Genomic DNA, 55839 nt, shown 5'->3' on the forward strand with positions numbered 1-55839 from the left:
AGCGCGCCGCAAACTGCCCAGCAAGTGCTGCGGGGTGAAGGGTTTTTCGAGGAAGTCATAGGCGCCGTTGCGCATGGCCTCGACCGCCATCGGTACATCGCCGTGGCCGGTCAGCAGGATGACGGGCAGGTCCGGGTCATCGGCCTGCAAGCGTTCGAGCAGTTGCATGCCACCCATGCCCGGCATGCGCACGTCACTGATGACCACGCCCGGAAAGTGCTGCGGCAGGTGAGCCAGGCAGTCCTCCGCGCGGGCGAACAATTGCACGCTGAAGCCAGACAGGTTCAGCCATTGCTCGACAGCGCTGCGGATACTCGCTTCATCATCGACGACAATCACTGAATTCAGCATACGGGCTCCAAATCGCGGGGCAGGGTAAAGCTCAGGCGCGCACCGCCTGGCAGATTTTCGGCGTGCAGCTGGCCGCCGGCCTCGACGATGATGCCATAGGATATCGCCAGGCCCAGGCCAAGGCCTTCACCTACCGGTTTGGTGGTAAAGAACGGGTCGAATACCTTGGCCAGGTCGGTGTCGGCAATCCCTCCTCCAGAGTCGAGTACGCTCAGGCGCCACTGGCCCTGCTCGGGTTCAATGCGGATTTCCAGGCGCTTGTAGCGTTTGTCGGCCATGGCGTCGAGGGCGTTGTGCAATAAGTTGATCAGCACCTGCTCAAGGCGAATAGCATCGCCACGCACCCAGGCCGGGCGGGCCAGGTAAAGGGCCACTTCGACCTCGTCGTTGCGCATGCGAGTGTCCAGCAGGTGCAAGGCCTGATCGACGACGGTCGCCAGGTCCAGCCGTTCGCGCAGGCCGACCGGGCTGTTGCGGGCAAAGGTTTTCAGGTGGCTGGTGAGCGCGGCCATGCGCGAGAGCATTTGTTCCAACGGCTCCAGGGCCTGCCGCGCTTCGTCGTAGCGGGCGTGATCAAGCAGCAGGCGCAGGGTTTCCAGCTGCATGCGCTGGGTGGTCAGCGGCTGATTGATCTCGTGGGCCATGGCGGCGGACATCTGCCCGAGTGCGGCCAGTTTCGCCGATTGCACCAGGCCCTCCTGGGCGGTGCGCAGTTCGCGGGTGCGTTCCTCGACCTGGCGCTTGAGCTCTTCGCGGCTGCGCTGGCGCAGGCGGGCCAGGCGCAGGCGCTGGCTGACGAACAGCGCAGCGAACACCAGGCTCAGCCATACGGCGGCAGCGCCCAGCGCAGCGTTACGGCCAGCGGCTGCCACCTGGGGCTTGCGCAGCAGGTGCAAGGTCCAGTCTTCACTTGCCAGCGGCAGGCTTTCCCACAGGTATTCGGCCGACCCTCCGGGGCCCTGCACACGGCTCAGATGGCTATGCTCGGCGAAGCGCGTCAGCACTTGATGCTGTAGCGGCACCAATGGCTGCTTGTCGTACTGACGGGTCTCGGCCAGTTCGGCGCGGTCGGCGCCTTCGAGCGGCTGCAACTCCCGATAGCGCCATCCGTCCTGGTTGGCGATGAAAGTGATGCCCCGCGCGTCGCTGACCAGCAGGATATCGCTGCCCTGGCGCCACTCGCGCTCCAGTTCGGGGAACTCCAGCTTGACCACCATCGCACCAAGGAAGCGCCCCTGTTCGTCGGTGACTGCGCTGGACAGGAAGTAACCAGGCACGCCACTGGTCACGCCGACCGCATAGAAGCGGCCGCTGCCTTGGCTGCGGGTTTGTTTGAAATAGGGGCGAAAGCCGTAATTGGACCCGACGTAGGTGGTCGGCAGGCGCCAATTGCTGGCCGCTACGGCCAGGCCGGTGCTGTCGAGCAGCTCCAGGGTGGAGGAGTTGGCGGCGCCGTTGATGCGTTCAAGCTTGCGGTTCAGTGCATCTTGCACCTGTTCGCTGACCGGGCCACGCAGCGCCTGAATCAGCTCCGGATCCAGCGCCAGGACGGCAGGCAGGGCGCGGTAGCGTTCGATCAGGGTATGCAGCGAGGTAGCGTACAGGCCCAGTTGCTGACTGGCGCGGCGGGCGTCGTCTTCCATGGCCTGGCGCTTGGCCTGGTGCAGGGCCCAGCCGGCGCTGAGCGCGGTGCCCAGCAGGATCATCAGGGTGATCAGCCCCAGACGCAGGGCGCGAAAGGATAATGGCATGGGTGGGCCCGGATGATGATGCGTCAGTGAGGGCCTTATCGCCGACTTGCCGGCGATAAGGCCAAGTCGGCTTACAGCAATTCAAAGCTCTTCTGCTGCACCGCTTCGGAATCCAACCCAACCTGGACATTGAACTCACCAGGCTCGGCCACCCGTTGCAGCTGGCCATTGTAGAACTTCAGATCTTCCTCACTGATGCGGAAGGTCACGGTTCGCGACTCACCGGCCTTGAGCATCAGCTTGTGGAAGTTCTTCAGTTCCTTGACCGGGCGGCTCATGGACGCCGAAACATCCTGCAGGTAGAGCTGCACCACGGTTTCGCCGTCAAGCTTGCCGGTGTTCTTCACCGTCACTTTGGCTTCCAGCGTGTCGCCGCGCTTGAGGTCCTTGGCCGACAGGTTGAGCCCCGACAGTTCGAAACTGCTGTAGCTCAGGCCATAACCGAACGGATACAACGGGCCATTAGGTTCTTCGAAGTACTGAGAGGTGTAGTTGCCAGGCTTGCCTGGGGTGAAGGGCCGGCCGATGCGGGTGTGGTTGTAGAACATCGGAATCTGCCCGACCGAGCGCGGGAAGGTGATAGCCAACTTGCCCGACGGGTTGTACTCGCCGAACAGGACGTCGGCGATGGCGTTGCCGCCCTCGGTGCCGGCGAACCAGGTTTCCAGGATGGCGTCAGCCTGCTCGCGCTCCCAGGCAATCGACAGCGGACGGCCGTTCATCAGCACCAGCACCAGGGGTTTGCCGGTGGCTTTCAGCGCTTTGATCAAGTCGCGTTGTACCGCCGGGATTTCCAGGGTGGTACGGCTTGAGGACTCGTGCGACATGCCGCGGGACTCACCGACCACGGCCACCACCACGTCGGACTGTTTGGCCGCCTTGACCGCCTCATCGATCAGGACAGCGGCCGGGCGCGGGTCATCGACGATTTCCGGGGCATCGAAGTTGAGGAAGTTCAGGTAATCGAAGATCGCCTTGTCGCCGGTGACGTTGGAGCCCTTGGCATAGACCAGCTTGGCCTTGCCCTCGACGGCGCGGCGCAAGCCTTCGCGCACGGTGACCGAGTGCATCGGCTTACCGTCGGCGGCCCAGCTGCCCATCATGTCGATTGGTGCATCGGCCAGCGGGCCGACCAGGGCGATGGTGCCGGCTTTTTTCAATGGCAGGGTCTGCTGGCGGTTTTCCAGCAGCACCAGGCTGCGGCGCGCCACGTCGCGGGCGGCGTCGCGGTGCAGGCGGTCCTCGCCGTAGTAATCCTTGAGGTCGGTTTCGGCCTTGCCGATGCGCACGTACGGGTCTTTGAACAGGCCCATTTCATACTTGGCCCCAAGCACTTCGCGTACGGCTTGATCCAGTTCGGCCTGGGTCACCTCGCCAGACTTGAGCAACCCTGGAAGCTCTTCGCCATACAGGGTGTCGTTCATGCTCATGTCGATGCCGGCCTTGATCGCCAGCTTGGCCGCCTCGCGGCCGTCGCGGGCGACGCCATGGCGGATCAGCTCCTGGATGGCGCCGTGGTCGCTGATGGTCACCCCCTTGAAGCCCCACTCCTTGCGCAGCAGGTCGTTCATCAGCCAGGTGTTGGAGGTGGCCGGCACGCCATTGATCGAGTTCAGCGCCACCATCACCCCGCCGGCACCAGCATCGAGCGCAGCGCGGTAGGGCGGCAGGTAGTCGTTGTACATCTTCGGCAGGCTCATATCGACCGTGTTGTAGTCACGCCCGCCTTCCACCGCGCCATACAGGGCGAAGTGCTTGACGATGGCCATTATGCTGTCGGCGTTGGCCGGGCTGCTGCCCTGGAACGAGCGCACCATCACCTGACCGATCTTCGAGGTCAGGTAGGTGTCTTCGCCGAAGCCTTCGCTGGTGCGGCCCCAGCGAGGGTCGCGGGCGATGTCGACCATGGGCGCAAAGGTCATGTCCAGCGCGTCGGCGGAGGCCTCGATGGCCGAGGTGCGGCCGACCTTGGCGATGGCGTCCATGTCCCAGGTGGCGGCCAGCCCCAGGCCGATCGGGAAGATGGTGCGTTCGCCATGAATGGTGTCGTAGGCGAAGAACATCGGGATCTTCAGGCGGCTGCGCATGGCGGCGTCCTGCATCGGCCGGTTCTCGGGCGCGGTGCGCGAGTTGAAGGTACCGCCGATACGCCCGGCGGCAATTTCCTCGCGAATCTTCGCGTGCGGCATCTCCGGGCCGATGCTGATCAGGCGCAGTTGGCCGATTTTCTCGGCCTCGGTCATCTGGCTGATCAGGTGCTCGATGAACGCCTGCTTGTCTTGCAGGGGCGGGGCGGAGGGGGCGGCAAGGGCCGCCTGACTGGCAAGGCCCATCATGGCCAGGCCCAGCAAAGACAGTTTCATCATGAATTCCGTTGTCGAGGCCTGTGCCGTATCCACGGTGATACGTGCGCGGCCGAAGTTTTCAGGCGGCTATTGTTGTACGATTCACAGGCGTTAATTCCAGCGGCGGATTATGCCTGAATATGTCGGCCGCTGAGGAACACCCGAATGCCGGGACAACAACAATAAGAACGATCAAGAGACCGAAGGCATGACTCCCCTCAACGAATACGAGCAGCGCCAGATCGCCGAGGCCATTGCCCGCGTGGAACGGCGTACCGATGCCGAGTTGGTGACCGTGTTGGCCCGGCGCGCCGATGACTATGCCTACCTGCCGCTGTTCTGGGCCGCCGTGCTGGCGCTGGCCATACCAGGGCTGTTGCAGTGGCTGCTGGGCTGGCCGGGTGCACGCGGCCTGCTGGTGGCCAACGTGCTGCTGTTCGTTGGGTTGTGCATCGTGTTGCGCAAACCGCGCATGGCCGCCTGGCTGATCCCTGTTGCCCTGCGCCGCTGGCGGGCATCGCGTCTGGCGCGGCAGCAGTTTCGCGAACAGAACCTCCAGCACACGGCGGGTGGCACAGGGGTGCTGATCTTTGTTGCCGAAGCGGAGCGGCATGTGGAAATTCTCGTCGATCAAGGTATCGATCGCCATCTCGATGCACAGGCCCGCGCGATCATCGTTGCCCGTTTTACCCAACAGGTGCAGCAAGGCCGGACGTTGCAAGGCTTCGTCGACTGCATCGAGGCCTGCGGTGATCGGTTGAGCGAACACGTACCGCGGACCCATGCGCGCAACGAGCTGCCCAACCGCCTGGTGATCCTCGACTGAGCCACGCCCATCGCGAAAACCTTCGCCTGGGGCAGGCATCGACGTAGAATGCGCGGCATTGCGCAACGCGCTCCCCGCTACCCGAGGCACCTGCTTTCCATGTCCGCCAGTATTCCCGCTACTTCCGCGCCGGATGCGCGCGCCCAGTTTCTCGACCTGCTGAGCGCCGCCTTGCTCGGCAATACCTTGGTCAAGCTGGTGCTGGCGCGCCCTGTCGGCGCCGATCAGACCTTGCAGCGGATCATCGCCAAACCGGTGCAGGTGAAAGGGCAGCCGAACCTGTCGCTGGTGTATCGCCACCAGACCCGCGACATCACCCGCAACGTCCCGCTGGACCAGGCGCTGGCGCTGGTCGCCGAATTGCTGCCGGACGGTTTTCGCAACGCCCACCTGTTCGATGGCGACGGCGAGCTACAGCTGACCTTCAGCAAGAAGGGCAAGCCGATGCTCCAGCGCCACGGTGCCCAGGCCCCCCGCGAAGCCGCTGCCAGCACTGGCCACGACCGCGAGAAGAAGCGCTACCTGGAGTTGTCGCGGCCGTTCCTGCGTGACCTGGGCGTGACCGATGGGCAAGGCGCGCTGATCCCGTCCATGTCGCGCAAGTGGAAGCAGATCAACAAGTTCATCGAGGTATTCGAGCACGCCCTGGCCAATGCCCCGGTGCCTGAGCAGCAGGCACTGCGGGTGGCTGACTTCGGCTCGGGCAAGGGCTACCTGACCTTCGCCATGCATGACTACCTGCGCAATACGCTGGGCCGCGAGGCTCAGGTGACCGGGGTGGAGCTGCGCCAGGACATGGTTGACCTGTGCAACGCCGCAGCGTCGCGCCTGGACCATCCGGGCCTGGAGTTCCAGTGTGGCGACGTGCGCAGCGTGGTGCCCGAAGCCATCGAGGTGATGATTGCCCTGCACGCGTGCGACATCGCCACTGATTACGCGATCCATACCGGTATCCGCTGCAATGCCGCGATCATCATGTGCTCGCCGTGCTGCCATAAGCAGATCCGCCCGCAACTGCACAGCCCTGGGCTATTGCAGCCGATGCTTCAGTACGGGCTGCACCTGGGCCAGCAGGCTGAAATGCTGACTGACAGCTTGCGCGCGCTTTACCTGGAAGCCTGTGGTTATGAAACCAAGGTGTTCGAGTTCATCTCGCTGGAGCACACCAACAAGAACAAGATGATTCTTGCGGTGAAGCGCAAGCAGCCAGTGGAGGCGGGGGCGTTGCTTGAGAAGATTGCGCAGCTCAAGGCATTTTATGGGGTGCAGGAGCATTGCCTGGAGACGTTGTTGCGCGATGATGGGTTGATCGCTGGGTAACCGTATTTTGATTGGCGGTGTTGTACAGATCGAGCGCCGCCCGTGCGGCGCATCGCGGATGAATCCGCTCCTACATTTGTTGTAGCGTGTCCATGCCTAAAACGCCATGGTTCATCGATTGGCGCACGGTTGAATGCCTGCCGACCGCTTGGAGCGCCAGCCGAAATATTGAGTTGTGCTAACGAGGCTGACAACTATGGTCTATCAGGCCATGGCACGTTGCAACAAATGTAGGAGCGGATTCATCCGCGATGCGCCGCGCGGGCGGCGCTCGATCTCAAGAGCGCCGGAATCCTTTCGGCAAGCACCCGTAAGCCCCACCGCAATCCGAAGCTCACTTTAACGACGACTACCAGGCACCGCGATCGCCAACTCCGCCTGCCCCAACGGATGCGTACTCGCATCGAAGAAATGCAGCGCCGTCTCTGCCAGGTCACCAAACCGCTCAACGAAATGCTGCTTCTGATTGATCACTGAAGCCTCGTTCAACGGCCGGATAGCAATCGAAAGATGCGTCGGCCGCGCCTGGCGAATGGCGTCGAGCAGGTGCTGGTCGCTACTGTCCAGGTGCTGCCCGAACAGGCATAGACCCTGGCTTTCCTGCGCCAACTGCCCCAGGCACCAGCCAAGGTAATCCGAATTGCGGATCGCGCGCAGTTTCTCGTCGCTGCGGTCTTCGTTGATGAACAATGGCACTTCACCCGGAATGTTCACGGCAAAGCCGTCGAGCAATTCAGCGCTTTCGGCACTGCGCTGGCGGGTGGCGCCGTCGGGCAGCTTGAGCAGGTGCAGGCCGCCATGCAGGTGCAGCATGCGCGTACCCGTACCCTGTGTACGGCGCACATCGAAGAAGCCCTGTTCGTCGAACAGCGCGGCGAAGCCTTGAGGGTCGTGCTGCACGGCCCACGGCAGGATCAGGTCGTAGTTGCTGGTGTAAACGCTGCGATAACTGCGTAAGGCTTGGTTGATCGACGCCAGGCTGGCCGCCGGCATCAGTGGCCAGGGGAGGTGCACAGTGCGCACGGCATGGATCAGCGCTTCCTTGATCGAATAGTAGCGGTTCAGCGGCGCGGTGGAGTTGATCGCCAGGGCTGCGTTGGCGCGCACGGTATGGTTGAGCGTACTCAATACCGGCTCGAACAGTTCCGTGCCCAACGACTTGAACAACGCTTGGTCGCTGATCGCCAGGCCCTTTTTGCGCCCGGCTCGCTGCGCTTGCTCGAACAACGAGAAATAACCGAACGGCTTCCACAGTGCCCGGCTGGCGCCGTTGCCCAGCAGCAGGGCATCGCACGGATGGCGTTGGGCGAGTTCTTGCCAGGTGGCGAGGTGGGCGTCGAGTGCGGGCATGATGGGTCCATTCGCTGCAGCGGGAAACGGCGGCGACTTTAGCATGTCATGCGAGGTGTGCGAGGGTTGCGGTTCAGCCATTACAGGGTTCGTGGGATGAAAGAGGAATTCAGCGTGCGCAAAAGTCTGATCGGGATTCTCGCCTGGGCAGCCCTGGGGGCGGCGTCTTCGGCCTTGGCAACGGAGGGCAAAAGTCTCGCTGCCGCCCAGGGCATTCCTTTCCCTGCCGTGATCGCTCATCGCGGCGCCTCTTACGATGCTCCGGAGTCGACAGCTCCCGCGTACCTGCTGGCGCGTGAATTGGGCGCCGACTATCTGGAGCTCGACCTGCAGCGCACCCGCGATGGCGTGCTGGTGGTGGTTCATGACGACGAGCTGTCCCGCACCAGTGATGTCGCCGAGCGTTTCCCAGAGCGCAAGACCAGCCCGGTCAGCGCATTCACCCTCGCCGAACTGAAATCCCTGGACGCAGGCAGCTGGTTCAACACGGCCTATCCGCAGCGTGCCCGAGCTTCGTTCAGCAAGTTGTCCATCCTCACGCTGGACGAAGTCATCGACATCGCCGAAGGCAACCCCGAGCGCCGACCTGGCCTTTATATCGAAACCAAGGTACCCAACCAGTTTCCGGGTATTGAGCGGGAGCTCAAGGCGCGGCTTGAGGCACGTGGCTGGCTGGACAAACCTGGGCGCGTGGTGCTGCAGACGTTCGATCGCAACAGCCTGACCTTGCTGCATCAAGTCATGCCGCAGGTTCCGAAGATTCTCCTGCTGTGGGTGGGCACCAAGGGCATCACGCCCGCCTCGGGTCAGGACTTCGCAGGCTCGGGTGAGCGCGACAAGGCCGCGTTCTATGCGCGTCAGCAACCGAAGGATCGGGCGGAGTTCCTGCGATGGCTGGACATTGCCAAGCAAGGTGGGGCAATCGGTACCGGCCCTTCGGCCAAGCGCAGCAAGCTGGGCGAACAGAGCTACGCCGACCTGATCCAGCCATGGATGAACCAGGCCAGCCATGAGCGTGGGTTGCTGGTGCATGTCTATACGCTCGATGAGCCTGAGGACTTCGACGCAGCAATGAAGGGTGGGGTGGATGGGATCTTTACCAACCGAGCGGGGAGTCTGCTGCGGTTCTACCAACGGTCAGCAGAACACGAGTCGCAAGTACTGGGCAGGTTAGGTTACTGAGCGAGGTGGGGTGTCGCCCAAATCCCGAGTCCTATTGCGCCACACCCGATACGCCCGTATCCCCGCCCGCACCGAACCAAACAGCAGTTTGTCCTCCATCTCCCGGGCCATCCCCGAGCGCACCAGCATGCGCAGGAACGTGCCGCGGGCGCGGGCGATGCCGAAGAAGATGCCTTGTGCGGCGAGGGTGTCGCGTACCTCGCGCAGGGCTGAAATGCCACTGACATCGATGCTGCTCACCGCTTCCGCATCGAACAGTACGGCGCGGGGTTGGGCCTGGCTTTGCACGGCTTCGAGCAGGCGCATCTTGAAGTAGTCGGCGTTGAAGAACAGGATCGCATCGTCGAAGCGGTACACCACCAGGCCTGGCACGGTGCGGGCTTCCGGATGCTTGCGGATGTCGACCTGGCCTTCGGTGCCCGGCAGCCAGCCCAGCACCGCGTCGGTGGGTTGGTAGATGCTGTAGAGCAAGCGCAGGATCGCCAGGGTCACGGCAAACACGATCCCCGGCAGAACGCCAAGGCCCAGTACGCCGACCGTGGTCAGCAGGCACAGCCAGAATTCGAAACGGCTCAGGCGGCGGATTCGTCCCAGCGACTTGATGTCGATCAGCCCCCAACCGGCCATCAGCAGTACGGCACCCAGTGCCGCCTGGGGGATCCAGGCCATCGGCGCGGTGAAGAACAGCAGAATCAGGGCGATCACCAGTGCGGCGATGATGCCGACCAGCTGGCTCTTGCCGCCGACCATGTCGTTGACCGCGGTGCGCGAATCGGCGCCGCTGATGGCAAAGCCCTGGGATATCCCGGCTGCCAGGTTACTGACGCCGAGGGCGACGAATTCATGGTTGGCATTGATCGCATAGCCGTGCCGCGCGGCAAAGCTGCGGGCAGTGAGCATGGCGCTGCAGAAGCTGACGGTGGCGATGCCCAGGGCATCGCGCAGCAGGCTCTTGGTTTCCGCCAGGTTGCTTTGTGGCCAGGCCAGTTGCGGGATGCCGGCCGGCACCGGGCCGAGGATGGCTACGCCCAAGCGGTCCAGGCCGAACAGGCCGACCAGCAGGGTGAATACGGCCACCGTCACCAGTGCCGCTGGCAGGCGTGGATAGCGCCGTGGTAGCCAGATCAGCAGGGCCAGCCCAGCCAGACCGATGGCCAGGGTCAACCAGTGGATTTCGCCCAGACGCTGCACGAAGTTGATCAGGCTGAGGATGAACCCGTCACCCTCGATCTTGAAGCCCACCACCTTGGACAACTGCCCGGCAATCAGGCTCAGGCCAATCCCATTGAGGTAACCGATCAGGATCGGCCGCGAGAAGAAGCTGGCGATGAACCCGGCCCGCGCCAACCCGGCGGCAATCAGCATTACCCCGACCAGCACGGTAACGATCACCGACAGCTCGGCGATACGCTGCGGATCGCCCATGGCCAGCGGCGCCACTGCACCGGCGATCATCGCGCAGGTGGCGGCGTCCGGGCCGACCATCAACTGGCGTGAACTGCCGATCAGGGCGTAGACCATCATCGGCAGCACGCAGGCATACAGGCCGTATTGGGGCGGCAAACCGACGATCTGCGCGTAGGCGATCGCGATGGGGATCTGGATGGCGGCCACCGACAGGCCAGCCTGCAGGTCGGCGTGGAACCACTCGCGGCGGTAGTGCAGCAGGTTGGCAAGGCCCGGTAGCCAGCGGGAGAGAAACATGCGCAGTCCTTTCGAAATGTTTCGCGAATCCATAGAGCATATGCGCCCCAAGGCGTTTCGCTTGCAAGTGGATTCGAGGCATTTTCAGGAGAGGCAGAAACGAAAAAAGGAGCCAAGGCTCCTCTTGACAGCGATGACATTGCTGGAACGTCATGCGGGAATGCGGTGTGGAGCGGGTAGAGGGAATCGAACCCTCGTCGGAAGCTTGGGAAGCTACTGTTCTACCATTAAACTATACCCGCGTCTGCGATCGACTTTTTACCAGAACCCTTTCTGAATTAGAAGCCCCAGTTATAAACAAGGCCTAAAAAAAGCTGTCGGCGCCCATAACCTGCGGGACATGGCTACAGGACGCCGATGCGCTCAGATAGCCCATGCGTGCTGCACTTGCGAGTTGCTGAACGGGGTGCGTGCCCGAGGTTCACGCACGGTCGGCTTGAGGAAGCCGAGCAGGGCACTGCGGGTATCCTCGCAAGCCGCCTTGTTTTCCATGTCGAGGAAGTGGCCGGCATCGCGGATCACGGTGAAGTGGCTCTTGTCGACATGGTTGCCGAACTGCCGGGCGTCTTCGGCGGTGGTGTATTCGTCGCGGTCGCCGTTGATGAACAGCACCGGGATGTCGATGTTGCGTGCACCTTTCAGCGCCCGGTCCAGGTCATGCTGCAGCACCTGGTTGATGTGGAAGTGCATCTGCGCGTACTCGTGAGTGTCCAGGCTGCTGACATGCCGATAGTTGAAGCGTTTGAACAACGACGGCAGGTGCTTGCCGATGGTGTCGTTGACCAGGTTGCCGACCTGGTAGCGATCACAGGCGGCCAGGTATTGGCACCCACGGTCGAGGTAGTCGCGCATCGGTTCGTTGATAACCGGCGAGAACGAGCTGACCACGGCCTTTTTCACCAACCGTGGCTGGTGCGCCAGCGCCAGCAGGGTGCAGGCACCGCCCCAGGAGAACGACATCACGTGGTCGGCCTGGAAGTGCTCGATCAGCTCAAGCAGGATGTGCGCCTCATCCTCCTTGCTGATCAGCCGTTCCTGGCGGTTGTGCGGCTTGGACTTGCCGGCGTACGGCTGGTCATACAGCACGACGTTGAACTGCGGGTGCAGGTTGCGCACCGTCTGGGCAAACGAGGCCGTGGTGGCCAGCGAGCCATTGATCAGGATGATCGTCTTCTCGGCGGCATCGGCGCGATAGAACTCCGTGTAAACCCGATACTGACCTTGGATATCAAGTACAGCGATTTCTGGCCTCATGTCATCGACTCCTGGCGCAAAAAGGGTATTCGCGTCACCTAGGGTGCACGTTGTTTATGACAGGTAGGCATTTGCCTGAAGGAATTACCGGGGGCCCTGTGTCGATCCTTGGCACACGTGTCGACGGTATTGTTTTTGGCGGGCAATTCGCCGTGCCCCAAGGCTTCTAGGCCTTGGGTAGCCGGCAAAAAGGTGTCTTGGACCGCGTTTGTGACTAATGAGTCACGAGCGGACCGACAAGTTAGGAGTCAAGCAGGGTTTGCGGATCCCGCAAGTGCCGTTCGAACGAAATTGTGACTTTTCTCGCCGGGCGGTCGTATGACGTCAGCGCAGTGCCGGAAGCGGTCTAGACCGCGGCTATTTCCTCAGCCGTCAAGGCCCGGAACTCACCCGGTGCCAAGCCTGGGTCGAGGCGGATCGGCCCCATGCTTTCCCGGTGCAAGCCCACCACCTTGTTGTCGAAGTGGCCGAACATGCGTTTGACCTGGTGGTAGCGCCCTTCGACGATCGCCAACCTGGCGGAGCGTGGACCGAGAATGTCTAACTGCGCGGGGAGGGTGGTCAGGTCTTCGAAGGCGAAATAGAAGCCTGCGCGAAACTGGTCGACGTAGTGCGGGCCGATCTCGTCCTCTGTCTGAACCAGGTAGTGCTTGGGCAGCTTGGTCGCGGGCTGGGTCAGGCGGCGTGACCACTGACCGTCGTTGGTCAGAATCATCAGCCCGGTGGTGTTGTAGTCGAGCCGGCCGGCAATATGCAGGTCGTCGCGCAGCGCTGCGGGCAGCAGGTCGAGCACGGTGCGGTGCTGCGGGTCGTGGGTGGCGCTGACGCAGCCGCTCGGTTTGTGCAACATCAGGTAGCGCGCCGGGCGCCCGGCCTGCAGCAGTTGCTCATCCACCTCGATACGGCTGAATTCGCGCACCTCGGTGAGCGGATCGGACACCGCCTGGCCATCCACGTGCACGCGGCGCTGCACCAGCAGCAGGCGTACTTGCTGGCGGTTGTAGCGGGGCAGGTTGGCGAGAAAGCGGTCGAGGCGCATGGCAGAAAAACGGCGTGGATGAAGAGGGCGCGCAGTCTAGCGCTTTTCACTGTCGATCGGGGCTGGCGCGTTCGCAGGCAAACCTGCTGCACAGCGCGGGCACAGGCAGGACTGGTCGCGCAGTTCCGATGGCAGGGCCTGGAGCACTGCCGGGTCGATGGCCACGGCAAAACACCAGCAGGCCTCGGTGGCGGTGCGTGGGTCGGCCAAGGTGCATTGGTTGAGGGCGCCGCAGGCGGGGCAGCGCTGGTTGTCATTCATACGCGAATCCGGGTGTTTCGCTGCAGACGCGGTTGCGACCGGACTGCTTGGCACGATAAAGGGCGCGGTCTGCGCGGGTCAGCAGGGCGTGCAGGGTGTCATCGGGCTGCAGGCCACTGAGGCCGATGCTGGTGGTCAGGCGCAGCGGCTGTTCGTCGTAGCTGAAGGTCAGGTGCTCGGTACGCCGGCGGATCTTTTCCGCCACGTCGATGGCTTGCCGGCCTTCGGTTTCGCGCAGCAGCACGATGAATTCCTCGCCGCCCCAGCGGCAGAGTATATCCGACTGGCGCAGGCTGCTCTGCAGCACGTTGGCGAACTGGCGCAGCACTTCGTCGCCGGCCAGGTGGCCGTGGGTATCGTTCAGCGCCTTGAAATGGTCGAGGTCGATCAACAAGGCCACCAGCGGTGGGCAATCGCGCTGGGCTTCGTGCAGGGCCTGTACGGCCAGCAGGTCGAAGCTGCGCCGGTTGGGCAGCCCGGTGAGGCTATCGAGAGTGGCCAGGGCTTCGATGCTGGCCTGATGGCGCCTGAGCATGCCATGCAGCAGCGACAGCACCACCAGGGTGATCATCGCGCAGATCGCCAGATTCAGGTACAGCGAATGGCGAATGCGGTCGAGGGCACCGGTTTCGCGCTTGTCCACCAGCAAGTACCAGTCCAGTTCGGGCAGGTGCCGGACATTGAGAAAATGGCTGTGCCCTTTGCTGTCCTTGTATTCGTGACTGCCTTGCGTGGGAACTGGCTGCTGCACCAACAATGCATCCAGTTCGGGGTTGTCGTGCAGCGGTTGACCCACCCGTAAACCACGAGGGCCGCCATCGGAGCCAGTGAGCAGGACCTTGCCCTTGGCATCGGTGAAGAACACCGAGCGCTGGTAACGGCGCTGGTAGGTGTCGATCAACTTGACCACCGCGTCCACGCTCAGGCCAACCCCGGTCGCGCCGATGAAACGCTGCTGGTAGTCCAGCACCCGGTGGTTGATAAACACGGTGAGGCTGTCCTGATTGGCCATGTCCAGGTCGACGTTGATTTCGTAAGGCACCTTGCGTTCGCGCAGGCGGAAATACCAGGCGTCACGCCAGTTGTCCGGCTCGACATGCTTGAGCACGCCCTTGGCCTGGTAATACGTGAGGCTGCGGTCGGAGACGAAAAAGGACGTGAAGGTGTCCTGCTTGCCCATCACTTCACCGAGAAAGCGGGTGATGCGTTGGGTATCCTGTTCGCCGGCCAGTACCCAGTCGCGCAGGAAAGTGTCCTGAGCCATCATCGAGGCGATCAGCACGGGGCGGATGAGGTCTTTCTGAATTTCCGAATAGACCGTGTCGGACGTCAGCGGCAGCTCGGTGTTGATGATGCCATCGCGGATCGCACTGCGTGAGGCGAAATAGCTGAGCAGCGAGGTGGCGAGGAAGCCGCAGGCCAGCAGCATCAGCAGGGCGAGGATCAACGAGCGCTGCGAAAACAATGCGGAGCGTGTAGGCATGATCGTCCCGTGATGTGTGCCGAGGCGATCATTCTAGTGACATGACCGAAAAAAGACTGCAGGTTTTTTGCGGGTATCCGAGCTGTTTCAATTTGTTGCTGAAATGGCACTGCACATTGGCGGCAATGTCTTATTCAGTGTCGACCAACGCGTTGCCGTCGACGCCCGTCAGCGCCGCTGTTCGGGCACCCCAGCGGTCCAGGAGGCCGCCATGTCCTATCGAATCCTGTTGATCGCCCTGTTGGGTCTGATGACGACCGCCTGCGTTCCTTATCACGGAGGTGGAAGTTACTACCGTTCGGATTACTACACCACCGATCGTTACGTCGCGCCGGGGTATTACCGTTATGACCGCTACTATGTGGCGCCGCAACCGCGCTATTACTACCAGCCTGCTCCACGTTATTACCGCCCTGCGCCGGTGCCGCAATACCGGCCACATCCGCAACCGGGCATGAACCAGTGGCATGGCAACCCGCGTTACGACTACGGCAATCGCCAGCGCTATGACTATGGGCGTGATCGCGATCGGCATGATTACCGCAATGACAGCCGGCGCTATCAGAATGACCGTTGGCATTCCAATGGCCGGGGTGACCGCGATCGCCGACCGGATGGCGGCCGCGACGGCGATCGCAACTGGCAACGTTAAGGACTGACAGGGCCGCATTGCGGCCCCATCAAGCCAGATCAGCCAAGGGGTGTCGCCCCTCCCACACCTTCACGAAATGCGCCTCGACCACAGCTGCCGGCACCTGCGCCACATCCGGCCAGTGCCAGCGCGGCTGGTTGTCCTTGTCCAGCAAGCGCGCACGCACGCCTTCGCTGAATTCCGGATGACGGCAGCAATTGAGGCTCATGCTGTATTCCATCTGGAACACCTGGGCCAAGGACAAGTGCCGCGCCCGGCGGATCTGCTCCCACACCAGGTGCGCCGTCAGCGGGCAGCCTTCGTGCAAGCGCTGGCCTGCTTCGGCCAATAGAGGATCGGCATGGTGTTTCAATCCCTCAAGTGCCCGCCATGCAGCTGCGGGGTCGGCGACATCGAGCAGGGCGTCGATCGCCTGGCGTCGCGGTAGCCACTGAGCCTCGGGTAACTCGGCGAAGGCACGATGCTGTTCTGCCTTGAGCAGGCTGTTGAGTTGCAGGTCGGTCTGTTCCTGCCAGTTCATCTGCAACAGCTCATCCAGCAGGCCCTCTTGCTGGTGCTCGCCAAAGAATCGGTCAGCCAAGCCAAGATCGAGGGCGTCGCGGGCATTGATGGGGGCGCCGGTCAGCCCCAGGAACAACCCCAACTTGCCTGGCAGGCGGGCAAGGAACCAACTGGCGCCGACATCGGGGTAAAGGCCGATACTGATTTCCGGCATCGCCAGCCGGCTACTGGGCGTGACGATGCGCACCCCGGCGCCCTGCAGAAGGCCCATGCCGCCACCCAGCACATGGCCATGGCCCCAGCACAGCAGGGGCTTGGGGTAGGTATGAATCAGGTAGTCGAGGCGATATTCGGCGGCAAAGAACGTCGCCGCCAGTGGCGGTACGCTGCCGGGGTGATCACGGCAGGCCTGGGCCAACGCCCTGACGTCGCCCCCAGCGCAGAACGCCTTGGCCCCGTTGCCGCGCAGTAATACACAGACCACCCCTGGGTCCTGGGCCCATGCGTGCAGTTGTTCGCCGAGCACCTCGATCATCGGCAGGTTCAGGGCATTGAGCGCCTTGGGCGCATCCAAGGTGGCAATGCCGATGCGGGCGCCATCGGCGCCGGTGAGTACCTCGCAGTGAATGGCCATGGACTACCTCGCTCAAGTCATCACCCTAGTATGGCCTGCCTGGCCGATCACGCCGGTCGTCGGTCGGACCGATTGACAAGGTGGGGCGGCTTACCTAGTGTCGCGCCATTGTTTACGGATGGCCCCATGACTGACGACGATCGCATCAAACTCGAACCCAGCTGGAAAGACGCGCTGCGTGCCGAGTTCGACCAACCCTATATGCACCAGTTGCGTGAGTTCCTGCGCCAGGAACATGCCGCCGGCAAGGAGATCTACCCGCCGGGGCCACTGATTTTCAATGCGCTCAACTCCACGCCGCTGCCGCAGGTGAAAGTGGTGATTCTCGGCCAGGATCCGTACCACGGCCCGGGCCAGGCTCACGGCCTGTGCTTCTCGGTGCAGCCGGGTGTGCCGACGCCGCCGTCGCTGGTGAACATCTACAAGGAAATGCAGCGCGACCTGAACATCCCGATTGCCAGCCACGGTTACCTGCAGAGCTGGGCCGAGCAAGGCGTGTTGCTGCTCAACACGACCATGACCGTCGAGCGCGCCAATGCCGCTTCGCATGCCAAGAAAGGGTGGGAGTTCTTCACTGACCGGATCATCCAGGTGGTCAGCGAGCAGTGCCCGAACGTGGTGTTTCTGCTGTGGGGCGCGCATGCCCAGAGCAAGCAGAAACTGATTGATGGCACCAAGCACCTGGTGCTGAAGTCGGTGCACCCGTCGCCGTTGTCGGCGTACCGTGGTTTCCTTGGCTGCGGGCATTTCAGCCGGGCCAATGGGTTCCTTGAGCAACGTGGGCTGGCGCCGATCAACTGGGCGTTGCCGCCTCTTTGAGATTTGCGTCGCTTTTGTTCGCGGTTAAAACCGCTCCCACAGAGATCCCCCGATCCAGTGGGAGCGGCTTCAGCCGCGAAGAAGCCAGCACAATCACTGCGATTTCGCGTTCCATACCCTGAACAGCGGCTCCGCCAGAAACAGCACGAACAACAGCCTCATCACCTGCAGCGCCGTCACCAACGGCACCGAAAGCTGCAAGGTCTCCGCCGTCAGGCTCATCTCGGCAATCCCGCCAGGCATCATCCCCAGGGTCAGCGAGCGCAGGTCCAGCGCAGTCATCACGCTCAACACCCACGCCGCACTGCCGGCAATCAGCATGCACAGCGCCGTGGCCAGCAGCGTACGCCCCAAAAATGAGGGGGCGCGGCGGAAGAACGCACGATTGAAATGACAAGCCAGGCCGCTACCGATCAGCCACTGGCCGACTTGGCTGGCGCCGTTGGGCAGGGCGATCTGCAGGTTGCCCGCCAGGCTAATCGTAGCCGCCACCAGCAAGGGTCCGAACAGCCAAGGGTTAGGCTGGCGCAACCGCTGCCAGAGGAAGCCGACCACCACGCCCAAAGGTGCGATCAACGCCAGCCAGCCCCAACTCACACTGCCAGCATGGTTGAGCGGCACACCGTCACCGATCAGGAACTTGAACAGCGCGGGAACACACAGCACCACGGCCAGCACGCGTAGGCTCTGCGCCGCCGCCACTTGGCTGAGCACTGCGCCGTTGCGCGCGCCGAGGTTGACCATCTCGCCCGAGCCGCCAGGCATGCTGGCAAAAAATGCCGTGGCACGGTCCTCGCCAGTGCGACGCAGCAGCCACACCCCGACCACGCTGGAAACGGTAGTGAACAGCGCGGCGAAGAAGATCAGCAGGAAATGGCTGGCCACCTGCTCGATCACCGCCGGGGTGAAGTGCAGGCCGATACCCAGGCCAATGATGCACTGGCCGCATTTGCGGCCGTTGGGGATTTCCGATAGCTGCCAGGGCGTCAGGCAGCGCACCAGGATGATTGCCAGCAACGAGCCGACCATCCAGGGCAAAGGCCAGCCGACCTGGCTGGCGAGATAACCGCCCGCCAGGCCGACCAGCCCGGTTGCCCAGAACAGCGGCAGTGACCGATCAGGCATCGGCCATTGCCCGGCGCTGCAGGCTGCGCTTGCGCCAGATCCGCAGCAGCGGCAGGCACAGCATGCACACCACCAATGCCCACACGCCCATGCTGATCGGGCTGGACCAGAGGATGCCCAACTCACCGTTGGAGATCGACAGCGCACGGCGCAGGTTCTGCTCCATCAGGCCGCCGAGGATGAACCCGAGCAGGATCGGTGACAGCGGGAAGTCCAGCTTGCGCAAGATGTAGCCCATGATGCCGATGCCGACCATCAGGAACAGGTCGAAGGTGGTGGCATGCACGGCATACACGCCGATCGCGGTGATGATCGCGATCACCGGCACCAGCGCCCAGTTAGGCACGGCCAGGATGCGGGTGAAGATGCGGATCATCGGGATGTTGAGGATCACCAGCATGATGTTGGCGATGAACAGCGAGGCGATCAGGCCCCAGACGATGTCTGGTTGCTGTTCGAACAGCAGCGGGCCCGGGGTGATGTTGTACAGGGTCAGCGCACCGATCATCACTGCGGTGGTGCCCGAGCCTGGAACACCCAGTGTCAGCATCGGCACCAGGGCGCCACAGCAGGACCCACCGATGGCGGTTTCCGGAGCAGCCAGGCCGCGGGCATCACCCTTGCCGAAGGTGCCGCTTTCACCGGCGATGCGCTTCTCGGTCATGTAGGCCACGGCGCTGGCCAGGGTTGCGCCGGCACCCGGCAGCACGCCCATGATGAACCCGAGCAGGCCGCAACGGATGTTGACCACAAACACCGAGGCCGCTTCCTTGAAATTGAACAGCATGCGCCCGGTGGCCTGGACCGCCTGGTGGCCGTGGTGGGTCTTTTCCAGCAGCAGGAGAATCTCGCTGATCGAGAACAGGCCAAGCACCAGCACCACGAACTGAATGCCGTCGGCCAGGTGCACGCTGTCACCGGTGAAGCGGTACACGCCACTGTTGGCGTCGATGCCAACTGCCGATAGGAACAAGCCGATCAGTGCCGCGATAAAGGTCTTCAACGGTTTATCGCCGGCCATGCCGCCTAAAGCGACGATGGCGAACACCATCAGTACGAAATATTCCGCCGGGCCGAAGGCAATCGCCCATTTCGCCAGTAACGGCGCGAACAGCACCATGCCGCAGGTGGCGATGAAGGCGCCGATGAACGAACTCCACGCCGACAGCGACAGGGCTACGCCAGCCAGGCCTTTGCGGGCCATCGGGTAACCGTCGAGGGTGGTCATCACGGTCGAGGCTTCGCCAGGGATGTTCAGCAAGATCGAGCTGATCCGCCCGCCGTACTCACAGCCCAGGTACACCGCCGCCAGCAGGATCAGCGCCGACTCTGGTGGCAGGCCGAGGGCGAAGGCAATCGGAATCAGCAGCGCCACGCCGTTGATCGGGCCCAGGCCCGGCAGCAGGCCGACCACGGTGCCGATCAAGGTGCCAGAAAGGGCGGTGACCAGGTTGTACGGGCTCAGGGCGACGCCGAAGCCCTGGCCCAGGTAGCTCAAGGTATCCATGTGTCAGTTCTCCAGTACGCTCAGCAGGCCAAGGGGCAGGGGGACATCCATCACGCGGTCGAACAGCCAGTAGAGGAACAGGCTCATGCCCACCACCACGATGGCGCTGTGCAGCCAGCGGCCGCCATACAGCCGGGCCATGGGCAGGCCCACCAGGCTGGCGCTGAGGATGAAGCCCAGGGCTTCGAAGGTGCTGGCGAAGACGATCAGCAGGCCGACGCAGGCGGCGATCTTGGTCAGGGTTTCGCGGTCCAGCGCCGGCTCGTCGTCCTTGTGCACGATGGGCGTAGGGCGGATCGCAAGGTAGAGCAGGCCCAGGCCCATCAGGCCGAGCATCAGCAGCGGGAAGGCACGAGGCCCGACCGGTTCGTAGGAAAATGCTGCCTGGTAAGGCCAGGCCATCACGGCCAGGGCGGCGCACACCGCCAGCAGGACCAGGGCGAAAAGGCGTTGCAGGATCATCAAGAAGTCCTCGGTTTTGTTCGGGACGACGCGGATCCCTGTAGGAGCGGATTCATCCGCGAAACGGACACCGCTGGTGTCTGGCCAGGGCTTTGCCCTGGTTCGCGGATGAATCCGCTCCTACAGAGAGCGAGTTGCAGCTCGATTTACTGAATCAGCCCAAATTCCTTGGCCAACGCCTTGTAGTCCGCCACCTGTTTCTTCACATAGCCATCCAGCTCGTCACCGGTCATGGCGAACGGGAACAGCTCGCGCTGGTCACGCAGCTTGGCGAAGTCTTCGGAGGCCAGCATCTTGTCGAAGGACTCTTTCCACCAGGCGTAGTCCTCATCGCTCACCTTCGGCCCCAGGTAGAAGCCACGTACCACTGGCCAGACGATGTCGTAGCCCTGCTCCTTGGCGGTAGGAATGTTCTTCATTTCCGGCTCGTCCAGGCGGTTTTCCGAGAACACCGCGAGGATGCGCATGTTGCCGCTCTGGATGTGCGGCATGGAGTCGGAAATGTCAGTGGAGCCGACCTGAATGTGGCCACCCAGCAACGCGGTGGCAATTTCGCCGCCGCCTTCCAGTGCCACGTAACGCAGGTCGCGCGGGTTGATGCCGGCCGCCTTGGCGATCAGCGCGGTCTGCATCCAGTCCTGGCTACCGACGGTGCCGCCGGAGCCGATCACCACTTTGCTCGGGTCTTTTTTCAGCGCCGCGACCAGGTCGTCGAGGGTCTTGTAGGGCGAGTCGCTTTTCACGGCGATGGCCCCGTAACTGGTGCCGACCGCTGCCAGCCATTTCACGGCGTTTTCATCGAAGCGGCCGAACTTGCCCTGGGCAAGGTTCAGCAACGAGCCGCTGGACCACGCCACCAGGGTGCCGACATCGCCCGGGCGCTGGGCGACCACGGCGTTGTAGGCCACCGCGCCGACACCGCCAGGCATATAGGTGACACGCATCGGTTTGCTGAGGATCTTCTCCTGCACCAGGGCGCTCTGCACCAGCTTGCAGGTCAGGTCGAAACCGCCGCCGGGCGAGGCCGGGGCGATGCATTCAGGGCGTTTCGGTTCAGCAGCGAGGGCATTGCCGGCCAGCAGCAGGCAACCGGTGGCCAGGACGAGGCGGCGCAGTGAAAAGGTCATCGTCTATCTCCGTGAGCATTGTTGTTATGGGGTTACCACAGGGCGACGCTGTAACTCACCAGCAGCCGCACCTCGTCCGCATCGCGGGCGAAGTTGGAGCGGAAGGTGGCGTTGCGCAGGCGCACGGCGACGTTTTTCAACGGGCCGCTTTGTACCACGTACTTGAACTCGGTATCGCGTTCCCACTCCTTGCCCTCGCCACCGGCGGCGCGGCTGACGTTGTCGCCGTTGATGTAGCGGGTCATGAAGGTCAGGCCGGGAATCCCTAAGGCGGCGAAGTTGTAGTCGTAGCGCGCCTGCCAGGAGCGCTCGTCGGCACCGGCGAAGTCGTTGATCTGCACGAAGTTGACCAGGTACGGGTCGGCGCCATCGATGTAGGGGAAGGCGCTGTCGCCGCTCAGTTGCTGCCAGGCGCCGCTGACCTTGTGCCCGCCCAGGGTGTAGCTGAGCATGCCGTTGAAGGTGGTGTTGTCGATGCGCCCGGCCTTGGCCGCGCCGGCATCGTCACTGATCGCCAGACGCAGGTCGGCGCCGAAGGTGCCTGGGCCCCAGGGTTGGGTGGCGAGCAGGCCGATGAAGTGCTGGCGGTAGATGTCATCGAGCTGGGCGAAGTGGTAGCTGCCGGTGATACGGTCGGTGAACTTGTAGTCCAGTCCCGCCAAGTCGAGGTTGTCGGCGCTGTATGTGCCACCGAAGCGGCCATTCTTGTTGTTGAGGGCCAGGTCTTCCCAGTTGGTGTCGTTACGGTCCTTGGCCTTGTCCAGGCGCCCGCCGGTGAAGGTCAGGCCTTTGATTTCCTGCGAGGTCAGCAGGCCGCCTTCGAAGGTTTGCGGCAGGATGCGGCCATCGTTGGGCTGCAGGGTCGGCAGTTCGGGGATCAGGGTGCCGACCTTCAGTTCGGTTTTCGACACTTTCACTTTGCCGGTCAGGCCGAGCTTGGAATATTCGTCGGCCGCCTTGCCGTCATCGTGGGTCGGCAGCAGGCCGGTGTCGGTGCGGTCGGGGCTGGAGTCGAGCTTGATGCCAAGCATCCCCAGCGCGTCCAGGCCAAAGCCCACGGTGCCATCGGTGTAGCCGGACTCGAAGTTGAGCATGAAGCCCTGGGCCCATTCGTCACGCTTGGATTGCTGCGCGCTGGTGCCGTCGCGGAAGTCGCGGTTGAAGTACATGTTGCGGGTTTCGAAGGTCGCCGTGCTGTCTTCGAAGAAGGCGGCCTGGCTCATCGGGGCGACGCCGGCAAGCGCAAGGGCGCTGGCGATGGCGGACGGGCGTGCGGACAGGGAACGGGTAGGCGCGAACGCCTGCGGCTGCGATGACAGCATCGAGATGGCTCCGTTTATTGTTCTTATTCGTTGCACCTTGCTGGTGCTTTTTTCGGCGCGCGGGGCGACCGTGGTGCGATGCTAGGTAACGAACCTTTCGCTAACCTTTCAGCCTGAAAGGTTTGTTACAAGGGGCTTCACAGCGCGGGCGACAGCGGTACACTCCGCGCCACCGCCCCACCCGAGCAGGGAGAATCCGATGCGTGTGCTGCTGGTCGAAGACCATCTGCAACTGGCCGAAAGCGTGGCCCAGGCCCTCAAAAGCCATGGCTTGACCGTGGATGTATTGCACGACGGCGTGGCTGCCGACCTGGCGCTGGCCAGCGAGGAATACGCCGTTGCCGTGCTCGACGTGGGCTTGCCGCGCATGGATGGCTTTGAAGTGCTGGCGCGCCTGCGTGGGCGCGGCAAGACCCTCCCAGTGCTGATGCTGACCGCGCGCAGCGATGTCAAAGATCGGGTGCATGGGTTGAATCTGGGGGCCGACGATTACCTGGCCAAACCCTTCGAGCTGACCGAGCTTGAAGCCCGGGTCAAGGCCCTGCTGCGGCGCAGCGTGCTGGGTGGCGAACGCCAGCAGCGCTGCGGGCCTCTGGTATACGACCTCGATACCCGGCGTTTCAGCCTCGGCGAGGACAACCTGATCTTGACCTCGCGCGAGCAAAGCGTGCTCGAAGCGCTGATCGCCCGCCCAGGGCGGGTGATGAGCAAAGAGCAGCTTGCTGCCCAAGTCTTCGGTCTGGATGAAGAAGCAAGCCCCGACGCCATCGAAATCTACATCCACCGCCTGCGCAAGAAACTCGATGGCCAGCCGGTGGCCATCGTCACCTTCCGCGGCCTGGGCTACCTGTTAGAGCACCGCGATGCGTGACAATGGCAGCCTGCGCGGGCGTTTGCTGGGCAACCTGGCGCTGCTGCTGGTAGTGCTGATGCTGGCCAGCGGGCTGAGCGCCTATTGGAATGGCCGCGAAGCCGCCGATACGGCCTACGACCGTACCCTGCTTGCCTCGGCCCGGACCATCTCCGCCGGCCTTTCGCAGCGCGACGGCACCCTCAGCGCGGACGTGCCCTACGTGGCCCTCGACACCTTCGCCTACGACAGCGCCGGGCGCATCTACTACCAGGTGCTGGACATCCACCAGAAGCTGATTTCAGGGTACGAAAACTTGCCGCCACCACCGCCTGGCACACCGCGCACAGACGATTACCCAGCGCTGGCGCGTTTCTATAACGCCACATACCTGGGCCAGGACGTGCGTGTGGTTAGCCTGTTGAAGGCGGTGAGCGAGCCGAACATGAACGGCATGGCCGAAATTCGCGTGGCCGAAACTGAAGAAGCGCGGGTGGCCATGGCCCGCGGGCTGATGGCCGACACTTTGCTGCGTCTGGGAATGCTGGCGCTGGGCGCCTTGGTGATGGTCTGGTTCGCGGTGAGCGCGGCGCTGCGCCCGCTGGAGCGGCTGCGCACGGCGGTGGAGGAGCGCCAGCCGGACGACCTGCGCGCATTGCCGCTGGTGCAGGTTCAACGTGAGTTGAGCCCGCTGGTGCGTGCCTTGAACCACTTCACCGAGCGTTTACGCGGGCAGTTCGAGCGCCAGGCGCAGTTCATCGCCGAGGCCGCTCACGAATTGCGCACGCCGCTGGCTGCGCTCAAGGCGCGGGTCGAGCTCGGCTTGCGCTCGCAGCAGCCAGAGGAATGGCGACAGACCCTGGAGTCAGCCGCGCAGGGCACTGATCGCCTGACCCATTTGGCGAACCAGTTGCTGTCGCTGGCGCGGGTCGAGAATGGTGCCCGGGCAATCGCCGAAGGTGGTGCCCAGCGCCTTGACCTGAGCCAGCTGGCCCGCGAGCTGGGCATGGCCATGGCACCGCTGGCGCACAATCGGGGTGTGGCGCTGGCACTGGAGGCCGAAGCGCCGGTGTGGCTCAAGGGCGAGCCTACGCTGCTCAATGAATTATTGAGCAACTTGGTGGATAACGCGCTGGCGCATACCCCGGCGGGTGGCAATGTGATCTTGCGGGTGCTGGCGCCAGCAGTGCTGGAAATCGAGGATGATGGGCCCGGGATCCCAGAAGATGAGCGTGAGCGGGTGTTTGAACGCTTCTACCGGCGCAGTGCCCAGGGGAGCGGGCTGGGCCTGGCGATTGTCGGCGAGATCTGTCGTGCGCACCTTGCTCAGATCAGCTTGCACGATGGCGAAAACGGTGGGTTGAAAGTCAGAGTGAGCTTTATTGCCGACTGAGGCGTTGGCGGGTTAGCGCAGCATGCTCCGCGCTTCCAGCAGCTCATCGACTTCCAGCTCCGTGCCGTACGGCAAGCCGAGATGCCGATAGGCCGGCAAGGCCGCCAGAGGCCGGCTACGCCCGCGTTGGCTGATGCAACGGGCAATCTGCACCACGTCGATGTAGTCGACCTTTTCGGTTTGCCGGTCCAGGTCCTGAACCTGGCTCGGCAGGTTGACCAATTGCTCGGGAAACTCCCATGACGAAAGAATCTTGTCTCCCAGCACCGGTTGGATCTGCTCAATCACATAGTGCAGGCAGACCGGGTCGGAGAGCAGTTCGTTGTGTTCCTCGGCATAGATCAGCACCGGCAGCGCGCCGATCTGGTGAACCAGCCCGCCGAGGGTCGCCTGGTCTGGTTTCAGCTGTGTATAGCGACGGCAAAGTTCATAGCTGATGCCCGCCACTTCCAGGCTGTTGGCCCAGATATCCCTGAGTTTTTGCTCCACAGCCGAAGAGCGGGCATGGAAGATCTGCTCGATCACCAGCCCGATCGCCAGGTTGCAGCTGTAGTTGATACCCAGGCGGGTGATGGCCGTATGCAGGTCAGTCACCTCGACCGCCGCGCGCAGCAGCGGGCTGTTGACCACCTTGATCAGACGCGCGGAGAGTGCGGCATCGCGGCCGATCACCTTGCTCAGGGCGGCAACGCTGATCTCGGTGTTCTCGGCGGCCTCGCGGATGCTCAGGGCGACTTCCGGGAGGGTCGGCAAGACCAGGTCATCGTTGGCGATGGCAGCGAGCAACTGTGCTTGAACCATCTCGGCCAGCTTGTTCATGTACGTCTCTAGCGCAGGGGGGGCGGGCTGGTTAGCGCTGGATTTCCCGGTCGCGGTCCAGTTCGTAAGGCAGGCTCGACACCTCAAGCCGTGGGCCTTGCAGGCTACCCAGGTGCAGGTTGTCGTCTTCCACCGCGTCGGCCGTCAGCACCGCCAGCAGTTCGCAACCCTGGCCCGTACTGGCCGCAAGAACAACCTCGCCAACTGACGATCCATGGGTAGGAGAAAAGATTTCGCTGCCGGGTGCTGGAATGTCCAGCTGATCGAGCAGCAGGCGGTACTGACGGCGCTTGAGTTTGCCCAGGTACTGCATGCGGGCGACGATCTCCTGGCCGGTATAGCAGCCTTTCTTGAAGCTCACGCCATCCACCGCCTGCAGGTTGATCATCTGCGGAATGAACAGCTCGCGAGTCGGGCCCATGACCTGGCCGATACCGGCGCGGATCTGCCCCAGCAGCCAATCGTTGAGACTGCCTTCGGGCAGCGCGGCGGCGAGTTTTTCGCGAACACCTGCAGCAGCATCCGCAGGCGCCCAGAGTTCCACGCGTCCTTCGGACACGGCAATGGCGATCAGGCCTTCATGGCGCACGGTGGCGCCTGCGCTGGCCGGCACGCTCAAGCCTAGCGCCTGCAGCGCCGCATCACCGCCCTGCAGGCCGAAACGCGCCCAGGCGGCGCTTTCGTCCGCAAGCGTGGCCTTGGAGAACACCGCATACTTCTTCAGGTCGGCCATTTGCGCGTCGAGCAGTTCGCTGGCCATCGCCAGCAGGTAGCCGTTGCCTTCGGGCAGGATACGGAAGCTCGACTGCATGCGCCCTTTGACCATGCAGCGTGCGCCAAGGCCGGCGTGCTCAAGGCTGAGGTAGTTGATGTTGCAGGTCAGCTGGCCCTGCAGAAACTTGCCGGCGTCGGAGCCGCGGACGGCAAGGATGCCCTCGTGGGACAGGGGGCTGAAGAAAGCGGAATCGGCCATGGGGGATCGCGGTGGCTAAAGACTGGCGGCCATCATAGAACGCCAGTAACAAAATAGGTAGGTGACTAGACCAACGCCTCGTGCCGCTTCTTGCGCCTGGCTGTATACTGGCGGCCCATTTGAGGAGGGCCCCATGGTCGAACAAACTGAACTCAACCGGCTTTTCTGGCACAGCCGCCGTGGCATGCTGGAACTCGACGTGCTGCTGGTGCCTTTCACCCAGGAAGTCTACGCGACCCTGAGCGAAGCCGACCGCGAACTCTACGTGCGCCTGTTGAGCTGCGAGGATCAGGACATGTTCGGCTGGTTCATGGAACGCACCGAGTCCGAAGATCCGGAGCTGCAGCGCATGGTCCGCATCATTCTGGATCGTGTCCAGCCCAAGTGAGTGTTTCGAGTGCCGCTGGCAGGGCTCGCGCCTGTTGCTGGTGGCCTATCTGATTTGCCTGGGGTTGGCGCAGTTTGCCTTGTGGTTGAGTGCCTTGCCCTGGTGGTATTGCCTTCCTGTCGCAGGCGCTTGTCTGGCCCATGCCTGCTGGGTAATCCCTCGACGTATCCTGCTGACCCATGCCCATGCCGTCACCGGCCTGCGGCGCGATGCGCTTGGCTGGCGGCTGTTCACCCGGGCCGAGGGCTGGCAGGTGGTGCGCCTGTGTCGGGACAGTGTGGCGCTTCCAGGCTTGGTGGTGTTGCGGTTTGTTCGCCCTGGGCATTGGTTTGGCGAAAGCCAATGTATCGTCAAGGATGCTGTAGAGGCTGATCAACATCGGCGCTTGCGGGTGAGGCTGAAGTTCAGCCGGCGCAGGTGGGCCGAGGTAGCGGTGCCTTGATCAGGCACCGCTTGGCTTTCAGGTCGGGCTGAGGATGGTGTCCTTGGCTTCAGGCAACATCCCCGGGTAATCCAGGGTGTAATGCAACCCGCGGCTTTCCTTGCGCTGCATGGCCGAGCGAATCATCAGCTCCGCCACCTGGGCCAAATTACGTAGTTCGATCAGGTCGCGGCTGACTTTGTAGTTGCTATAGAACTCGTCAATCTCGTCCAGCAGCAGGCGGACGCGATGTTCGGCGCGTTGCAGGCGTTTGCTGGTGCGCACGATGCCCACGTAGTCCCACATGAAACGCCGCAGTTCGTCCCAATTGTGCGCAATGATCACATCCTCGTCCGAGTCGGTGACCTGGCTGGCGTCCCAGCAGGGCAGGGCCTTCGGCATGGCGATCTGATCCAGGTGCGCCTGGATGTCGGCAGCAGCGGAGCGGCCGTACACAAAGCACTCCAGCAGCGAATTACTGGCCATGCGGTTGGCGCCATGCAGGCCGGTAAAGCTGGTCTCGCCAATGGCATACAAGCCGGGTACATCGGTGTGGCCGCGATCATCGACCACCACACCGCCGCAGGTGTAGTGGGCGGCGGGGACGACCGGGATCGGCTGGCGGGTAATGTCGATGCCAAAGGTCAGGCAGCGTTCGTAGACGGTCGGGAAATGGCTCTTGATGAAGTCGGCGGGCTTGTGGGTGATGTCGAGATACACGCAGTCCACGCCCAGGCGTTTCATCTCGTGGTCGATGGCGCGGGCTACGATGTCGCGCGGTGCCAGCTCTTCGCGGGGGTCGAAGCGCGGCATGAAGCGTTCGCCATTGGGCAGGCGCAACAGGGCGCCTTCGCCACGCAAGGCTTCAGTGATCAGGAAACTCTTGGCCTGCGGGTGATACAGGCAGGTCGGGTGGAACTGGTTGAACTCCAGGTTGGCGACCCGGCAACCGGCACGCCATGCCATGGCAATGCCATCACCGCACGCGCCGTCAGGGTTGCTGGTGTAGAGATAGACCTTGGCTGCGCCGCCGGTGGCCAGCACGGTGAAGCGAGCACCGAACGTGTCCACTTCGCCGCTGTTGCGGTTCAGTACATAGGCGCCCAGGCAGCGATCGCCTGCCATCCCCAGACGACGCTCGGTAATCAAGTCGACCGCCACACGCTGCTCCAGCAACTGGATGTTCGGGCGCTTGCGGGCTTGTTCCAGGAGCGTGGTGAAGATAGCTGCGCCCGTTGCATCGGCGGCATGGATGATGCGCCGATGGCTATGGCCGCCTTCACGGGTCAGGTGAAACTCGAAACCACCGTCGTCAACGCTGTGATGTTCGTCGCGGGTAAACGGTACGCCTTGTTCGATCAGCCATTGAATGGCTTCGCGGCTGTGCTCGACAGTGAATCGTACTGCCGCTTCGTCGCATAGGCCGCCACCGGCGTTGAGGGTGTCCTCGACATGGGACTGCACGGTATCGGTGTCGTCCAGTACCGCAGCGACACCACCTTGGGCCCAGAATGTGGACCCGTTGCTCAAGTCACCTTTGCTCAGCACCGCAATGCGCAAGTGGCTGGGTAGGTTGAGTGCCAGGCTGAGACCGGCGGCGCCGCTGCCGATCACCAGGACATCATGTTGGAATTGTTGGCTCATGTCGGGACACTAGTAATCTTTGGGAGGGGCACGGCACAATAGTCACGCGCAGATGGCATTGTGAAACTATCGTCAATGCAGGCCGGGTTGCCTTTATAGCAGCCTGCAGTGGCCAATTTCCATGCCACCTACGACGTTACGGCAATCCTGATGGGAACTTTCCTACACGACCGGAAATCCTATGAAGGCTGCCCGTGCGCCAAAATTTCGCGCGGCGACGCGTGGCGGCAGCTCTATCCGGGCTGACACCTGCGTATCCGAAACCTGATTATCGACGCAGCCGGCCGTGCCCGCGCCGCGTCTTCCGTGCGAGCCGACCAAGGGCCGCAGGAAACTTGCTTGGAGGAGAGAACTTTTGCGAAAAGCCCGAGTCTATGTTTGCAAGCCTGAACGATGGCTTTTGCAACGCTCCTTCAAGTTTACTGAGGAGTGTTCATGCTAACCCAGGAAGAGGATCAGCAGCTTGTCGAGCGCGTTCAGCGCGGCGACAGGCGAGCGTTCGATCTGTTGGTGCTGAAGTATCAGCACAAGATTCTCGGGTTGATCGTGCGGTTCGTACACGATACCCACGAGGCCCAGGATGTGGCGCAGGAAGCCTTTATCAAGGCATACCGTGCGCTTGGCAATTTCCGCGGAGACAGTGCGTTTTATACCTGGCTGTACCGCATCGCCATCAACACGGCGAAGAACTACCTGGTGTCCCGTGGAAGACGGCCACCAGACAGCGATGTGAGCTCCGAGGATGCGGAGTTTTACGACGGCGATCATGGTCTCAAGGATCTCGAGTCCCCAGAACGCTCCCTGTTGCGGGATGAAATCGAAGGCACTGTCCATCGCACCATCCAGCAACTGCCCGAAGATTTGCGCACGGCGTTGACCCTGCGCGAGTTCGATGGGTTGAGTTACGAAGACATTGCCAGTGTCATGCAATGTCCGGTGGGTACCGTGCGCTCTCGAATCTTCCGCGCTCGGGAGGCCATAGACAAAGCCCTGCAGCCGTTGTTGCAGGATTCCTGAGACAGCGGCGACAGCCAAGAGAGGAACCGCCATGAGTCGTGAAGCTTTGCAAGAATCGCTGTCCGCGGTGATGGACAACGAAGCGGACGAACTGGAATTGCGACGTGTGCTGAGCGCCGTCGATGATGCCGAAACCCGTGCCACCTGGTCGCGTTACCAGGTTGCCCGCGCAGCCATGCACAAGGAGTTGCTGCTGCCTAAACTGGATATTGCCTCGGCAGTGTCTGCCGCACTGGCTGACGAAGCCGTGCCAGCCAAGGTCAAACAGGGCCCGTGGCGCAGCATTGGCCGCCTGGCCGTGGCTGCCTCGGTTACTGTGGCAGTACTGGCTGGCGTACGTATGTACAACCAGGACGAAATAACCGGCGCCGAGCTGGCTTCGCAGCAGCCTGCCCAGCAAGGCCTGAGCATGCCACAAACTCAGGGTCCGGCCGTTTTGGCAGGCTATAGTGAAAGCAGTGAGCAACCGACCGGGCCGATGGCCAACGGCGTGCTGCAGAACCAGGCCGGCTGGGATCAGCGTCTGCCGGGTTATCTGCGCCAGCATGCGCAGGAATCCGCGCTCAAGGGCACCGAAACCGCTCTGCCGTATGCCCGCGCCGCCAGCCTGGAAAACCGCTAAGTAAGGAGGATCATGCGCGCGCTACCTCTCTTGTCGCTGCTGTTAGGCAGCTGCATGACGGTGCCAGCGTTGGCAGCCAACTCTTCGCCTGAGGCGAGTGAGTGGTTGAACAAGCTGGCACAAGCCGAGCAAAAGCAGAGTTACCAGGGCTCTTTCGTCTACGAACGAAATGGCAGCTTCTCTTCCCACGATATCTGGCATCGCGTCCAGGACGGCAAGGTCAGCGAGCGGCTAATGCAGCTCGATGGCTCCGCCCAGGAAATCGTGCGCGTGGATGGCAAAGTGCAGTGCGTCAGCGGTGCCCTGGCCAGTGGAGTGAGCACCCTGCCCGACGCTGCGCCGCGCATGCTCGATCCCCTCAAGTTGATGAGCTGGTACGACCTGGGTGTTGCGGGAAAGGCGCGTGTCGCCGGCCGCGATGCCGTGATCGTCACGCTGACGCCTCGTGACCAGCACCGTTACGCCTTTGAGCTGCATCTGGACAGCAAGACCGGTTTGCCGCTGCGCTCGTTGATGCTTAACGACAAGGGGCAATTGCTCGAACGCTTCCAGATGACCCGCCTCGATACTGACGACCTGCCTACCGACGCCGATCTGCAGGCCAGTGCCGCATGCAAGCCGGTGGAGCGCATGGCCACTGCGAAGACCGAGGCCGTTGCAGGCTGGCGATCTGATTGGGTGCCACCAGGTTTCGAGCTGATCAACAGCACGGTACGCCGTGACACTTCCCGCGACAGTTCTGTCAGTAGCCTGATGTATGACGACGGCTTGGCGCGTTTCTCGGTATTTCTCGAACCGGTGAAGGAAGATGCCTCCGCTGATGTACGGACCCAACTCGGGCCTACCTCGGCTGTTTCGCGACGCCTGAACACGCCCAAGGGCAAAGTGATGGTAACTGTGGTGGGTGAAATTCCGCTGGGTACCGCTGAGCGCATTGCGTTGTCGATGCGGGCTCAGGATACCCAGGCGCGCCAGTGACAGCGCGCTTTTTCAGCTAATACCAAAGCGTACGGACATGCGGCTGAAATGAAATTAAAGCATTGTCATTTGCAATCCTTCGTCAAATTTTTTATAGGTCAGGCTTCTTGGAGTCTGGCCTTTCCTGCTTCTGCAGGGGTCTTACGCTAACTACGCTCGTTGTGACGGGAGCCGTATGTCAATACCACGCTTGAAATCCTACCTATCGATGTTCGCCGCCGTGCTCATGCTCGGCCAGGTGCTCACCGCCCAGGCGCAGGAAGCCCTTCCGGACTTCACGACCCTGGTCGAGCAGGCCTCGCCGGCCGTGGTCAACATCAGTACCAAGCAAAAACTGCCGGACCGCCGCATGGCAGCCGGGCAGATGCCAGACCTCGAAGGCCTGCCGCCGATGTTCCGCGAGTTCTTCGAGCGCAACATTCCGCAACAGCCGCGTTCGCCCCGGGGGGATCGCCAGCGTGAGGCCCAGTCGCTGGGTTCTGGCTTCATCATCTCCAGTGATGGATACGTGCTGACCAACAACCACGTGGTCGCCGATGCTGACGAAATCATCGTCCGCCTGTCGGACCGCAGCGAGTTGCAGGCCAAGCTGGTCGGCACCGACCCGCGCACCGACGTGGCGCTGCTCAAGGTAGAAGGCAAGAACCTGCCGACCGTCAAGCTGGGCGATTCCGAGAAGCTCAAGGTGGGTGAGTGGGTACTGGCCATCGGTTCGCCGTTCGGCTTTGACCACTCGGTGACCAAAGGTATCGTCAGCGCCAAGGGGCGGACCCTGCCCAATGACACCTACGTGCCGTTCATTCAGACCGACGTGGCCATCAACCCAGGCAACTCCGGTGGCCCTTTGTTCAACATGAACGGCGAAGTGGTGGGCATCAACTCGCAGATCTTCACCCGCTCGGGCGGTTTCATGGGCCTGTCGTTCGCCATTCCGATCGATGTCGCGCTGGATGTTTCCAATCAGCTGAAAAAAGACGGCAAGGTTAGCCGCGGCTGGCTGGGCGTCGTGATTCAGGAGGTCAACAAGGACCTGGCTGAGTCGTTCGGCCTAGACAAGCCGGCCGGTGCCCTGGTAGCCCAGGTACTGGAAGACGGCCCGGCAGCCAAGAGCGGCCTGCAGGTAGGTGATGTGATCCTGAGCATGAATGGCCAGCCGATCGTCATGTCGGCCGACCTGCCGCACCTGGTCGGCACGTTGAAGGATGGCGCCAAGGCCAAGCTTGAGATCATCCGCAACGGCAAGCGCCAGAATCTGGATGTGACCATTGGAGCGATGCCCGATGACGATGCCGATATCGGCACCGGCACCGGCGCTGACGGCAGCGCCGAGCGCAGCAGCAACCGCCTGGGTGTGTCGGTCTCCGACCTGACTGCCGAGCAGAAAAAGTCGCTGGAACTCAAGGGTGGCGTGGTCATCAAGGAAGTTCAGGATGGTCCGGCAGCGATGATCGGCCTGCGTCCGGGTGATGTCATCAGCCACCTGAACAACCAGGCGATCGCTTCGGCCAAGCAATTCACCGAAATCGCCAAGGACCTGCCGAAAAACCGTTCGGTGTCCATGCGCGTGCTGCGTCAGGGGCGTGCCAGCTTCATCACGTTCAAACTGGCGGAATAAGTAGCTTTGCAAGGCGAAAAGGGCAGCTTCGGCTGCCCTTTTTCATGAACGTTCACAATTGTTTGCCGGAATTGGCGGGTAAGGTGCGACAGAGGAATCTCCCATATCCCTGCTGGTTAAGGTACAATTCCCGGCTATTTTTCGGCGGGCGTCCGGCTCGCAGCCTTTTCCGAGTGTTGACCCGTGAGTGATTTGAGTCATATCCGCAATTTCTCCATCATCGCCCACATCGACCATGGCAAGTCGACGCTGGCCGACCGTTTCATCCAGATGTGCGGTGGCCTGTCGGCGCGCGAAATGGAAGCCCAGGTCCTCGACTCCATGGACCTTGAACGCGAGCGCGGGATCACCATCAAGGCCCACAGCGTTACCCTTCACTACAAGGCGCAGGACGGCAAGACCTACCAGCTGAACTTCATCGACACGCCCGGCCACGTCGACTTCACCTATGAAGTCTCGCGTTCGCTGGCTGCCTGTGAAGGTGCGCTGCTGGTGGTGGATGCCGGCCAGGGCGTTGAAGCCCAGTCCGTCGCCAACTGCTACACCGCCATCGAGCAAGGCCTCGAAGTGATGCCGGTGCTGAACAAGATGGACCTGCCCCAGGCCGACCCGGACCGCGTCAAGGACGAGATCGAGAAGATCATCGGCATCGACGCCACCGACGCCGTGGCCTGCAGCGCCAAGAGCGGCATGGGTGTCGATGAAGTGCTCGAGCGTCTGGTGCACACCATTCCAGCGCCCGAAGGCGAGATCGATGCCCCGCTGCAGGCATTGATCATCGACTCCTGGTTCGACAACTACCTGGGCGTGGTCTCGTTGGTGCGTGTGCGCCACGGCCGTGTCAAGAAAGGCGACAAAATCCTGGTCAAGTCCACCGGCAAGGTGCACCTGGTCGACAGCGTCGGTGTCTTCACCCCGAAACACACCCAGACCGCTGATCTGAAAGCCGGTGAAGTAGGCTTCATCATTGCCAGCATCAAGGACATCCACGGTGCACCGGTCGGTGACACCCTGACCCTGTCCTCGACCCCGGAAGTCGAAGTGCTGTCGGGCTTCAAGAAGATCCAGCCACAGGTCTACGCCGGCCTGTTCCCGGTCAGCTCCGACGATTTCGAGGACTTCCGCGATGCACTGCAGAAGCTGACCCTCAACGATTCGTCGCTGCAATACATGCCGGAAAGCTCCGACGCACTGGGCTTCGGCTTCCGTTGCGGCTTCCTCGGCATGCTGCACATGGAGATCATCCAGGAGCGCCTGGAGCGCGAATACGACCTGGACCTGATCACCACGGCGCCGAGCGTGATCTACGAGCTTGAGCTCAAAACCGGTGAAACCATCGTCGTCGACAACCCGTCGAAGCTGCCTGACGTCTCGTCGGTCACCGATTTCCGCGAGCCGATCGTCACCGCGACCATCCTGGTGCCGCAGGAGCACTTGGGTAACGTCATCACCCTGTGCATCGAGAAGCGTGGCGTGCAGCGCGACATGCAGTTCCTCGGCAGCCAGGTGCAGGTGCGCTACGACATGCCGATGAACGAAGTGGTGCTGGACTTCTTCGACCGCCTCAAGTCCACCAGCCGTGGCTATGCTTCGCTGGACTATCATTTCGATCGCTACCAGTCGGCCAACCTGGTCAAACTGGATGTACTGATCAACGGCGACAAGGTCGATGCCCTGGCATTGATCGTGCACCGCGACAACGCGGCCTACAAAGGCCGTGCGTTGACCGAGAAGATGAAGGAGCTGATCCCTCGGCAGATGTTCGATGTGGCGATCCAGGCAGCCATCGGCGGTCAGATCATTGCGCGGACAACCGTCAAGGCGCTCAGAAAGAACGTACTGGCCAAGTGCTACGGCGGTGACGTCAGTCGTAAGAAAAAGCTGCTGGAGAAGCAGAAGGCCGGTAAGAAACGCATGAAACAGGTCGGTAACGTGGAAATTCCACAAGAAGCCTTCCTCGCCGTGCTCAGGTTGGATAGCTAGGTCCTATGTCGCTAAATTTCCCGCTGTTGCTAGTCATCGCCGTCGCCGTTTGCGGTCTGTTGGGCTTGATCGACTTGCTGTTCCTGGCCCCGCGCCGGCGGGCAGCGATCGCCAACTACCAGGGTAGCGTCACCCAGCCCGAAATGGCTGTAGTGGAGCGCCTGAACAAAGAACCGCTGCTGGTCGAATACGGCAAGTCGTTCTTTCCGGTGCTGTTCATCGTGCTGGTGTTGCGTTCGTTCCTGGTCGAGCCGTTCCAGATCCCTTCGGGGTCGATGAAGCCGACCCTGGAAGTGGGCGACTTTATCCTGGTGAACAAGTTCTCCTACGGCATTCGCCTGCCGGTGATCGACAAGAAGGTCATCGAGGTCGGTGACCCGCAACGCGGCGATGTGATGGTGTTCCGTTATCCGAGCGACCCGAACGTCAACTACATCAAGCGTGTAGTCGGCCTGCCGGGCGATCAGATTCGCTACACCAGCGACAAGCGGTTGTTCGTCAATGGTCAGCCGATTGCCGAGCAACTGGTTGGCGCTGAACCGGGTACTTTGGGCAGCGCCGAGCTGTACAAGGAAAAACTGGGTGCGGCCGAGCACCTGATCCGCAAGGAAATGACTCGTTATCGCATGCCGCCGGACCAGCAATGGACCGTGCCGGCTGGCCATTACTTCATGATGGGCGACAACCGCGACAACTCCAACGACAGCCGTTACTGGGATGATCCGAACATTCCCAAGGAACTGCACGGCATGGTTCCGGACCGCAACATCGTAGGCAAGGCCTTCGCGGTCTGGATGAGCTGGCCAGAGCCAAAACTCAGCCACATGCCCAACTTGTCGCGGGTCGGCCTGATCCATTGATACCCTTCGGCGCTGTCCATAGACAGCGCCGAATGCATTTCTGACATAGGCTGTGTTCTCAGGGATCGAGCGTTTCGTTGCTTGCCGCAACGGGCCACAGCCAAACAGTCTTTCAGGAAGTTGATTTGAACAACGCGTTGAACAACCAACGGGTGGCTGCATGAGTGCTTCCCTTGCCCGTCTCGAGCGTAAGCTCGGTTACACCTTCAAGGACCAGGACCAGATGGTGCTGGCCCTGACTCACCGCAGCTACGCCGGGCGCAACAACGAGCGCCTGGAGTTTCTCGGTGATGCCATTCTCAACTTCGTCGCTGGCGAAGCGCTGTTCGAGCGCTTCCCCCAGGCCCGCGAAGGCCAGTTGTCGCGCCTGCGCGCCCGCCTGGTCAAGGGAGAAACCCTGGCCCGTCTGGCCCGTGGTTTCGATCTGGGTGAGTACCTACGCCTGGGTTCTGGTGAACTGAAGAGCGGCGGTTTCCGCCGTGAGTCGATCCTGGCCGATGCCCTCGAAGCCCTGATCGGTGCCATCTACCTGGACGCCGACATGCAGACCGCCCGCGAGCGCGTGCTGGCCTGGCTGACCGACGAGTTCGAAAGCCTGACCTTGGTCGACACCAACAAAGACCCGAAAACACGCCTGCAGGAATATCTGCAGTCGCGTAGCTGTGAGCTGCCTCGTTACGAGGTGGTCGACATCCAGGGCGAACCGCACTGCCGTACCTTCTTCGTCGAATGCGAAGTGGTACTGCTGAACAACAAGAGCCGTGGCCAAGGCGTGAGCCGGCGTATTGCCGAGCAAGTCGCCGCTGCCGCTGCATTGATCGCCCTGGGCGTGGAGAATGGCAATGACTGAGAACAATCCGACCCGCTGCGGTTACGTGGCCATCGTCGGCCGCCCGAACGTGGGCAAGTCGACCTTGCTCAACCACATCCTCGGTCAGAAGCTGGCGATCACTTCGCGCAAGCCGCAGACCACTCGCCACAACATGCTCGGCATCAAGACCGAGGGTGATGTGCAGGCGATCTATGTCGATACCCCCGGCATGCACAAGGCCAACGACAAGGCCTTGAACCGCTACATGAACCGCAATGCCTCGGCGGCCCTGAAGGACGTCGATGTGGTGATCTTCGTGGTCGACCGCACGCGCTGGACCGACGAGGACCAGCTGGTGCTCGAACGTGTGCAGTACGTAACCGGCCCGCTGATCATCGCGGTCAACAAGACGGACCGCATGGAAGAGAAGGCCGAGCTGATCCCGCACCTGAAATGGTTGCAGGAGCAACTGCCGAATGCCGAAGTGGTGCCGATCTCCGCCCAACAGGGGCACAACCTCGAATCGCTGGAGGGCTTGATCGCCAAGCACCTGCCGGAAAACGAGCACTTCTTCCCGGAAGATCAGATCACTGACCGCAGCAGCCGATTCCTCGCCGCTGAGCTGGTACGCGAGAAGATCATGCGCCAGCTCGGTGCGGAGCTGCCGTACCAGATCACCGTGGAAATCGAAGAGTTCAAGCAGCAGGGCCATGTGCTGCACATCCACGCGTTGATCCTGGTCGAGCGTGACGGCCAGAAGAAAATCATCATTGGCGACAAGGGCGAGCGCATCAAACGCATCGGCTCCGACGCACGCAAGGACATGGAAACCCTGTTCGACGCCAAGGTCATGCTCAACCTGTGGGTCAAGGTCAAGGGCGGCTGGTCCGACGACGAGCGCGCGCTGCGCTCGCTGGGCTACGGCGACCTGTAACCGTCCCGAGCAATTGGCATACCCTGTGGGAGCGGCTTTGGCCGCGAATCAAGCGACGCGGTGGATGGCACCGGCTTCGCCGGTGTTCGCGGCTGAAGCTGCTCCCACAGTTGTTTACAGCCCAAGAGATCGGAAATGGAACAACCTGTCGGCCAGCCGGCCTACGTGCTGCACAGCCGTGCCTACAAGGAAACCAGCGCGCTGGTGGACTTCTTCACGCCGCAAGGCCGCTTGCGCGCAGTCTTGCGCCGCGCACGCGGCAAAGGTGGCAGCCTGGTGCGGCCGTTTGTGCCGCTGGAAGTGGAGTTGCGCGGGCGCGGCGAACTGAAAAACGTCGGGCGAATGGACAGCGTTGGTATCGCGGCCTGGCTGCACGGCGATGCGCTGTTCAGCGGGCTGTACCTCAACGAACTGCTGATGCGCCTGCTGCCCGCCGAAGCACCGCAGCCCGAGCTCTTCGAGCATTACGCCCTGACCCTGCAAGCCCTGGCGGCCGGACGCCCGCTCGAACCGTTGCTACGTTCCTTCGAGTGGCGCCTGCTGGAAGACCTCGGTTACGCCTTCGCGCTGGACCACGACGTCAACGACCAGCCCGTCGAAGTCGATGGCCTGTACCGCTTGCGGGTCGATGCCGGCCTTGAGCGTGTCCAACTGGTGCAACCCGGCCTGTTCAACGGTACCGAACTGTTGGCCTTGGCCAAGGCCGAGTGGGAGGCGCCCGGCGCTCTGCTCGCAGCCAAGCGTCTGATGCGCCAGGCACTCGCGGTGCACCTGGGGCCAAAACCCCTGGTCAGCCGGGAACTGTTTCGCAAGCGCTGAGCACGTCGTATGCTGTGGGGCTAAATCTTCAGGAGAGCCTTTCGTGACTCACAGCAACCGCATGCTTCTCGGCGTCAACATCGACCACGTGGCGACCCTGCGCCAGGCCCGCGGCACTCGGTACCCGGACCCTGTCAAAGCGGCGCTGGACGCCGAGGAAGCCGGCGCGGACGGCATCACCGTGCACCTGCGTGAAGACCGCCGACACATCCAGGAGCGCGATGTGCTGGTGCTCAAGGACGTGCTGCAAACGCGCATGAACTTCGAAATGGGCGTTACCGAAGAGATGATGGCCTTTGCCGACAAGATCCGCCCGGCGCATATCTGCCTGGTGCCGGAAACACGCCAGGAGCTGACCACCGAGGGTGGCCTGGATGTGGCAGGGCAGGAGGCGCGGATCAAGGCTGCGGTGGAGCGCCTGTCGCGCACTGGCGCTGAAGTGTCGCTGTTCATCGATGCGGACGAACGGCAGATCGAAGCTTCGCGCCGTGTTGGTGCCCCCGCGATCGAACTGCATACCGGCCGCTATGCCGACGCTGAAACCCCGACTGAAGTGGCCGAGGAGCTAAAGCGTGTCGCCGATGGTGTCGCCTTCGGCATTGGCCAGGGGCTGATCGTCAATGCCGGGCATGGCTTGCACTACCACAACGTCGAAGCGGTAGCGGCAATCAAAGGCATCAATGAGCTGAACATTGGCCATGCGCTGGTGGCCCATGCGCTGTTCGTCGGCTTCAAGGCGGCGGTGGCCGAGATGAAGGCGCTGATCGTCCAGGCTTCGCGCTGATCCAACGACCCTTATTCAGCCTGGAAAACCAGGCTGAATCGGGTTGGGCCGGTGGGGCTGCTGCTGACCTCGACCCGCCCGCCATGCAGCTGCATGATCGACTTCACGATCGCCAACCCAAGTCCGGTCCCGCCTTCCAGCCGGGAACGTCCCGACCCGGCCCGGTAGAAGCGTTCGAACAGCTGCGGCAGATGTTCCTCGGCGACTCCCGGCCCCTGGTTGGCCACCGATAGCCAGACCTCGTTGCCATGGCGTTCGATGCCCACGCTGACCGCCTGGTCGTCCGTACTGTGCCGAATGGCATTGCTCAGCAGGTTGGACAGCGCGCGCTGGAACATCAGCCTGTCCGCCAGCGCCGTGCCCCAACCCTGTAACCGAAGTGTCAGCCCTTTATGTTCGGCACTGAAAGTAAACCACTCCATCACCTGCTCGGCCTCATCTGCCAACCTGAGCGGCTTGAGTGCCACCTGCGCCTGCGGCTGGCTGACCTGGGCCAGGAACAGCATGTCGTTGATGATGCGGTTGAGCCGGGTCAGTTCCTCGATGCTGTCTTCCAGCACTTCGCGGTAATTTTCGCTCTCCCGCTCGCGGGCCAGGGTCACTTGGGCCTTGCCCATCAGATTGCTCAAGGGCGTGCGCAGTTCATGGGCGAGGTCGTCGGAGAACTGTGACAACTGACGTACACCCTGGTCGAGCCGGTCAAGCATCACGTTGATGCTACGCGCCAACTCGGCGAGTTCCAGCGGCAGCCCGGTGTCGGGCAGGCGGTGCTGCAGGTCCTGCGCCGACACTCTTCCGGCGATGCGCCGGAAGTGTCTTAGCGGCTTGAGGCCACGGTGCATCAGCCACCAGGCGCCTGCGCCAATCAAAACCAGCAGCAGCGGCAGGGCGAGCAAGGTCGAGCGCAGGTAAGCCTGAAGCAGGGCGCTGTCGTCGGCACGGTCGAGCGACATCATCACCCGCACCGGGGTTTCGTCACGCAGATGCATCAGGCGAGTCGCGGTGAGGATCTGCTTGCCAGCGCTGTCACGCCATTCGTGGTAGCCCAGGCGCGCCTCGGTGCGCAGCTCGCCTACCTGCGAATCCAGGGGCGGGCCGAGGCTGAGCAGGTGCGGGTGGCGGCCTTCGAGTGCCAACACGGTGAGGCTGAGATTGTCGTGGCCCATCACCAGGTCGAGCAGTGGGTGGGCGCGGGTGCCCAGGTCCTCAGTGCGCAGGTCGACCCGCAGATTGTGCTCCACTTGCAACATCTTGCGCGCCAGGTCCTTGCGCGCTCGGCTGTCCAGCTCATGGTCGAGGGCGACTACCGCCAGGCAGGCCAGCAGCAACACCAGCGCGGCGCCCATCAGGGTCACGCTAAGGCCCAGACGAACGGACAGGCTGGCCTGCTTCACGCGCGCGCTTCCAGCACGTAGCCAACACCGCGCAAGGTGTGGATGAGTTTGTCCTCGAAGGGGTCGTCGATCTTCGCGCGCAGGCGGCGGATCGATACCTCGACCACATTGGTGTCGCAATCGAAGTTCATGTCCCACACCAGCGAAATGATCTGGGTACGCGACAGGACTTCACCGCTTTGGCGCATCAGCAGGTGCAGCAGGGCGAATTCCTTGGCGGTCAGGTCGATCCGCTGCCCGGCACGGTAGGCTCGGTGGCGGCCTGGGTCCATCTCAAGGTCGGCGACGCGCAGGGTGCTGGGCTGCAATTGCTGGTCGTTGCGCCGCAGCAGGCTGCGGATGCGCGCCAGCAGCTCGGGGAACTCGAATGGCTTGAGCAGATAGTCATCGGCACCCAGGTCCAGCCCTTTGACCCGGTCGGCGAGGCGACCGTGGGCGGTAAGCATCATGATGCGCGTGGCCGACTCGGCGCGCAGCCGTTGCAGCACCGTCCAGCCATCGAGTTCAGGCAGGTTGACGTCGAGGATGACCAGGTCGTATGCCTGCTGGCGAGCCAGGTGCAAGCCATCGGTGCCGGTGTGAGCGCAGTCGACCACGTAGCCGTTTTCGCGCAGGCCTTGTTGCAAATAGTCGGCGGTACGCAGTTCGTCCTCGATGATCAATAGGCGCATTGGAGGCTCGGGAAGTTGAAAAGGGGCGATTCTCGACCCTGTAGTGGTGTCAGGGTCAAGCGGCTGCATGTTACTGGATGAGAAAAGCTGAGCGGTGCAGATAACGGATTTGTAATCCTGGTGTTATCTGGCTGTTCATACGGGGCTCTTCACATTGCAGGACTGTAATTCCTGCCTCACCTTGGCGTTAGCTAAGCCTCGCTAGGATGGCCGCATCTGATCGGTTATCACGAGGCAAACCTGATGAACCTGAGCAAATACCTGCTGCTGGCGATCCTCGCCCTGGGCAGCACCAGCGTCTACGCCGAAGGTGGCGCCGAACGTTCCCAGCAGTTCTGGGAAGCATTCCGCCAGGACCAGGAGCGTTTGTACGGTGACAAGCAGCAGGCGATCGCCGAACGCAAGGCGCAAGAGCAGGCCCGCGAGGTAGCCAAGGACTAGCACTGTACCCCCTGCGCCGTGTCAGCTCCTCGCCGCCGGGGTATTCGGGCGCCCAGACGGGCGCCTTTTTTATTTGCGCGCCAGCAACGTGGCGCGGCGCGGGGCCGGCAGGCCTTCGACGGTCTTGCTTGGGTCGTTCGGGTCGAGGAAGTCGCCAAGCGACTGGTAGCGCATCCACTCGGTGCTGCGCTGCTCTTCGAGGCTGGTCACGCTGACGTCAACGCAGCGCACGTCGCTGAAGCCGGCGCGGCGCAGCCAGCGTTCCAGCGCGGGTACCGAGGGCAGATACCAGACGTTACGCATCTGTGCGTATCGGTCTTCGGGCACCAGCACCTGGTTTTCGTCGCCTTCGATCACCAAGGTCTCCAACACCAGTTCGCCGCCTTTGACCAGGCAGTCCTTGAGCGCCAGCAAGTGCTCGATGGGCGAGCGGCGGTGGTAGAACACGCCCATGGAGAACACCGTGTCGAAGCCTTCGAGGTTGGACGGCAGCTCTTCCAGCGCAAATGGCAGGTGCCAGGCGGGCAGGTCGGGCAAGTACTGCTGCACCGCCTGGAACTGGCAGAAGAACAGCCAATTGGGGTCGACGCCAATAACCATGTCGGCGCCGGCACCGAGCATCCGCCACTGGTAGTAGCCGTTGCCGCAACCGACGTCGAGCACGCGCTTGCCCTTGAGGTCCAGGTGCGGGCCGACCCGCGACCATTTCCAGTCCGAGCGCCATTCGGTGTCCACGTGCACGCCGAACAGATCGAACGGCCCTTTGCGCCAGGGTGAGAGGCCCATCAGCGCTTCGCGCATCTGCACACGGGTGGCGTCGTCGCAGTCACAGTCGAGGCGCAAGCCGTCGACCAGATCGATTTCGCTGGGTTGCAAAGCCGGCAAGGCATCGAGGGCGCCGCGCCAGCGATCGAGGTCGCCGTGGCCTTTTTCCAGCTTGGCATCCAGTTGTGCTTGCAGGCCTTGCGACCAGGAAGCCAGGGGCGTGCCCGCCAAGCGGCGGACGAGAGGGGACAGATCGATCATGGCAAGGCTATCAGCGAGGTGAAGTTAAGGCATTGGAACCACGGCACCACCTTGCTGAAACCCGCGGCGCGCAAGCGCTCGGTGTGGGTTTGCAGGGTGTCTGGCTTCATCACGTTCTCGATGGCGCTGCGCTTCTGGGCGATCTCCAGTTCGCTGTAGCCATTGGCCCGTTTGAAGTCCAGGTGCAGTTCGTTGAGCAGGGTCTGCTCCTCGTCATCGGCAAAACGCAGTTTCTCCGAGAGGATCAGCGCGCCACCGGGCAGCAGGGCCTGACGGATGCGGCCCAGCAGCGCCAGGCGTTGCTCGGGGGCGATGAACTGCAAGGTGAAGTTCATCGCCACCACCGAGGCGGGCTCGAAGGGCAGGGTCAGGATGTCGGCTTCCAGCACCTGCACCGGCAACAGTTCCTGGAACATCGAGTCCTGCGCGTTGAGGTACTGGCGGCAGCGCTCGACCATGGCGGCGGAGTTGTCCACGGCGATCACCCGGCAACCATCGCTGCGCACATGCCGGCGCAACGACTGGGTTACGGCGCCCAGCGAGGCGCCGAGGTCGTACAGCGCAGTGTTCGGCTGGGCGAAGCGCGCTGCGAGCACGCCGAGGTTCTCGACGATGGTCGGGTAACCGGGCACCGAGCGCTTGATCATGTCCGGGAACACGCGCACCACGTCTTCGTTGAACACGAAGTCGGGGACTTGCTCCAGAGGCTGGGCGAAAAGGCGGTCGGGCTGTTTGCTCACGGTGAATCCAGGCGGCTGACAAGAGGCAGGGCCGGCATTCTAGCCAAACCGCGGCAAGGATGCATGATTGGCTGACCAGCGCTTTGCGCTCATTCAACCCGCACAGCGCAATCGAAGGTCTGCACCGGGCGTACTTCCGGCGCCCAGGGCTGTTGGTAGACCAGCACCAGATGCCCTTCGCCGGCCGCACGTCCCTCGAAACGCCAGGTCGAGATGCCTGCGCTACCGACGATACCCGCGTCCTCCGGAGCGCTGTACACCTCGGGGCCGAGGCTGCGCAGGACGTTCGAGGCGGGGTTCTGCACCAGCCAGCGGTAGCCGGTGGTGGGGTTGCTGGGCAGGGTCAGGGTGAGTGGCTGACCGACCTGCAGGCGCTTGGGGCATTCGCTTTCGGCGTCCAGTTCGACGGGTTCACGCGGGTGTTGGGCGCAGGCGGTGAGCAGGGCGAGGCTCAGGGGAACGAGCAGACGAGGGGCAGTCATGGTGGCTCCAGAGGCGGGCGATGGCCTGAGGATAACCGAAGTTCGTAGGGTATTGTGTGGCCAGTGCCGGCCTCTTCGCGGGCAAGGCCGCGAAGAGGCTGGTGCAGTTAAAAGAGAACCTTGGCCACGTCGGCAAAGCGCTTGGCAAAGTGCACGGTCAGCCCTTCACGCAAGTACTCCGGCAACTCTTCGAAATCGCCGCGGTTCGGCTCCGGCAGAATCAGCTCGAAGATCTTCTGCCGCCGCGCCGCAATTACCTTTTCGCGCACCCCGCCAATCGGCAGCACCTGCCCGGTAAGGGTCAACTCGCCGGTCATGGCCACACCCTTCTTCGGCGCCTGGTCGCGGGCCAGCGAAAGGAGGGCACTGGCCATGGTGATGCCGGCACTCGGGCCGTCCTTGGGCGTGGCGCCTTCGGGCACGTGCAGGTGAATGAACGCTTCGTTGAAGAAGCCCGGATCACCGCCAAACTGCTTGAGGTTGGAGCTCACGTAGCTGTAGGCGATCTCGGCGGATTCCTTCATCACGTCACCCAGCTTGCCGGTCAGCTTGAAGCCGCGGTTCAGGGTATGAATGCGGGTGGCTTCGATCGGCAGGGTCGCACCGCCCATGCTGGTCCAGGCCAGGCCGGTGATCACCCCCTTGCCAGCGAGCACCTGCTCACTACGGAACACTGGCATGCCGAGTGAGGCCTCCAGGTCCTTTGGGCCGATCTTCAGCTTGGCATCCGGGTTTTCAAGCAGCTTGACCACGGCCTTGCGCACCAGTTTGCCCAGTTGTTTTTCCAGCTGGCGCACGCCGGCTTCGCGGGCGTAACCCTCGATCACCAGGCGCAGCGCGCTGTCGCTGATGCTCAGGCTGGTCTTGGCCACACCGGCCTTTTCCAGCTGCTTGGGCCACAGGTGGCGCTTGGCGATGGCCAGTTTTTCTTCGGTGATGTAACCGGACAGGCGGATCACTTCCATCCGGTCGAGCAACGGGCCGGGGATCGAATCCAGGGTGTTGGCGGTACACACGAACAGCACCTTGGACAGGTCCAGGCGCAGGTCCAGGTAATGGTCGAGGAAGTCGACGTTCTGCTCGGGGTCGAGGGTTTCCAGCAGCGCCGAGGCCGGGTCGCCCTGGTAGCTCTGGCCCATCTTGTCGATTTCGTCGAGCATGATCACCGGGTTCATCACCTCGACATCCTTCAGCGCCTGCACCAGCTTGCCTGGCTGGGCGCCGATGTAGGTGCGACGGTGGCCCTTGATCTCTGCTTCGTCGCGCATGCCGCCGACACTGAAACGGTAGAACGGCCGGCCGAGGGATTCGGCGATGGACTTGCCGATGCTGGTCTTGCCCACGCCGGGCGGGCCCACCAGCAACACGATCGAGCCGCTGATCTCGCCTTTCCAGGCGCCTACAGCGAGGAATTCGAGGATGCGTTCCTTGATGTCGTCCAGGCCGGCGTGGTGCTGGTCGAGCACTTTGCGCGCATGCTTGAGGTCAAGTTTGTCCTTGCCGTACACGCCCCAGGGCAAGGCGCTGGCCCATTCCAGGTAGTTGCGCGTCACGGCATATTCCGGCGAGCCGGTTTCGAGGATGGCCAGCTTGGCCATTTCTTCATCGATGCGCTTTTTAGCCTGCGCCGGCAGGGTCTTGCCTTGCAGGCGCTGTTCGAACTGTTCGAGGTCGGCGCTGCGGTCGTCCTTGGTCAGGCCCAGCTCCTGCTGGATGACCTTGAGCTGCTCCTTGAGGAAGAACTCGCGCTGGTGCTCGCCGATCTGCCGGTTGACCTCGGCCGAGATCTCGTTCTGCAGGCGCGCGACTTCGACTTCCTTGCGCAGCATCGGCAGCACTTTCTCCATGCGCTTGAGCATGGGCACGCAGTCGAGCACTTCCTGCAGCTGGTTGCCGGTGGCCGAAGTGAGTGCGGCGGCAAAGTCGGTGAGCGGGGACGGGTCGTTGGGGCTGAAGCGGTTGAGGTAATTCTTCAGCTCTTCGCTGTACAGCGGGTTGAGCGGCAGCAGCTCCTTGATCGCGTTGATCAGGGCCATGCCGTAGGCCTTGACCTCATCGGTCGGCTCGCTTGGCTGGCGCGGGTACTCAACCTCGACCAGATACGGCGGGCGATGGTGCTTGAGCCAGGTGCGGATACGCACGCGCGTCAGGCCTTGGGCGACGAACTGCAGCTTGCCGTTTTCACGGCTGGCATGGTGCACCTTGACCAGGGTGCCGTATTCCGGCAGGGCCGAGGTGTCGAAGTGGCGGTGGTCTTCCGGCGGGGTGTCCATGAAGAACAGCGCCAGGCAGTGGTCCGGGGACTTGGCCACCAGGTCGAGGGTTTCGGCCCACGGCTCTTCATTGACGATGACCGGCAGCACCTGGGCCGGGAAAAATGGGCGGTTGTGAATCGGGATCACGTAGACCTTGTCCGGCAATTGCTGGCCGGGAAGGGCGAGGGCGTGGCCATGACCGGCTTCGGCCTGGGCATCGAGGTGTTCGACTTCGCTGTGTTCGTCGGGTTGTTCCGGGAAATCCTGCTGGTCGCTCATGGGGCACCTGCGTGAATGACTATGGTGCTTAGATGGGGCGCGGTGGGATGGGTTTCAAGCTTCTAGCTTCATGCTTGAAGCTGCAAGAAAAAAGCGGGACCGTGCAGGCCCCGCTTTCTCTTGCTACTTGCAGCTTGCCGCTTGAAGCTTAGTCGGCGAGTTTGTAAGCGATGATGTAATCGCCCATCTTGGTACCCAGCGAGCCATGGCCACCGGCGACGATCAGCACGTACTGCTTGCCGTCCTTGCCGCTGTAGGTCATTGGTGTGGCCTGGCCACCCGCTGGCAGGCGGGCTTTCCACAGTTCCTTGCCGTCGTTCACGTCATAGGCGCGCAGGTACTGGTCTAGGGTGCCGCTGAGGAAGCCGACGCCACCGGCAGTGACGATCGAACCGCCCATGCTCGGTACGCCGACGGGCAGGCCGATCGGCACCGGGGTGCTGTCATGGGTGGTGCCGTTCTTGCGCTTCCACACCACCTTGTTGGTGAACAGGTCGATGGCTGCCACGTAACCCCAGGCCGGTGCCTGGCACGGTACGCCCAGCGGCGACATGAACGGGTGCATGATCACCGCGTATGGCGCGCCGGTGTTCGGCTGCACGCCGCTGGTCTCGCTTTCGCGCTTGCTGCCGGCGGCAACTTGCTCTCGGGGTACCATCTTCGACACGAAGGCCATGTAGTTGGGCGAGGTGAACAGCAGCTGGCGCACGGGGTCGACCGAGACGCCGCCCCAGTTGAACACGCCGACGTTGCCCGGGTAGACCAGCGAGCCTTGCTCGGATGGCGGGGTGTACTGGCCTTCGTAGCGCAGTTCGCGGAACTGGATACGGCACAGCATCTGGTCGAACGGTGTGGCGCCCCACATGGACTGTTCGGTCAGGTCCGGGCCGAGCAGGTTGAGGTCGGAGCGGGCCTGGGTCGGTGCGGTGTGGTCACCCTTGACCGCGCCCTGCGGCACCGGGATCTCGCGGATCGGCACGATCGGCGTGCCGTCGCGGCGGTCGAGCACGTACAGGCTGCCCTGCTTGGTCGGCACGATGATCGCGGGTTTGACGTCGTCCTTGGTCTTCAGGTGCACCAGGGTTGGCTGGCTGCCGACGTCCATGTCCCACAGGTCGTGGTGGGTGAACTGGTAGTTCCAGCGCGCCTTGCCGGTGGCCAGGTCCAGGGCGACCACGCCGGCGCTGTACTTCTCGGCGCCTGGGGTACGGTTGGCGCCGTACTGGTCAGGGGTCTGGTTGCCCAGCGGCAGGTAGACCATGCCCAGGTCTTCATCGACGCTGGCCAGCGACCACATGTTGGCCGAGTTGCGGCTGTAGGTCTTGCCTGGAGCCAGTGGCTTGGTGTCGTCCGGGTTGTTGCTGTCCCAGTTCCACACCAGGCGGCCGTCGTGCACGTCATAGGCGCGGATTACGCCGGATGGCTCGTTGGTCGATTCGTTGTCGGTGACATGGCCGCCGATGATCACCAGGCTGCGGGTGACCGCCACGGGCGAGGTCGAGTAGTAACCGCCGGCAGTGAACGGGCCGATACCGGTGGTCAGGTCGATCGCGCCCTGGTTGGCGAAGCCTTCGCAGACTTTGCCGTTGTCGGCGTTGATGGCGATCAGGCGAGCGTCGGCGGTCGGCAGGTAGAGGCGGCGCGGGCAGGCCTGGGCGACGGCCTGGCCTGCGTCAGAGACTTTTGGCGCAGGGCTGCCATCGCGGCTGACGTAGCTGTTCTCGTCGTAGTACGAGACGCCGCGGCAGGTCATGTGAGCAAAGCCCTTGAACGTGCCGACTGGGGTCTTGATCTGCGGGTCGTAGCGCCAGATCTCGGCGCCGGTGTCCGGGTCCAGGGCCAGCACCTTGCTGTGGGCGGTGCAGGCGTACAGCATGCCGTTGGCCTTCAGCGGGGTGTTTTCGTTGGTCAGCTCCACCGGGTCGTTGTCGGTGGGCAGGTCACCGGTGCGGATGCGCCAGGCCTCTTCCAGGCGGTAAGCATTCTGCGCGGTGATCTGGCGCAGCGGCGAATAACGGTCGCCGTGTTCGGTGCGGCCATAGGCTTGCCAGTCACCGTCCGGCATGGCCGGGGCGGCGCTGCCCATTTCACTGTTGTCGCGGCCCAGTTCGCCGAACACTTCACCCGGGTGGGTGAACTGGCTGCCCAGCGCGCAGGCGCCGGAGGCCACTACTGCAACACTGAGCAGGGCCATATTGGCCTTGTTGGCCGGCCCGGTCAGCGGGCGACGCGCCCACGGCAGCAGCAGTACCACGCCAATGGCGAACCAGATGGCCAGGCGTGGCACCAGTTGCCACCAGTCCAGGCCCACTTCCAGCAGCGCCCACGCGGTGCTGCCCAGCAGCACCAGGCCGTACAGGCCCAGGGCCAGGCGGCGCTGGGCCAGCAGCAGGACGCCCGACAGGGCGAAGCCGATACCGGCGATCAGGTAATACAGCGACCCGCCCAGCTGGCTCAGCTTGATGCCGCCTGCCAGCAGGGCCAGGCCCATCAGCAACAGCAACACGCCCAGCAGGCGCGGTAGCCAGCGGCTTCCATTCTTGGCACCGTCAGTGCTCATCGTATGTTCTCCGTTAGGTGAATGATTGTCAGAAAGTGCTTTGGATCTTCAGGCCGCCGACCAGGGCATCGTCGACCTGCGACACCCCGCCCGGATGGCGGATGTACTGCAGGTTCGGGCGTACCGTGAGCCAGTCGGCCAGGTGAATGCCGTAATACAGCTCGGCGCTGTATTCGGTGTCCTGTACAGGGAGGAAACCGGGGTTGTCATAGTCGTCGAGGCCTGCGGCCTGATTGGCCAGGCGGGCGTTCTTGCGATAGCCGGGGTTGACGTGCACGCGGGCGAGGGCGAAACCGATGTCGTCCTTGGCGCGGGCGTCGAAGGGCCCCTTGTATACCAGTCCTGCCTGCACATAGTTGTCGATGGCATTGGTCTTCTTGTCGTGCACCGTGGCGTTGGCGAACAGGCTCAGGCCGCGCGACTGGTCGGAAGCGAGCGAGGTGACCTGTTGCTGGGCGCCGATCCACAGGCCGTGCTTGCTCGAACTGCTGCGGTAGGCGGCGCCACTGATGGCGGCCGGCTGGCCGTTGCTGTCCTTTAGAACGTCCTGTGCCTTGGCATTACTGTAGTAGTACCCGGCGCGATATTCCCCTTTCAGGCCATTGACCCGTGGGCTCCAGACCAGTTCGATCGGCATGACTGCGCCCTGGGTGCCGCTGCCGCTAAGCTTGAAACCGTTGCCGGATTCAAGGTTGGAGGGGTTCTGCTCGAACACGCCGATCTGGGCGTAGAGCGCATCGTTCAAGTTGTAGCGCACGCGCAGCGCCCACTGGCTGACCGGCCAGTTGTACCAGATGCCGCCGACCCAGTTGCCCACCTGCGAGCCGCAGAAGGCCAGGTTCTGGAAGTCGCAAGGGAAGCTGTTGAAGTCCTCACCCTCGCCGAAGCGACCGATTTTCACGTCCAGGGCGCCATCGAAGTATTTCTGCTTGATCCACATCTGCGTCAGCCGCCAGGTTTCGCCACGGCCCCAGACTTCCTGGGCGGAGGTGAAACCGCCAACGCGCGGGTCGTTGATGCGGTCGTTGCTGATGTTGTCACCGTGGCGTTCGGTGATGGTCAGCTGCAGCTCGGTGTCGTGCCAGCCGAGGATTTTCTCCAGGTCCAGGTGGCTGCCGAAGGTGAACTGGTCGCTGTAGCGCGCCGTGCGGTCGTGGTCGTAGCCTCCGTGCAGGTTGCTGCCCATCTCGCCGGTGTAGCCGAGGGTGAAGTCGTAGCCTTTTTCCAGCAGCTCGCTGCGGGTGCCGCCCCAGTCGCCGAGCATCCAGGGGGAGTCGCTGGCGAACATGTCGCTGGCGCTGACGCCAGGTGACAGGCTGGCGGCGAGGGCAATCAGGGCAGGGCCGGTGTAGCGGGTTCTAAGCATGAGATAGCGCTATCTTTTGATTATTGAAAAACGGCAAGCGCACCGAGGAGCGGGCTCTTCGATGGAAATGGCGACAGGGATAGGTGAGTGAAGCGATTCAGCTTGCGGCGGGGAGGATATAGGGGAATTTGTAAGAAAAAAAGACAAATTGTCGCAGGTAATTATTACCGAATGGGCAACAATGTAGGTTTTATGTGAACGGTGGGAGCGGCTTCAGCCGCGAACACCGGCGAAGCCGGTGCCAGCCATCGCGTCGCTCGCTTCGCGGCTGAAGCCGCTCCCACTGGGTCATCCAGCAATCTGAAATCAGAAGGTTGTACGCAACCCTACCTCAACGCTGCGCCCTGGCGCTGGCGCGATATCCCGCAAAATCGAACTGGCATAGCGCACCGTTTGATCCGTCAGGTTCTCCCCGCGCACGAACGCCAGCCATTGGCTCTGGCCGATGTCGAACTTGTAGCCGACACTCGCGCCAAGCGTGGTATAGCCATCGGTACTGGTTTCATTGTCGGGCTTGCGGTGTTGCGACGCCGCATGCTGCACATCCACCCGGGCCTGCCAGCGGTCCAGTTCCCAGACCAGCCCGCTGTTCAGCCGCAGCGGTGCAATACGTGGCAACGGCTCGCCGCTGTCGAGGTTCTTGGCCCGGGTGTAATCACCCGACAGCTCCAGCGCAAAGCTGCCGTAGCGGTTTTCGACCAGTTGCCAGCGGTCCTGGGCTTCGATGCCGTAGAAGCGTGCCCTTACGCCCTGGTACTGATACTCGGGGAAGCCGCCGTCGTCATGATCGTGGTCGTGATCCTCGTCATCATGGTCGTGGTCATGCCCTTCGCGCAGGTTGCCCGTGCCGATCAGCCCGATGTAATTGCGGAAGTGGCTATAGAACACCCCGACACTGCCCTTGTGAGTGCCGTTGTCGAAGCGCAACGCCAGGTCGGCGGAGATGGCTTTCTCTTTGTTCAGGCTGGCATCGCCCACTTCGTAAGCCCCGGTGGCGACGTGGGCGCCGTTGGCGTACAGCTCGTAGAACGTCGGCGCACGTTCGGTGTAACCGAGGTTGGCCGCCAGCGCCCATACCGGGTCGAGCTGATACACGGCGCCTGACGACAGGCTGAAGGCGTTGAAGCTGCTGGCGCTGTCGGCGTCGACGAAATTCTCGTTGCCCTTGGCATCCGGGTCGACGCGGGTATGTTCCAGGCGCGCGCCGAGGCTCAGGTTGAGGCGCTCGGTGGCCTGCCATTGTTCGAGCATGAACAGCGCCAGGCTGTCGGTATCGGTATGTGGCACGAAGGCTTCTTCACCCAGCGCCGAAAACTCGTTGCGGCTGACCTGCGCACCAATCACGCCCTCAAGCGGGCCGATCGGCTGGTGGCGGGCCTCGATGCGCGCCTCGTAGCCTTTGTTCTTGAAGGTGGTGTGCACCTCGCCTTCTTCGATCTCGCTGTGCTCGTAGTCGGTGTAGCCGGCATCGACCTTGACCGAGCTGAACGGGCCATCGAGGTCACGCAGTTCGGAGGCGAACGCGTAGTGATCCTGTTTCATGTCCAGGCGCACGCCCGATTCGGCCACCGAACCGTAGTTGCTGTCGTAACGGCTGTAGGAAAGCCCCGCGTAGCCGTGATCCCAGTGATAGGAACCGCCAATCGCGCCGCCGTCCTGGCGACCGTCGCTGTTCTCAAGGCGATGTTTGCTGCCGGGCTCGTCGGCGTCGCGAACCTTGGAACTGCGGGCATAGCCAGGGATGCGCAAGTCGTTGAACTGGCGGCTGTTGGCGTCCAGGTGCAGGGCAAAAGTGCCGTCGCCGGCTTCCAGCTTACCGGCGCTGCTGCGTGTGGTGTCGGCGCCGCCGTAGCGCAGTTCGCCAGCGCCGTGGATGCCCTCGATCGGTGCATCGGGGATGCGGTTGTCGAAGGTGTTTACCACGCCGCCGATGGCGTTGCCGCCGTACAGCAGGGCGGCCGGGCCACGAACGATTTCGACGCGCTCGACGGTGACCGGGTCCAGCGGTACCGCGTGATCGTAGGACAGCGCCGAGGCATCCAGGGCGCCGACGCCGTTGCGCAGAATGCGGATACGGTCGCCATCCAGGCCACGGATTACCGGGCGGCTGGCGCCGGGGCCGAACCAGGTGGAGGCCACACCTGGCTGTTTGTTGAGGGTTTCACCGAGGCTGCCGTGCTGTTGTTGCAGCAGGTCATCGCCTTCGAGCACGGTGCTCGGGGCGGCTAGCTGGCGATTACCCAATGGGTTGGCGGTGATGACCTGGGGTTCGAGTTCCACGGCGTGGCTGGGCGATGAAGCCAACCAGAGGGCGACGGCGAGGGGTGAGAGGCGCAGTGATGAGCACAACATGGGAAAGTGACGGTCCTTGGCAGAGGCTTTTGTATTGTTACTGTATAACATCACTATTTCAGCACAGAGCTTTTATCGATTGCCAGCGGTTTTTGTCATGGGGTACTGCGCCTCTTCGCCACTACACTCGTGTAAGGTGCGCATCTTTCAAACGCTGGAGCACTGGCATGAGCACGGCCCAACACAACGCGCTGCACGGCAAGACCCTCGAACAGATCCTCACCGAGCTGGTGGCGCACTACCAATGGCAGGGCCTGGCCGAGCGGGTTGATGTGCGCTGCTTCAAGAGCAACCCGACCATCAAGTCGAGCCTGACCTTCCTGCGCAAAACGCCGTGGGCGCGGGAGAAGGTCGAGCAGCTGTACGTGAAGCTGCAGCGCAACGCCTGAGATGCCGCGTCATCCCTGGTTGACCCTGGCCGCCGTGCTCGGCTGGCTGGGCTTGACGGTGCAGATATACTTGGTGCTGGTGGCGCGCTGGCAGGAGCAGGCCAGCCTGATCGGCGGGCTGATCAATGTGTTCGGTTATTTCACGGTGCTGACCAACACCCTGGTGGCGACGGTGCTCAGCTACGCGGCCTTCGGGCGCGAATCGCGCGCCAAGCGCTTCTTCCTGATGCCTTCGGTGAGTTCAGCGGTAGCCGCCAGCATCGTGCTGGCGGCGCTGGCTTACAGCGTGTTGCTGCGCCACCTGTGGCAACCGCAGGGGTGGCAGTGGCTGGCGGATGAGTTGCTGCACGATGTGATGCCTGCGCTGTACGTGCTGTACTGGTGGTTCGCGGTGCCCAAGGGGCATTTGCGGCTCTGGCACCTTGCGGTCTGGGCACTGTACCCGGCGGTGTACTTTGCTTACGCGTTGTGGCGAGGGAGCGAGATTGGCATGTATGCCTATCCGTTCATCGACGTGGCGAGCCTGGGGTATGGGCAGGTGATGCTCAATGCGCTCGGGGTGCTGGCGGGGTTCTGGGGGATTGGGTTGGTGCTGTTGGGGCTGGATCGGTGGCAAGGGCGGCGGCTTGTTTAGCCTGTGCCGGCCTCTTCGCGGCTGAAGCCGCTCCTACAGGTACCCCACTGAACCTGAGGACAGTGGGGTACCTGTAGGAGCGGCTTCAGCCGCGAAAGGGCCGGACCTGACGACGCAGATTACTCGTCGTCAGCAGTCCCGTCAGCTCGCCAATAAGCTGCAGCCTTGAGGGAATCTTCCGCAGCCCCTTTCTCCAGCAGCAGCGCCTTGGCCTGGCGGGTCAGCGCTTTTTCCAGCGCCACCCAGCTATACAGCTTGCCATCAGGCAAATTCAGCCCATGCAGCAATGCCAGCAGATCTTCACTGCGCTTGACCCAGATGACCTCCACCTCAGCCTTGCTCGGCAGCGGCTGGCGCTCGTGCTCATCTTCGATCTGGATCACCGCCAGCACCCGGCGTCCTGCAGGCAGTTCCTCCAGACGCCGCCCGATCGCCGGAATGGCCGTCTCATCGCCAATCAGCAGGTAGCTGTCAAAGATATCCGGCACCACCATCGAAGCCCGCGGCCCGGCGATGTTCAGGGTCTGCCCTGGCGCAGCTTGCGCCGCCCAAGTCGACGCAGGGCCGTCGCCGTGCAGCACGAAGTCGATGTCCAGCTCATTGGCAATCAGGTCGATCCGCCGTGGCGTGTACTCGCGCATGGTCGGCCGGGCACCGCCGTCGCGGCCCAGGTTACGGGCGTCGATGGCCTGTTGCTGTTCGGCGGTTTCGGCGAACAGCAACTTGATGTGGTCGTCCGTGCCAAGGCTGGTGAAACCTTGCAGTTCTTCGCCGCCAAGGGTGATGCGGCGCATGCGCGGGGTCAGGTCGGTGACCCGCAACACGTGCAGGCAACGTTGGCGGATTTCGTGGTTGACGCGGTGGATGGTGTCACTCATGGGAATTCTCCATGGCAGCTTGAGCCGGCCCGGAGGCAATGGCCTTGGCGGTTTCGTTGAGCAGCGTGCGAACCCGTTCGATTTCTTCCGGGGGCCAGCGGCCGCTGTGCATGTGCAGGGCATGGCGCAAGTTGCCGACTGCTTCATGAATCTCTGGCGGGCGGTCGTGGCCACGCAGGGCGCGCTTGCTGACTTCGATGCGCATGCGCACGCCGTCGAGGGCGACGACCTGATCGGCGAGGGCGCTGCGGCCGGCTGCGGTGATGGCGTAGAGGCGTTTGCTGCCATGCACCTGGCCGCTGATCAGCTCGGCTTCTTCAAGAAAATTGAGGGTCGGGTAGATGACCCCAGGGCTGGGCGTATAGCTGCCGTCGAACAGGTTTTCGATCTGGCGAATCAAGTCGTAGCCATGCCCCGGTTGTTCGGCCAGAAGGGACAGCATCAGT

General features: G+C 62.8%; 51 protein-coding genes and 1 tRNA gene (2 of these 52 cut by a window edge). 22 read left to right on the forward strand and 30 right to left on the reverse strand.

What is annotated here, in order from left to right:
* The 3 genes from ACIQUF_RS21070 to bglX form a co-directional block, all read right to left on the reverse strand.
* Positions 1-351 carry the start of a sigma-54-dependent transcriptional regulator gene (locus ACIQUF_RS21070; protein WP_403135021.1) on the reverse strand. Its footprint begins 984 nt before the window's first position, so 351 of the gene's 1335 nt are visible here — the first part of the coding sequence; the start codon lies at positions 349-351; its stop codon lies off the left edge, out of view.
* Positions 345-2102: an ATP-binding protein gene (locus ACIQUF_RS21075; protein WP_403135023.1), complete on the reverse strand. Its 1758-nt coding sequence runs from the start codon at positions 2100-2102 to the stop codon at positions 345-347. Before ACIQUF_RS21075 ends, ACIQUF_RS21070 begins: the two co-directional genes overlap by 7 nt.
* Before the next feature lie 71 nt (positions 2103-2173).
* Complete coding sequence (gene bglX / locus ACIQUF_RS21080) at positions 2174-4468, reverse strand: beta-glucosidase BglX (protein ID WP_403135026.1); 2295 nt, start codon at positions 4466-4468, stop codon at positions 2174-2176.
* A gap of 187 nt (positions 4469-4655) precedes the next feature.
* On the opposite strand from bglX, the gene ACIQUF_RS21085 reads away from it, so the two are divergent.
* Together ACIQUF_RS21085 and ACIQUF_RS21090 are read left to right on the forward strand one after the other, a co-directional pair.
* Complete coding sequence (locus ACIQUF_RS21085) at positions 4656-5273, forward strand: TPM domain-containing protein (RefSeq protein WP_403135027.1); 618 nt, start codon at positions 4656-4658, stop codon at positions 5271-5273.
* A gap of 99 nt (positions 5274-5372) precedes the next feature.
* The gene (locus ACIQUF_RS21090) at positions 5373-6593 is read left to right on the forward strand and encodes a class I SAM-dependent methyltransferase (RefSeq protein WP_403135030.1); all 1221 of its coding nucleotides are present in this window, start codon (positions 5373-5375) and stop codon (positions 6591-6593) included.
* Between the two features lie 339 nt (positions 6594-6932).
* Here the strand turns inward: ACIQUF_RS21090 and ACIQUF_RS21095 are convergent, their stop codons facing one another.
* The gene (locus ACIQUF_RS21095) at positions 6933-7943 is read right to left on the reverse strand and encodes a DUF4917 family protein (RefSeq protein ID WP_403135032.1); all 1011 of its coding nucleotides are present in this window, start codon (positions 7941-7943) and stop codon (positions 6933-6935) included.
* Between the two features lie 96 nt (positions 7944-8039).
* Between ACIQUF_RS21095 and ACIQUF_RS21100 the strand changes: the two genes are divergently transcribed.
* Positions 8040-9125, forward strand: coding sequence for a glycerophosphodiester phosphodiesterase (locus ACIQUF_RS21100; RefSeq protein WP_403135035.1), 1086 nt, complete (start codon positions 8040-8042; stop codon positions 9123-9125).
* Here ACIQUF_RS21100 and ACIQUF_RS21105 read toward each other — a convergent pair.
* The 6 genes from ACIQUF_RS21105 to ACIQUF_RS21130 form a co-directional block, all read right to left on the reverse strand.
* Entirely contained in the window at positions 9114-10829 is a 1716-nt protein-coding gene (locus tag ACIQUF_RS21105) for a SulP family inorganic anion transporter (protein ID WP_403135037.1), read from the reverse strand. The two genes, ACIQUF_RS21100 and ACIQUF_RS21105, sit on opposite strands and share 12 nt — an antisense overlap.
* 168 nt (positions 10830-10997) lie before the next feature.
* A tRNA-Gly gene (locus ACIQUF_RS21110) sits at positions 10998-11071 on the reverse strand.
* A 121-nt stretch (positions 11072-11192) separates the two neighbouring features.
* Positions 11193-12083: an alpha/beta fold hydrolase gene (locus tag ACIQUF_RS21115; RefSeq protein ID WP_403135040.1), complete on the reverse strand. Its 891-nt coding sequence runs from the start codon at positions 12081-12083 to the stop codon at positions 11193-11195.
* Between the two features lie 346 nt (positions 12084-12429).
* Positions 12430-13122: a pseudouridine synthase gene (locus tag ACIQUF_RS21120; protein ID WP_403135044.1), complete on the reverse strand. Its 693-nt coding sequence runs from the start codon at positions 13120-13122 to the stop codon at positions 12430-12432.
* A gap of 36 nt (positions 13123-13158) precedes the next feature.
* Positions 13159-13383 carry a cysteine-rich CWC family protein gene (locus tag ACIQUF_RS21125; protein WP_403135048.1) on the reverse strand — a complete coding sequence of 75 codons (225 nt, stop codon included), beginning with the start codon at positions 13381-13383 and terminating at the stop codon, positions 13159-13161.
* The gene (locus ACIQUF_RS21130; RefSeq protein ID WP_403135051.1) at positions 13376-14866 is read right to left on the reverse strand and encodes a diguanylate cyclase; all 1491 of its coding nucleotides are present in this window, start codon (positions 14864-14866) and stop codon (positions 13376-13378) included. Before ACIQUF_RS21130 ends, ACIQUF_RS21125 begins: the two co-directional genes overlap by 8 nt.
* Positions 14867-15077: 211 nt before the next feature.
* On the opposite strand from ACIQUF_RS21130, the gene ACIQUF_RS21135 reads away from it, so the two are divergent.
* A complete protein-coding gene (locus ACIQUF_RS21135) occupies positions 15078-15518 on the forward strand; it encodes a hypothetical protein (RefSeq protein ID WP_403135054.1) in 441 nt (146 codons plus the stop codon).
* Between the two features lie 28 nt (positions 15519-15546).
* Here the strand turns inward: ACIQUF_RS21135 and ACIQUF_RS21140 are convergent, their stop codons facing one another.
* Positions 15547-16653 carry an enoyl-CoA hydratase/isomerase family protein gene (locus tag ACIQUF_RS21140; RefSeq protein WP_400800290.1) on the reverse strand — a complete coding sequence of 369 codons (1107 nt, stop codon included), beginning with the start codon at positions 16651-16653 and terminating at the stop codon, positions 15547-15549.
* 126 nt (positions 16654-16779) lie between these two features.
* On the opposite strand from ACIQUF_RS21140, the gene ung reads away from it, so the two are divergent.
* Positions 16780-17472, forward strand: coding sequence for a uracil-DNA glycosylase (gene ung / locus ACIQUF_RS21145; protein ID WP_400800292.1), 693 nt, complete (start codon positions 16780-16782; stop codon positions 17470-17472).
* Between the two features lie 93 nt (positions 17473-17565).
* On the opposite strand, the gene ACIQUF_RS21150 is transcribed toward ung, so the two are convergent.
* The 5 genes from ACIQUF_RS21150 to ACIQUF_RS21170 form a co-directional block, all read right to left on the reverse strand.
* Positions 17566-18597 (reverse strand): AbrB family transcriptional regulator, encoded by a 1032-nt coding sequence (locus ACIQUF_RS21150; protein WP_403135058.1) that lies wholly within the window; start codon positions 18595-18597, stop codon positions 17566-17568.
* Positions 18590-20104 (reverse strand): tripartite tricarboxylate transporter permease, encoded by a 1515-nt coding sequence (locus ACIQUF_RS21155; RefSeq protein WP_403135059.1) that lies wholly within the window; start codon positions 20102-20104, stop codon positions 18590-18592. Before ACIQUF_RS21155 ends, ACIQUF_RS21150 begins: the two co-directional genes overlap by 8 nt.
* Positions 20105-20107: 3 nt before the next feature.
* Positions 20108-20566 (reverse strand): tripartite tricarboxylate transporter TctB family protein, encoded by a 459-nt coding sequence (locus tag ACIQUF_RS21160; RefSeq protein WP_403135061.1) that lies wholly within the window; start codon positions 20564-20566, stop codon positions 20108-20110.
* 146 nt (positions 20567-20712) lie between these two features.
* Positions 20713-21693 (reverse strand): Bug family tripartite tricarboxylate transporter substrate binding protein, encoded by a 981-nt coding sequence (locus ACIQUF_RS21165; RefSeq protein WP_403135062.1) that lies wholly within the window; start codon positions 21691-21693, stop codon positions 20713-20715.
* 32 nt (positions 21694-21725) lie between these two features.
* Positions 21726-23015 carry an OprD family porin gene (locus ACIQUF_RS21170; protein WP_403135065.1) on the reverse strand — a complete coding sequence of 430 codons (1290 nt, stop codon included), beginning with the start codon at positions 23013-23015 and terminating at the stop codon, positions 21726-21728.
* A gap of 199 nt (positions 23016-23214) precedes the next feature.
* Between ACIQUF_RS21170 and ACIQUF_RS21175 the strand changes: the two genes are divergently transcribed.
* Complete coding sequence (locus ACIQUF_RS21175) at positions 23215-23886, forward strand: response regulator (protein WP_400800307.1); 672 nt, start codon at positions 23215-23217, stop codon at positions 23884-23886.
* Entirely contained in the window at positions 23879-25258 is a 1380-nt protein-coding gene (locus ACIQUF_RS21180; protein WP_403135066.1) for a sensor histidine kinase, read from the forward strand. Before ACIQUF_RS21175 ends, ACIQUF_RS21180 begins: the two co-directional genes overlap by 8 nt.
* Positions 25259-25270: 12 nt before the next feature.
* Here the strand turns inward: ACIQUF_RS21180 and ACIQUF_RS21185 are convergent, their stop codons facing one another.
* Both ACIQUF_RS21185 and ACIQUF_RS21190 read right to left on the reverse strand, forming a co-directional pair.
* Positions 25271-26077 carry an HDOD domain-containing protein gene (locus ACIQUF_RS21185; RefSeq protein ID WP_403135068.1) on the reverse strand — a complete coding sequence of 269 codons (807 nt, stop codon included), beginning with the start codon at positions 26075-26077 and terminating at the stop codon, positions 25271-25273.
* 31 nt (positions 26078-26108) lie between these two features.
* Entirely contained in the window at positions 26109-27050 is a 942-nt protein-coding gene (locus ACIQUF_RS21190) for a YgfZ/GcvT domain-containing protein (protein WP_403135071.1), read from the reverse strand.
* 133 nt (positions 27051-27183) lie between these two features.
* Here ACIQUF_RS21190 and ACIQUF_RS21195 point away from each other — a divergent pair, with 133 nt between their 5' ends.
* Positions 27184-27438, forward strand: coding sequence for a succinate dehydrogenase assembly factor 2 (locus ACIQUF_RS21195; protein WP_401080052.1), 255 nt, complete (start codon positions 27184-27186; stop codon positions 27436-27438).
* The gene (locus ACIQUF_RS21200) at positions 27422-27880 is read left to right on the forward strand and encodes a protein YgfX (RefSeq protein ID WP_403135073.1); all 459 of its coding nucleotides are present in this window, start codon (positions 27422-27424) and stop codon (positions 27878-27880) included. Before ACIQUF_RS21195 ends, ACIQUF_RS21200 begins: the two co-directional genes overlap by 17 nt.
* 18 nt (positions 27881-27898) lie before the next feature.
* Here ACIQUF_RS21200 and nadB read toward each other — a convergent pair whose 3' ends face one another.
* Positions 27899-29503: an L-aspartate oxidase gene (gene nadB, locus ACIQUF_RS21205; RefSeq protein WP_403135075.1), complete on the reverse strand. Its 1605-nt coding sequence runs from the start codon at positions 29501-29503 to the stop codon at positions 27899-27901.
* 435 nt (positions 29504-29938) lie between these two features.
* On the opposite strand from nadB, the gene rpoE reads away from it, so the two are divergent.
* The 10 genes from rpoE to pdxJ all read left to right on the forward strand — a co-directional run bounded on the left by rpoE (position 29939) and on the right by pdxJ (position 39926).
* A complete protein-coding gene (gene rpoE, locus ACIQUF_RS21210; protein WP_312933718.1) occupies positions 29939-30520 on the forward strand; it encodes an RNA polymerase sigma factor RpoE in 582 nt (193 codons plus the stop codon).
* A gap of 31 nt (positions 30521-30551) precedes the next feature.
* Positions 30552-31142, forward strand: coding sequence for a sigma-E factor negative regulatory protein (locus tag ACIQUF_RS21215; RefSeq protein ID WP_403135078.1), 591 nt, complete (start codon positions 30552-30554; stop codon positions 31140-31142).
* Between the two features lie 12 nt (positions 31143-31154).
* Positions 31155-32120, forward strand: coding sequence for a MucB/RseB C-terminal domain-containing protein (locus ACIQUF_RS21220; protein ID WP_403135081.1), 966 nt, complete (start codon positions 31155-31157; stop codon positions 32118-32120).
* A gap of 208 nt (positions 32121-32328) precedes the next feature.
* Entirely contained in the window at positions 32329-33735 is a 1407-nt protein-coding gene (locus ACIQUF_RS21225) for a DegQ family serine endoprotease (RefSeq protein ID WP_403135332.1), read from the forward strand.
* A gap of 183 nt (positions 33736-33918) precedes the next feature.
* Complete coding sequence (gene lepA, locus ACIQUF_RS21230; protein WP_403135083.1) at positions 33919-35718, forward strand: translation elongation factor 4; 1800 nt, start codon at positions 33919-33921, stop codon at positions 35716-35718.
* A 5-nt stretch (positions 35719-35723) separates the two neighbouring features.
* Positions 35724-36578, forward strand: a complete 855-nt coding sequence (lepB, locus tag ACIQUF_RS21235; protein ID WP_403135086.1) for a signal peptidase I — start codon at positions 35724-35726, stop codon at positions 36576-36578.
* A gap of 160 nt (positions 36579-36738) precedes the next feature.
* On the forward strand, positions 36739-37428 hold the full coding sequence (rnc, locus tag ACIQUF_RS21240) for a ribonuclease III (RefSeq protein ID WP_400800335.1): 690 nt from the start codon (positions 36739-36741) through the stop codon (positions 37426-37428).
* A complete protein-coding gene (era, locus tag ACIQUF_RS21245) occupies positions 37421-38323 on the forward strand; it encodes a GTPase Era (protein ID WP_400800338.1) in 903 nt (300 codons plus the stop codon). The genes rnc and era overlap by 8 nt, the downstream gene beginning before the upstream one ends.
* 135 nt (positions 38324-38458) lie before the next feature.
* Positions 38459-39142, forward strand: a complete 684-nt coding sequence (gene recO / locus ACIQUF_RS21250) for a DNA repair protein RecO (RefSeq protein WP_403135088.1) — start codon at positions 38459-38461, stop codon at positions 39140-39142.
* Positions 39143-39203: 61 nt separating this feature from the next.
* The gene (gene pdxJ / locus ACIQUF_RS21255) at positions 39204-39926 is read left to right on the forward strand and encodes a pyridoxine 5'-phosphate synthase (RefSeq protein ID WP_403135333.1); all 723 of its coding nucleotides are present in this window, start codon (positions 39204-39206) and stop codon (positions 39924-39926) included.
* An 11-nt stretch (positions 39927-39937) separates the two neighbouring features.
* On the opposite strand, the gene ACIQUF_RS21260 is transcribed toward pdxJ, so the two are convergent.
* Positions 39938-41320 (reverse strand): heavy metal sensor histidine kinase, encoded by a 1383-nt coding sequence (locus ACIQUF_RS21260; RefSeq protein ID WP_403135090.1) that lies wholly within the window; start codon positions 41318-41320, stop codon positions 39938-39940.
* Entirely contained in the window at positions 41317-41991 is a 675-nt protein-coding gene (locus ACIQUF_RS21265) for a heavy metal response regulator transcription factor (protein WP_403135092.1), read from the reverse strand. Before ACIQUF_RS21265 ends, ACIQUF_RS21260 begins: the two co-directional genes overlap by 4 nt.
* A 243-nt stretch (positions 41992-42234) precedes the next feature.
* On the opposite strand from ACIQUF_RS21265, the gene ACIQUF_RS21270 reads away from it, so the two are divergent.
* Complete coding sequence (locus tag ACIQUF_RS21270; protein WP_403135093.1) at positions 42235-42432, forward strand: hypothetical protein; 198 nt, start codon at positions 42235-42237, stop codon at positions 42430-42432.
* A gap of 69 nt (positions 42433-42501) precedes the next feature.
* Here ACIQUF_RS21270 and cmoB read toward each other — a convergent pair whose 3' ends face one another.
* From cmoB to ACIQUF_RS21305, 7 genes are all read right to left on the reverse strand, one after another.
* Entirely contained in the window at positions 42502-43458 is a 957-nt protein-coding gene (gene cmoB, locus ACIQUF_RS21275; RefSeq protein WP_403135094.1) for a tRNA 5-methoxyuridine(34)/uridine 5-oxyacetic acid(34) synthase CmoB, read from the reverse strand.
* A complete protein-coding gene (gene cmoA / locus ACIQUF_RS21280) occupies positions 43455-44198 on the reverse strand; it encodes a carboxy-S-adenosyl-L-methionine synthase CmoA (protein WP_403135095.1) in 744 nt (247 codons plus the stop codon). The genes cmoB and cmoA overlap by 4 nt, the downstream gene beginning before the upstream one ends.
* 89 nt (positions 44199-44287) lie before the next feature.
* Entirely contained in the window at positions 44288-44680 is a 393-nt protein-coding gene (locus ACIQUF_RS21285; protein WP_403135096.1) for a protease inhibitor I42 family protein, read from the reverse strand.
* A 107-nt stretch (positions 44681-44787) separates the two neighbouring features.
* Entirely contained in the window at positions 44788-47214 is a 2427-nt protein-coding gene (lon, locus tag ACIQUF_RS21290) for an endopeptidase La (protein WP_403135098.1), read from the reverse strand.
* A 148-nt stretch (positions 47215-47362) separates the two neighbouring features.
* Entirely contained in the window at positions 47363-49774 is a 2412-nt protein-coding gene (locus ACIQUF_RS21295) for a glucose/quinate/shikimate family membrane-bound PQQ-dependent dehydrogenase (RefSeq protein WP_403135099.1), read from the reverse strand.
* Positions 49775-49802: 28 nt separating this feature from the next.
* Positions 49803-51140 (reverse strand): carbohydrate porin, encoded by a 1338-nt coding sequence (locus ACIQUF_RS21300; RefSeq protein WP_403135102.1) that lies wholly within the window; start codon positions 51138-51140, stop codon positions 49803-49805.
* 306 nt (positions 51141-51446) lie between these two features.
* Positions 51447-53492 (reverse strand): TonB-dependent receptor, encoded by a 2046-nt coding sequence (locus ACIQUF_RS21305; RefSeq protein ID WP_403135105.1) that lies wholly within the window; start codon positions 53490-53492, stop codon positions 51447-51449.
* 167 nt (positions 53493-53659) lie between these two features.
* Here ACIQUF_RS21305 and ACIQUF_RS21310 point away from each other — a divergent pair, with 167 nt between their 5' ends.
* Positions 53660-53881, forward strand: a complete 222-nt coding sequence (locus ACIQUF_RS21310) for a VF530 family DNA-binding protein (protein ID WP_095064225.1) — start codon at positions 53660-53662, stop codon at positions 53879-53881.
* A gap of 1 nt (position 53882) precedes the next feature.
* Positions 53883-54515: a Pr6Pr family membrane protein gene (locus ACIQUF_RS21315; RefSeq protein ID WP_403135108.1), complete on the forward strand. Its 633-nt coding sequence runs from the start codon at positions 53883-53885 to the stop codon at positions 54513-54515.
* 119 nt (positions 54516-54634) lie between these two features.
* Here ACIQUF_RS21315 and ACIQUF_RS21320 read toward each other — a convergent pair whose 3' ends face one another.
* Together ACIQUF_RS21320 and ACIQUF_RS21325 are read right to left on the reverse strand one after the other, a co-directional pair.
* Positions 54635-55393 (reverse strand): siderophore-interacting protein, encoded by a 759-nt coding sequence (locus ACIQUF_RS21320; protein ID WP_403135110.1) that lies wholly within the window; start codon positions 55391-55393, stop codon positions 54635-54637.
* A protein-coding gene (locus ACIQUF_RS21325; protein ID WP_403135113.1) for a PadR family transcriptional regulator crosses the window boundary here: on the reverse strand, positions 55386-55839 show its 3' portion. It continues 92 nt past the right edge of the window; 454 of the gene's 546 nt are visible here — the last part of the coding sequence; its start codon lies beyond the right edge, outside the window — the gene reads right to left on this strand; it ends in the stop codon at positions 55386-55388. Before ACIQUF_RS21325 ends, ACIQUF_RS21320 begins: the two co-directional genes overlap by 8 nt.

Origin of the sequence: Pseudomonas sp. NPDC090233 (assembly GCF_044772285.1) — a bacterium.
Lineage (GTDB): Bacteria > Pseudomonadota > Gammaproteobacteria > Pseudomonadales > Pseudomonadaceae > Aquipseudomonas.

What these genes read in the sequence shown, in the direction of transcription:
- ACIQUF_RS21075 (WP_403135023.1), bottom strand. Translation starts at nt 2,102, where the DNA reads ATGCCATTATCCTTTCGCGCCCTGCGTCTGGGGCTGATCACCCTGATG.
- bglX (WP_403135026.1), bottom strand. Translation starts at nt 4,468, where the DNA reads ATGATGAAACTGTCTTTGCTGGGCCTGGCCATGATGGGCCTTGCCAGT.
- ACIQUF_RS21085 (WP_403135027.1), top strand. Translation starts at nt 4,656, where the DNA reads ATGACTCCCCTCAACGAATACGAGCAGCGCCAGATCGCCGAGGCCATT.
- ACIQUF_RS21090 (WP_403135030.1), top strand. Translation starts at nt 5,373, where the DNA reads ATGTCCGCCAGTATTCCCGCTACTTCCGCGCCGGATGCGCGCGCCCAG.
- ACIQUF_RS21095 (WP_403135032.1), bottom strand. Translation starts at nt 7,943, where the DNA reads ATGCCCGCACTCGACGCCCACCTCGCCACCTGGCAAGAACTCGCCCAA.
- ACIQUF_RS21100 (WP_403135035.1), top strand. Translation starts at nt 8,040, where the DNA reads ATGAAAGAGGAATTCAGCGTGCGCAAAAGTCTGATCGGGATTCTCGCC.
- ACIQUF_RS21105 (WP_403135037.1), bottom strand. Translation starts at nt 10,829, where the DNA reads ATGTTTCTCTCCCGCTGGCTACCGGGCCTTGCCAACCTGCTGCACTAC.
- ACIQUF_RS21115 (WP_403135040.1), bottom strand. Translation starts at nt 12,083, where the DNA reads ATGAGGCCAGAAATCGCTGTACTTGATATCCAAGGTCAGTATCGGGTT.
- ACIQUF_RS21120 (WP_403135044.1), bottom strand. Translation starts at nt 13,122, where the DNA reads ATGCGCCTCGACCGCTTTCTCGCCAACCTGCCCCGCTACAACCGCCAG.
- ACIQUF_RS21125 (WP_403135048.1), bottom strand. Translation starts at nt 13,383, where the DNA reads ATGAATGACAACCAGCGCTGCCCCGCCTGCGGCGCCCTCAACCAATGC.
- ACIQUF_RS21130 (WP_403135051.1), bottom strand. Translation starts at nt 14,866, where the DNA reads ATGCCTACACGCTCCGCATTGTTTTCGCAGCGCTCGTTGATCCTCGCC.
- ACIQUF_RS21135 (WP_403135054.1), top strand. Translation starts at nt 15,078, where the DNA reads ATGTCCTATCGAATCCTGTTGATCGCCCTGTTGGGTCTGATGACGACC.
- ACIQUF_RS21140 (WP_400800290.1), bottom strand. Translation starts at nt 16,653, where the DNA reads ATGGCCATTCACTGCGAGGTACTCACCGGCGCCGATGGCGCCCGCATC.
- ung (WP_400800292.1), top strand. Translation starts at nt 16,780, where the DNA reads ATGACTGACGACGATCGCATCAAACTCGAACCCAGCTGGAAAGACGCG.
- ACIQUF_RS21150 (WP_403135058.1), bottom strand. Translation starts at nt 18,597, where the DNA reads ATGCCTGATCGGTCACTGCCGCTGTTCTGGGCAACCGGGCTGGTCGGC.
- ACIQUF_RS21155 (WP_403135059.1), bottom strand. Translation starts at nt 20,104, where the DNA reads ATGGATACCTTGAGCTACCTGGGCCAGGGCTTCGGCGTCGCCCTGAGC.
- ACIQUF_RS21160 (WP_403135061.1), bottom strand. Translation starts at nt 20,566, where the DNA reads ATGATCCTGCAACGCCTTTTCGCCCTGGTCCTGCTGGCGGTGTGCGCC.
- ACIQUF_RS21165 (WP_403135062.1), bottom strand. Translation starts at nt 21,693, where the DNA reads ATGACCTTTTCACTGCGCCGCCTCGTCCTGGCCACCGGTTGCCTGCTG.
- ACIQUF_RS21170 (WP_403135065.1), bottom strand. Translation starts at nt 23,015, where the DNA reads ATGCTGTCATCGCAGCCGCAGGCGTTCGCGCCTACCCGTTCCCTGTCC.
- ACIQUF_RS21175 (WP_400800307.1), top strand. Translation starts at nt 23,215, where the DNA reads ATGCGTGTGCTGCTGGTCGAAGACCATCTGCAACTGGCCGAAAGCGTG.
- ACIQUF_RS21180 (WP_403135066.1), top strand. Translation starts at nt 23,879, where the DNA reads ATGCGTGACAATGGCAGCCTGCGCGGGCGTTTGCTGGGCAACCTGGCG.
- ACIQUF_RS21185 (WP_403135068.1), bottom strand. Translation starts at nt 26,077, where the DNA reads ATGAACAAGCTGGCCGAGATGGTTCAAGCACAGTTGCTCGCTGCCATC.
- ACIQUF_RS21190 (WP_403135071.1), bottom strand. Translation starts at nt 27,050, where the DNA reads ATGGCCGATTCCGCTTTCTTCAGCCCCCTGTCCCACGAGGGCATCCTT.
- ACIQUF_RS21195 (WP_401080052.1), top strand. Translation starts at nt 27,184, where the DNA reads ATGGTCGAACAAACTGAACTCAACCGGCTTTTCTGGCACAGCCGCCGT.
- nadB (WP_403135075.1), bottom strand. Translation starts at nt 29,503, where the DNA reads ATGAGCCAACAATTCCAACATGATGTCCTGGTGATCGGCAGCGGCGCC.
- rpoE (WP_312933718.1), top strand. Translation starts at nt 29,939, where the DNA reads ATGCTAACCCAGGAAGAGGATCAGCAGCTTGTCGAGCGCGTTCAGCGC.
- ACIQUF_RS21215 (WP_403135078.1), top strand. Translation starts at nt 30,552, where the DNA reads ATGAGTCGTGAAGCTTTGCAAGAATCGCTGTCCGCGGTGATGGACAAC.
- ACIQUF_RS21220 (WP_403135081.1), top strand. Translation starts at nt 31,155, where the DNA reads ATGCGCGCGCTACCTCTCTTGTCGCTGCTGTTAGGCAGCTGCATGACG.
- ACIQUF_RS21225 (WP_403135332.1), top strand. Translation starts at nt 32,329, where the DNA reads ATGTTCGCCGCCGTGCTCATGCTCGGCCAGGTGCTCACCGCCCAGGCG.
- lepB (WP_403135086.1), top strand. Translation starts at nt 35,724, where the DNA reads ATGTCGCTAAATTTCCCGCTGTTGCTAGTCATCGCCGTCGCCGTTTGC.
- rnc (WP_400800335.1), top strand. Translation starts at nt 36,739, where the DNA reads ATGAGTGCTTCCCTTGCCCGTCTCGAGCGTAAGCTCGGTTACACCTTC.
- era (WP_400800338.1), top strand. Translation starts at nt 37,421, where the DNA reads ATGACTGAGAACAATCCGACCCGCTGCGGTTACGTGGCCATCGTCGGC.
- recO (WP_403135088.1), top strand. Translation starts at nt 38,459, where the DNA reads ATGGAACAACCTGTCGGCCAGCCGGCCTACGTGCTGCACAGCCGTGCC.
- pdxJ (WP_403135333.1), top strand. Translation starts at nt 39,204, where the DNA reads ATGCTTCTCGGCGTCAACATCGACCACGTGGCGACCCTGCGCCAGGCC.
- ACIQUF_RS21265 (WP_403135092.1), bottom strand. Translation starts at nt 41,991, where the DNA reads ATGCGCCTATTGATCATCGAGGACGAACTGCGTACCGCCGACTATTTG.
- ACIQUF_RS21270 (WP_403135093.1), top strand. Translation starts at nt 42,235, where the DNA reads ATGAACCTGAGCAAATACCTGCTGCTGGCGATCCTCGCCCTGGGCAGC.
- cmoB (WP_403135094.1), bottom strand. Translation starts at nt 43,458, where the DNA reads ATGATCGATCTGTCCCCTCTCGTCCGCCGCTTGGCGGGCACGCCCCTG.
- ACIQUF_RS21285 (WP_403135096.1), bottom strand. Translation starts at nt 44,680, where the DNA reads ATGACTGCCCCTCGTCTGCTCGTTCCCCTGAGCCTCGCCCTGCTCACC.
- lon (WP_403135098.1), bottom strand. Translation starts at nt 47,214, where the DNA reads ATGAGCGACCAGCAGGATTTCCCGGAACAACCCGACGAACACAGCGAA.
- ACIQUF_RS21295 (WP_403135099.1), bottom strand. Translation starts at nt 49,774, where the DNA reads ATGAGCACTGACGGTGCCAAGAATGGAAGCCGCTGGCTACCGCGCCTG.
- ACIQUF_RS21300 (WP_403135102.1), bottom strand. Translation starts at nt 51,140, where the DNA reads ATGCTTAGAACCCGCTACACCGGCCCTGCCCTGATTGCCCTCGCCGCC.
- ACIQUF_RS21305 (WP_403135105.1), bottom strand. Translation starts at nt 53,492, where the DNA reads ATGTTGTGCTCATCACTGCGCCTCTCACCCCTCGCCGTCGCCCTCTGG.
- ACIQUF_RS21310 (WP_095064225.1), top strand. Translation starts at nt 53,660, where the DNA reads ATGAGCACGGCCCAACACAACGCGCTGCACGGCAAGACCCTCGAACAG.
- ACIQUF_RS21315 (WP_403135108.1), top strand. Translation starts at nt 53,883, where the DNA reads ATGCCGCGTCATCCCTGGTTGACCCTGGCCGCCGTGCTCGGCTGGCTG.
- ACIQUF_RS21320 (WP_403135110.1), bottom strand. Translation starts at nt 55,393, where the DNA reads ATGAGTGACACCATCCACCGCGTCAACCACGAAATCCGCCAACGTTGC.